The sequence below is a fragment of the Delftia sp. WSY_7 genome, from assembly GCF_043104845.1.
Classification (GTDB): Bacteria; Pseudomonadota; Gammaproteobacteria; order Burkholderiales; family Burkholderiaceae_C; genus Comamonas; species Comamonas tsuruhatensis.
The window spans coordinates 112,428-166,900 of the sequence record NZ_JBICLB010000033.1 but is presented as its reverse complement, the minus strand read 5'-3'; the positions used below and the strand labels follow the sequence as shown (position 1 = coordinate 166,900).

General features: G+C 65.6%; 52 protein-coding genes and 1 riboswitch (2 of these 53 cut by a window edge). Of the genes, 25 read left to right on the top strand and 27 right to left on the bottom strand.

Annotation, left to right across the window (positions count from 1 at the left end):
* The 4 genes from ACF8ME_RS12915 to ACF8ME_RS12900 form a co-directional block, all read right to left on the bottom strand.
* Positions 1 to 801, bottom strand: the 5' portion of a protein-coding gene (locus tag ACF8ME_RS12915) for an acyl-CoA dehydrogenase family protein (RefSeq protein ID WP_065345865.1). It extends 366 nt beyond the left edge of the window; only the first 801 of its 1,167 coding nucleotides appear in the window; its start codon is at positions 799 to 801; its stop codon lies off the left edge, out of view.
* An 81-nt stretch (positions 802 to 882) separates the two neighbouring features.
* Positions 883 to 1,284: a lysozyme inhibitor LprI family protein gene (locus tag ACF8ME_RS12910; protein ID WP_203399405.1), complete on the bottom strand. Its 402-nt coding sequence runs from the start codon at positions 1,282 to 1,284 to the stop codon at positions 883 to 885.
* 61 nt (positions 1,285 to 1,345) lie between these two features.
* Complete coding sequence (locus ACF8ME_RS12905; RefSeq protein ID WP_012205523.1) at positions 1,346 to 2,869, bottom strand: CoA-acylating methylmalonate-semialdehyde dehydrogenase; 1,524 nt, start codon at positions 2,867 to 2,869, stop codon at positions 1,346 to 1,348.
* A gap of 202 nt (positions 2,870 to 3,071) precedes the next feature.
* The gene (locus ACF8ME_RS12900; RefSeq protein ID WP_223275353.1) at positions 3,072 to 3,611 is read right to left on the bottom strand and encodes a MarR family winged helix-turn-helix transcriptional regulator; all 540 of its coding nucleotides are present in this window, start codon (positions 3,609 to 3,611) and stop codon (positions 3,072 to 3,074) included.
* A 122-nt stretch (positions 3,612 to 3,733) separates the two neighbouring features.
* On the opposite strand from ACF8ME_RS12900, the gene ACF8ME_RS12895 reads away from it, so the two are divergent.
* Complete coding sequence (locus ACF8ME_RS12895) at positions 3,734 to 4,714, top strand: tripartite tricarboxylate transporter substrate binding protein (protein WP_016446007.1); 981 nt, start codon at positions 3,734 to 3,736, stop codon at positions 4,712 to 4,714.
* A 50-nt stretch (positions 4,715 to 4,764) separates the two neighbouring features.
* On the top strand, positions 4,765 to 6,003 hold the full coding sequence (locus tag ACF8ME_RS12890) for a flavin-dependent oxidoreductase (protein WP_392416793.1): 1,239 nt from the start codon (positions 4,765 to 4,767) through the stop codon (positions 6,001 to 6,003).
* 14 nt (positions 6,004 to 6,017) lie between these two features.
* Here ACF8ME_RS12890 and ACF8ME_RS12885 read toward each other — a convergent pair whose 3' ends face one another.
* The 5 genes from ACF8ME_RS12885 to ACF8ME_RS12865 form a co-directional block, all read right to left on the bottom strand.
* On the bottom strand, positions 6,018 to 7,055 hold the full coding sequence (locus ACF8ME_RS12885) for a Bug family tripartite tricarboxylate transporter substrate binding protein (protein WP_392416792.1): 1,038 nt from the start codon (positions 7,053 to 7,055) through the stop codon (positions 6,018 to 6,020).
* A 116-nt stretch (positions 7,056 to 7,171) separates the two neighbouring features.
* Positions 7,172 to 7,813 (bottom strand): maleylacetoacetate isomerase, encoded by a 642-nt coding sequence (gene maiA, locus ACF8ME_RS12880; protein WP_392416790.1) that lies wholly within the window; start codon positions 7,811 to 7,813, stop codon positions 7,172 to 7,174.
* A 19-nt stretch (positions 7,814 to 7,832) separates the two neighbouring features.
* A complete protein-coding gene (locus tag ACF8ME_RS12875; RefSeq protein WP_392416788.1) occupies positions 7,833 to 8,540 on the bottom strand; it encodes a fumarylacetoacetate hydrolase family protein in 708 nt (235 codons plus the stop codon).
* 38 nt (positions 8,541 to 8,578) lie between these two features.
* Entirely contained in the window at positions 8,579 to 9,616 is a 1,038-nt protein-coding gene (locus ACF8ME_RS12870) for a cupin domain-containing protein (protein WP_392416786.1), read from the bottom strand.
* Between the two features lie 16 nt (positions 9,617 to 9,632).
* Complete coding sequence (locus ACF8ME_RS12865) at positions 9,633 to 10,841, bottom strand: 3-hydroxybenzoate 6-monooxygenase (RefSeq protein WP_392416784.1); 1,209 nt, start codon at positions 10,839 to 10,841, stop codon at positions 9,633 to 9,635.
* 204 nt (positions 10,842 to 11,045) lie between these two features.
* Here ACF8ME_RS12865 and ACF8ME_RS12860 point away from each other — a divergent pair, with 204 nt between their 5' ends.
* From ACF8ME_RS12860 to ACF8ME_RS12830, 7 genes are all read left to right on the top strand, one after another.
* On the top strand, positions 11,046 to 11,582 hold the full coding sequence (locus tag ACF8ME_RS12860; RefSeq protein ID WP_012205532.1) for a MarR family winged helix-turn-helix transcriptional regulator: 537 nt from the start codon (positions 11,046 to 11,048) through the stop codon (positions 11,580 to 11,582).
* Between the two features lie 14 nt (positions 11,583 to 11,596).
* Complete coding sequence (locus ACF8ME_RS12855) at positions 11,597 to 12,499, top strand: LysR family transcriptional regulator (RefSeq protein ID WP_013802476.1); 903 nt, start codon at positions 11,597 to 11,599, stop codon at positions 12,497 to 12,499.
* A gap of 66 nt (positions 12,500 to 12,565) precedes the next feature.
* Entirely contained in the window at positions 12,566 to 12,844 is a 279-nt protein-coding gene (locus ACF8ME_RS12850; RefSeq protein ID WP_047218636.1) for a type II toxin-antitoxin system RelE/ParE family toxin, read from the top strand.
* A 12-nt stretch (positions 12,845 to 12,856) separates the two neighbouring features.
* Positions 12,857 to 13,159, top strand: a complete 303-nt coding sequence (locus ACF8ME_RS12845) for a HigA family addiction module antitoxin (RefSeq protein ID WP_063326188.1) — start codon at positions 12,857 to 12,859, stop codon at positions 13,157 to 13,159.
* 114 nt (positions 13,160 to 13,273) lie between these two features.
* On the top strand, positions 13,274 to 14,314 hold the full coding sequence (locus ACF8ME_RS12840) for a patatin-like phospholipase family protein (protein WP_392416782.1): 1,041 nt from the start codon (positions 13,274 to 13,276) through the stop codon (positions 14,312 to 14,314).
* Between the two features lie 148 nt (positions 14,315 to 14,462).
* Positions 14,463 to 14,936, top strand: coding sequence for a hypothetical protein (locus tag ACF8ME_RS12835; RefSeq protein WP_392417157.1), 474 nt, complete (start codon positions 14,463 to 14,465; stop codon positions 14,934 to 14,936).
* Positions 14,933 to 15,985, top strand: coding sequence for a hypothetical protein (locus ACF8ME_RS12830; protein WP_203399398.1), 1,053 nt, complete (start codon positions 14,933 to 14,935; stop codon positions 15,983 to 15,985). The genes ACF8ME_RS12835 and ACF8ME_RS12830 overlap by 4 nt, the downstream gene beginning before the upstream one ends.
* 92 nt (positions 15,986 to 16,077) lie before the next feature.
* Here the strand turns inward: ACF8ME_RS12830 and glyA are convergent, their stop codons facing one another.
* The 4 genes from glyA to ACF8ME_RS12810 all read right to left on the bottom strand — a co-directional run bounded on the left by glyA (position 16,078) and on the right by ACF8ME_RS12810 (position 20,807).
* Positions 16,078 to 17,352, bottom strand: a complete 1,275-nt coding sequence (glyA, locus tag ACF8ME_RS12825) for a serine hydroxymethyltransferase (RefSeq protein ID WP_392416780.1) — start codon at positions 17,350 to 17,352, stop codon at positions 16,078 to 16,080.
* 46 nt (positions 17,353 to 17,398) lie between these two features.
* A complete protein-coding gene (locus ACF8ME_RS12820; RefSeq protein WP_392416778.1) occupies positions 17,399 to 18,625 on the bottom strand; it encodes an aspartate aminotransferase family protein in 1,227 nt (408 codons plus the stop codon).
* 69 nt (positions 18,626 to 18,694) lie between these two features.
* Positions 18,695 to 19,546 carry a YggS family pyridoxal phosphate-dependent enzyme gene (locus tag ACF8ME_RS12815; protein ID WP_392416776.1) on the bottom strand — a complete coding sequence of 284 codons (852 nt, stop codon included), beginning with the start codon at positions 19,544 to 19,546 and terminating at the stop codon, positions 18,695 to 18,697.
* A 4-nt stretch (positions 19,547 to 19,550) separates the two neighbouring features.
* A complete protein-coding gene (locus tag ACF8ME_RS12810) occupies positions 19,551 to 20,807 on the bottom strand; it encodes a benzoate/H(+) symporter BenE family transporter (RefSeq protein WP_392416774.1) in 1,257 nt (418 codons plus the stop codon).
* Positions 20,808 to 20,998: 191 nt separating this feature from the next.
* Here ACF8ME_RS12810 and ACF8ME_RS12805 point away from each other — a divergent pair, with 191 nt between their 5' ends.
* The gene (locus ACF8ME_RS12805; RefSeq protein ID WP_392416772.1) at positions 20,999 to 22,540 is read left to right on the top strand and encodes a PLP-dependent aminotransferase family protein; all 1,542 of its coding nucleotides are present in this window, start codon (positions 20,999 to 21,001) and stop codon (positions 22,538 to 22,540) included.
* Positions 22,541 to 22,570: 30 nt separating this feature from the next.
* Here ACF8ME_RS12805 and ACF8ME_RS12800 read toward each other — a convergent pair whose 3' ends face one another.
* Positions 22,571 to 23,851, bottom strand: coding sequence for a serine hydroxymethyltransferase (locus ACF8ME_RS12800; protein ID WP_174538920.1), 1,281 nt, complete (start codon positions 23,849 to 23,851; stop codon positions 22,571 to 22,573).
* A gap of 507 nt (positions 23,852 to 24,358) precedes the next feature.
* On the opposite strand from ACF8ME_RS12800, the gene ACF8ME_RS12795 reads away from it, so the two are divergent.
* The 4 genes from ACF8ME_RS12795 (at position 24,359) to ACF8ME_RS12780 (ending at position 27,616) form a co-directional block, all read left to right on the top strand.
* Positions 24,359 to 25,321 carry a diiron oxygenase gene (locus ACF8ME_RS12795; protein WP_392416770.1) on the top strand — a complete coding sequence of 321 codons (963 nt, stop codon included), beginning with the start codon at positions 24,359 to 24,361 and terminating at the stop codon, positions 25,319 to 25,321.
* Entirely contained in the window at positions 25,318 to 26,397 is a 1,080-nt protein-coding gene (locus tag ACF8ME_RS12790) for a 2Fe-2S iron-sulfur cluster-binding protein (RefSeq protein WP_392416769.1), read from the top strand. The genes ACF8ME_RS12795 and ACF8ME_RS12790 overlap by 4 nt, the downstream gene beginning before the upstream one ends.
* A 51-nt stretch (positions 26,398 to 26,448) precedes the next feature.
* Positions 26,449 to 27,153: a glutamine amidotransferase gene (locus ACF8ME_RS12785; protein WP_392416768.1), complete on the top strand. Its 705-nt coding sequence runs from the start codon at positions 26,449 to 26,451 to the stop codon at positions 27,151 to 27,153.
* 94 nt (positions 27,154 to 27,247) lie between these two features.
* Positions 27,248 to 27,616 (top strand): antibiotic biosynthesis monooxygenase, encoded by a 369-nt coding sequence (locus ACF8ME_RS12780; protein WP_012205544.1) that lies wholly within the window; start codon positions 27,248 to 27,250, stop codon positions 27,614 to 27,616.
* 213 nt (positions 27,617 to 27,829) lie between these two features.
* Here ACF8ME_RS12780 and ACF8ME_RS12775 read toward each other — a convergent pair whose 3' ends face one another.
* Positions 27,830 to 28,171, bottom strand: coding sequence for an H-NS family nucleoid-associated regulatory protein (locus tag ACF8ME_RS12775; RefSeq protein WP_016446025.1), 342 nt, complete (start codon positions 28,169 to 28,171; stop codon positions 27,830 to 27,832).
* Between the two features lie 383 nt (positions 28,172 to 28,554).
* Between ACF8ME_RS12775 and ACF8ME_RS12770 the strand changes: the two genes are divergently transcribed.
* The gene (locus tag ACF8ME_RS12770) at positions 28,555 to 28,875 is read left to right on the top strand and encodes a heavy metal-binding domain-containing protein (protein ID WP_012205554.1); all 321 of its coding nucleotides are present in this window, start codon (positions 28,555 to 28,557) and stop codon (positions 28,873 to 28,875) included.
* Between the two features lie 49 nt (positions 28,876 to 28,924).
* Here ACF8ME_RS12770 and ACF8ME_RS12765 read toward each other — a convergent pair whose 3' ends face one another.
* Positions 28,925 to 29,857, bottom strand: a complete 933-nt coding sequence (locus ACF8ME_RS12765; RefSeq protein WP_392416766.1) for an ABC transporter substrate-binding protein — start codon at positions 29,855 to 29,857, stop codon at positions 28,925 to 28,927.
* 5 nt (positions 29,858 to 29,862) lie between these two features.
* Positions 29,863 to 31,776 (bottom strand): TonB-dependent receptor domain-containing protein, encoded by a 1,914-nt coding sequence (locus ACF8ME_RS12760; protein WP_392416764.1) that lies wholly within the window; start codon positions 31,774 to 31,776, stop codon positions 29,863 to 29,865.
* Between the two features lie 69 nt (positions 31,777 to 31,845).
* A riboswitch (cobalamin riboswitch) is annotated at positions 31,846 to 32,073 on the bottom strand.
* A gap of 95 nt (positions 32,074 to 32,168) precedes the next feature.
* Here ACF8ME_RS12760 and ACF8ME_RS12755 point away from each other — a divergent pair.
* Positions 32,169 to 32,558, top strand: a complete 390-nt coding sequence (locus ACF8ME_RS12755) for a hypothetical protein (RefSeq protein ID WP_017406629.1) — start codon at positions 32,169 to 32,171, stop codon at positions 32,556 to 32,558.
* A 25-nt stretch (positions 32,559 to 32,583) separates the two neighbouring features.
* Positions 32,584 to 32,775, top strand: coding sequence for a helix-turn-helix transcriptional regulator (locus ACF8ME_RS12750; RefSeq protein ID WP_016453450.1), 192 nt, complete (start codon positions 32,584 to 32,586; stop codon positions 32,773 to 32,775).
* Positions 32,776 to 32,784: 9 nt separating this feature from the next.
* Here the strand turns inward: ACF8ME_RS12750 and ACF8ME_RS12745 are convergent, their stop codons facing one another.
* Positions 32,785 to 33,591 (bottom strand): sulfite exporter TauE/SafE family protein, encoded by an 807-nt coding sequence (locus ACF8ME_RS12745; protein WP_160855296.1) that lies wholly within the window; start codon positions 33,589 to 33,591, stop codon positions 32,785 to 32,787.
* 128 nt (positions 33,592 to 33,719) lie between these two features.
* On the opposite strand from ACF8ME_RS12745, the gene ACF8ME_RS12740 reads away from it, so the two are divergent.
* Entirely contained in the window at positions 33,720 to 34,487 is a 768-nt protein-coding gene (locus ACF8ME_RS12740) for an AraC family transcriptional regulator (protein ID WP_392416763.1), read from the top strand.
* On the opposite strand, the gene ACF8ME_RS12735 is transcribed toward ACF8ME_RS12740, so the two are convergent.
* A complete protein-coding gene (locus ACF8ME_RS12735; RefSeq protein WP_392416761.1) occupies positions 34,484 to 35,695 on the bottom strand; it encodes an MFS transporter in 1,212 nt (403 codons plus the stop codon). The two genes, ACF8ME_RS12740 and ACF8ME_RS12735, sit on opposite strands and share 4 nt — an antisense overlap.
* Before the next feature lie 76 nt (positions 35,696 to 35,771).
* Here ACF8ME_RS12735 and ACF8ME_RS12730 point away from each other — a divergent pair, with 76 nt between their 5' ends.
* Both ACF8ME_RS12730 and ACF8ME_RS12725 read left to right on the top strand, forming a co-directional pair.
* Positions 35,772 to 36,221, top strand: coding sequence for a helix-turn-helix domain-containing protein (locus tag ACF8ME_RS12730; protein ID WP_043781949.1), 450 nt, complete (start codon positions 35,772 to 35,774; stop codon positions 36,219 to 36,221).
* Positions 36,222 to 36,230: 9 nt separating this feature from the next.
* Complete coding sequence (locus ACF8ME_RS12725; protein WP_012205563.1) at positions 36,231 to 36,716, top strand: rod shape-determining protein; 486 nt, start codon at positions 36,231 to 36,233, stop codon at positions 36,714 to 36,716.
* Positions 36,717 to 36,811: 95 nt separating this feature from the next.
* Here ACF8ME_RS12725 and ACF8ME_RS12720 read toward each other — a convergent pair whose 3' ends face one another.
* The 8 genes from ACF8ME_RS12720 to ACF8ME_RS12685 all read right to left on the bottom strand — a co-directional run bounded on the left by ACF8ME_RS12720 (position 36,812) and on the right by ACF8ME_RS12685 (position 47,819).
* Positions 36,812 to 38,809, bottom strand: a complete 1,998-nt coding sequence (locus tag ACF8ME_RS12720; protein ID WP_392416758.1) for a TonB-dependent receptor domain-containing protein — start codon at positions 38,807 to 38,809, stop codon at positions 36,812 to 36,814.
* A gap of 311 nt (positions 38,810 to 39,120) precedes the next feature.
* Positions 39,121 to 40,581, bottom strand: a complete 1,461-nt coding sequence (cycA, locus tag ACF8ME_RS12715) for a D-serine/D-alanine/glycine transporter (protein ID WP_209669319.1) — start codon at positions 40,579 to 40,581, stop codon at positions 39,121 to 39,123.
* 216 nt (positions 40,582 to 40,797) lie between these two features.
* Positions 40,798 to 41,208: a polyhydroxyalkanoate granule-associated phasin gene (locus ACF8ME_RS12710; protein WP_016453442.1), complete on the bottom strand. Its 411-nt coding sequence runs from the start codon at positions 41,206 to 41,208 to the stop codon at positions 40,798 to 40,800.
* A gap of 123 nt (positions 41,209 to 41,331) precedes the next feature.
* Positions 41,332 to 42,423 (bottom strand): MBL fold metallo-hydrolase, encoded by a 1,092-nt coding sequence (locus ACF8ME_RS12705; RefSeq protein WP_016446038.1) that lies wholly within the window; start codon positions 42,421 to 42,423, stop codon positions 41,332 to 41,334.
* Positions 42,424 to 42,592: 169 nt separating this feature from the next.
* Complete coding sequence (locus ACF8ME_RS12700; RefSeq protein ID WP_392416756.1) at positions 42,593 to 44,227, bottom strand: DHA2 family efflux MFS transporter permease subunit; 1,635 nt, start codon at positions 44,225 to 44,227, stop codon at positions 42,593 to 42,595.
* Between the two features lie 45 nt (positions 44,228 to 44,272).
* Entirely contained in the window at positions 44,273 to 45,634 is a 1,362-nt protein-coding gene (locus ACF8ME_RS12695) for an efflux RND transporter periplasmic adaptor subunit (RefSeq protein ID WP_392416754.1), read from the bottom strand.
* Between the two features lie 132 nt (positions 45,635 to 45,766).
* Positions 45,767 to 47,221: an efflux transporter outer membrane subunit gene (locus ACF8ME_RS12690; protein WP_392416752.1), complete on the bottom strand. Its 1,455-nt coding sequence runs from the start codon at positions 47,219 to 47,221 to the stop codon at positions 45,767 to 45,769.
* Positions 47,222 to 47,291: 70 nt separating this feature from the next.
* Entirely contained in the window at positions 47,292 to 47,819 is a 528-nt protein-coding gene (locus ACF8ME_RS12685; protein WP_016446043.1) for a MarR family winged helix-turn-helix transcriptional regulator, read from the bottom strand.
* Positions 47,820 to 48,187: 368 nt separating this feature from the next.
* Here ACF8ME_RS12685 and ACF8ME_RS12680 point away from each other — a divergent pair, with 368 nt between their 5' ends.
* From ACF8ME_RS12680 to ACF8ME_RS12660, 5 genes are all read left to right on the top strand, one after another.
* Positions 48,188 to 52,711 (top strand): RHS repeat-associated core domain-containing protein, encoded by a 4,524-nt coding sequence (locus ACF8ME_RS12680; protein ID WP_392416750.1) that lies wholly within the window; start codon positions 48,188 to 48,190, stop codon positions 52,709 to 52,711.
* A complete protein-coding gene (locus tag ACF8ME_RS12675) occupies positions 52,711 to 53,070 on the top strand; it encodes a hypothetical protein (protein ID WP_198821434.1) in 360 nt (119 codons plus the stop codon). Before ACF8ME_RS12680 ends, ACF8ME_RS12675 begins: the two co-directional genes overlap by 1 nt.
* A 129-nt stretch (positions 53,071 to 53,199) precedes the next feature.
* The gene (locus ACF8ME_RS12670) at positions 53,200 to 53,901 is read left to right on the top strand and encodes an RHS repeat-associated core domain-containing protein (protein WP_392416749.1); all 702 of its coding nucleotides are present in this window, start codon (positions 53,200 to 53,202) and stop codon (positions 53,899 to 53,901) included.
* Positions 53,902 to 53,905: 4 nt separating this feature from the next.
* Entirely contained in the window at positions 53,906 to 54,139 is a 234-nt protein-coding gene (locus ACF8ME_RS12665; RefSeq protein ID WP_128422733.1) for a hypothetical protein, read from the top strand.
* 56 nt (positions 54,140 to 54,195) lie between these two features.
* On the top strand, positions 54,196 to 54,473 hold the start of the coding sequence (locus ACF8ME_RS12660; RefSeq protein WP_392407170.1) for an RHS repeat-associated core domain-containing protein. Its footprint extends 808 nt past the window's final position; only the first 278 of its 1,086 coding nucleotides appear in the window; the start codon lies at positions 54,196 to 54,198; its stop codon lies off the right edge, out of view.

Below are 54,473 nucleotides of genomic sequence, written 5' to 3'. Positions count from 1 at the left end.
CTCGTGCATGTACTGCTGGGCCTGGGTGAGCGCGCCCTGGGCGGCGCCCACGGAGCAGGTGGCGATGTTGATGCGCCCGCCGTCCAGGCCCTTCATGGCGATCTTGAAGCCTTCGCCCTCGCGGCCCAGCAGGTTGTGCGCGGGAATGCGCACGTTGTCGAAGCTGATGACGCGCGTGGGCTGGCTGTTCCAGCCCATCTTCTCTTCCTTCTTGCCGTAGCTGATGCCGGGCAGGTCGGCAGGCACGGCAAAGGCGGAGATGCCGCTGGCGCCCGAGCCTGCGTCGCCCGTTCTGGCCATCAGCACCAGCATGTCGGTGCTGCCCGCGCCGCTGATGAAGGCCTTGGCGCCGTTGATGATGTATTCATGCCCCGCCAGCTCGGCCCGGGTCTTGAGCGAGCCGGCGTCCGAGCCCGCGCCGGGCTCGGTCAGGCAGTAGCTGGCCAGCTTGCGGCCGCTGGTCAGGGCCTCGCCCCATTCGGCGCGCACGGCGTCGGTGGCCCAGGTGCCCAGCATCCAGGTGGCCATGTTGTGGATGGTGATGAAGGCGGTGGTGGAGGGATCGACGGCGGCCAGTTCCTCGAAGACCATGGTGGCGTCCAGGCGCGGCAGTTGCAGGCCGCCTGCGTTCTCGGGCGCGTACAGGCCGCAGAAACCCAGTTCGCCCGCCTTGGCGATGGCCTCGCGCGGGAAGATGGATTCACGGTCCCAGTGCGCGGCATGGGGCGCGAGTTCGGCCTGGGCAAAGGCGCGGGCCGATTCGGCAAAGGCGCGCTGGTCGTCGTTGAGTTCGAAGTCCATGGCTGGCTTGTCTCCTGCGTTGGGCTCTGTGGCCCTTGTTGTTCTGGGGTGGCTGTCGGTGGCTGTGGGTGCGTGCGGCGGTCAGTGCTGCAGCCAGCGCTCCAGCGCCTGCATGCGCTCCTGTGTCGCGGCCGTGAGGCATTCGTGGTAAAGGCGCGGGCCTTCGGGCTGGGTTTCGCTGTCTCGCGTGGCGGCCTTGCAGCGTGCCGTGCGGCCCTTGATCCAACCGTTCTGGTCGTGGCGCAGGCCCGTGCGCTTGCCCTGGGGCAGTTGCTGCATGACGTCCAGGTAGCGGATGTTGAGCGCGGTGTCGGCCTCCTGGAAGGCCTGGACCGCGCAGGCATTGCGGCTGGCGGCGGCGGTGGAGGCCGGGTCGCAGGCTGCACCGGCCTGCGCGTGAAGGGTCAGGGGCAGGGCGGCCAGGGTGGTGAGCAAGGCGGCACCCAGGCCCCGGGAGAGGGGGGCGGTCATTGGAAAACGCATGCCGCCATCATCCCAGAGCCGGGGCCTGCCCCGGATCAATCCAGGCCCGCCGACCGGTGCATCAGCGCAGGCTGATGGTGGTGTTCACGCCCTGGCTGGTGGTGCTGTCGTCGAACCAGCGCGCCGTGACGGTCTTGGTCTGCGTATAGAACAGCACGACCTGCTTGCCGTAGGGCCCCAGGTCGCCCAGCTTGGAGGCGCGGCTGCCCGTGAAGGAGAACAGGGGAACCGGCACGGGAATCGGCACGTTGATGCCGACCTGGCCCACGTCGATGTCTTCCTGGAACTTGCGCGCCGCGGCGCCCGATTGCGTGAAGATGGCCGTGCCGTTGCCGTTGGGGTTGGCGTTGATGAACTCGATGGCCTCGTCCAGGCTGTCGGCAGCCGCCAGGCACAGCACGGGGCCGAAGATTTCCTGGTCATACACGCTCATGCCGGGCTTGACGCCGCTGAACACGGTGGGGCCGACGAAGTTGCCCTTGTCGTAGCCGGCCACCTGGGGCTTGCGGCCGTCCAGTTCCAGCTTGGCGCCGTCGGCCAGGCCGCGTTCGATCAGGCTTTCCACACGCGACAGCGCCGCGCAGGACACCAGCGGGCCCACGTCGGTGCCGGGCTCGGTGCCGCCGCTGACCTTCAGGGTCTTGGACTTTTCCACCAGCTCGGGAATCCACTTCTGTGCATCGCCCACCAGCACGGCCACCGACAGCGCCATGCAGCGCTGGCCTGCCGCGCCGAAGGCTGCGCCCAGCAGGGCGTTGAGCGTTTGCTCCTTGTTGGCGTCGGGCATGACGATGGCGTGGTTCTTGGCACCCATCATGCATTGCACGCGCTTGCCGGCCAGGCTGGCACGGTTGTAGACATGGGTGCCGACCTTGGTGGAGCCCACGAAGCTGATGGCCTTGATGTCGGGGTGGTCGCAGATGGCGTTGACCACGTCCTCGCCGCCGTGCACCACGTTGAGCACGCCGGGCGGAATGCCGGCTTCCAGCGCCAGCTCGCACAGGCGCATGGTGACCATGGGGTCCTGCTCGGAGGGCTTGAGCACGAAGGTGTTGCCCGTGGCAATGGCCATGGGGAACATCCACAGCGGAATCATGGCCGGGAAGTTGAAGGGGGTGATGCCCGCGCACACGCCCAGGGGCTGCAGCACGGAATAGGTGTCCACGCCGTTGGCCACGTTGTTGGCCAGCTCGCCCAGCTGCAGCGAGCCGATGTTGGCCGCATGCTCCACCACTTCCAGGCCGCGGAAGACATCGCCCTCCGCGTCAGGCAGGGTCTTGCCCTGTTCGGCGGTCAGCAGCGCGGCCAGCTCCTTCATGTTCTCGCGGATCAGCTGCTGCAGCTTCAGGAAGATGCGGGCGCGCTGGCCGATGGGCGTCTTGCGCCAGGTCTTGAAGGCTTCCTTGGCATTGGCGACGGCGGCGTTGACCTCGTCGGGCGTGGCAAAGGGCACGCGGGCCAGCACTTCCTGCGTGGCCGGGTTGACCACATCGCGCCATTGGGTGCTTTGGGATTCGACCAGCTTGCCGTTGATCAGCAGCTTGACCGTGGGCGCCAAAACCTTGGCGGACGTGGATGCATTCATGGCTTGTCTCCTGTTGCGGTGGTGTCGGCCCGGCATGCCGTGCGCCGGGCGTTCATCGCATGGTAGCTGTGCGGTTTTTCGCAAGCAATGGAGATGTTTGCAGTATGCATGTGCGTTTTTGCACATCGGCATGCCAACTCGGCCACGCCAAAAAACATGGCCTGCGGTGTTCGCAGGCCATGCGGGTTCAGGGCTTGAAGGCTCAGTCCGTACCGGTGGCCGGCAGGCGGTCGTCTGCAGCGGGACTGGAGTGGTGTACGGCGCGGGCGGCGGGCTTGTGCAGCGGCTCCAGCTTCACGCGGGCGCTGGCGCCCAGGCCGGACTCCAGCTTGGTCAGCAGGCGCAAAAGCTCCTGCAGTTCCTCGTCTTCCAGCGGAGAGACCAGGCGGTGATAGGCCTGGTCCACCAGCGGCACGCTGGCGGCCAGCAGGGCCCGGCCCTTTTCGGTGAGCGTGAGCTGGTGCTGGCGGCGGTCACGCGTGCTCAGCGCGCGGTGCACGTACTCGCGCTCTTCCAGCCCGCGCACCAGGCGCAGCGTGGTCACCTTGTCGAAGCCCATGGCGCGCGCCAGGGAGCTTTGGTCGGAGCCGGGGGAGGCGTCGATCAGGACCAGGGCGCCGTACTGTGGCGGCGTCAGTCCCAGGGGGCGGCATTGCTCTTCAAAAATGCCGACCGAAATCTGGTGGGCGCGCCGCAGCAAAAAGCCAGGGCGCTGATATAGCGGCAGTGGTGCAGGCGTCATCGTGTCCATATGCGTCTAGTATTCTTGCAGAGATGTCCAGTATTCATTCGATTTCCACCAATTGTGCCCATTCTGGTGCATGATTACCATGCGTTTGCATGCTAACTACAAAAGAGGTCTACATGCGAAATTTTGTTGGCAGACGGCAATTTTTGAAGACAAGCGGATTGGGAGTATTGGGTTTACCCGTAGCAGGCGCCATCGCCAGCACCGAGAGTGTGCCTCTGAAATTGATTGTGCCTTTCACTCCGGGGACTGGAATCGACACGATTGCGCGAACGATCGGGCCTTTGCTGGCCAAGCGCCAGGGCCGGCCCGTGGTGGTGGAGAACAAGCCGGGCGCCTCTGGAAATATCGGAACCGAGGCCGTTGTGCGCTCGCCCGCCAATGGCCAGACGCTTTTGGTGACAGTGAATACCCTGGTGATGAACGCATCGCTGTATCCCAAATTGCCATTCAATCCGCTGACGGACCTCGAGCCTGTGACGTTGACCAGCTGGGGACAGCTGATTTTGGTGACGCCCACGGCCTCCGCCTATCAGACGGCGGCCGATCTGGTGAAGGCCGCCAAGGCCTCGCCGGGTCGCATCAATTACGCATCGCCGGGAGTGGGCACTCCGCACCATATGGCGATGGAGCTTTTCAAGAGCACGGCGGGCGTATCGATCACGCACATCCCTTATCGCGGAACAGGGCCGGCGCTGACGGACCTGCTGGGCGGCCAGGTGGAATGCATGTTCCTGCCCATTCATGTGGCATTGACGCATGTGAAGGCCGGCAAGCTGCGCGCGCTGGGCATTGGCAGCCAGCGGCGCCACCCGCTGCTGCCCGATGTGCCCACGCTCAAGGAGGCCAAGGCGGGCGATGTGAACGTGGATATGTGGTACGGCGTGTTTGCGCCGGCCGGCATGCCGGCGGACCAGGTCGATGCCCTCAATCGCGAGATCCGCGCGATTTTGGCGTCGGAGGAAGTCCGGCATGCCTTCGCGCCCCAGGGCATGGATCCGGCCGGCAGCACGCCGGCCGAGTTCAAGGCCCTGGTGCAAAAGGACGCCCGGCGCTGGGCCGATCTGGTCAAGGCGCGGGGGATTACCGCCGAGTAGGCGGGGCGGGCGCCAACAGCGCCCCTGGAGAAAGCATGGAGAGTCAGCGGATGAAAGTAGCGATCGTGGGGGGCGGCATCGCAGGCCTGTGCCTGGCATTGGCCCTGCATCAAAGAGGCATTGCCTGCGAAGTCTTCGAGGCCGTGCCCGAGGTCCGCGAGATCGGCGCGGGCATTACCCTGCTGCCGCATGCCATGCGCGAACTCAGCGACCTGGGCCTGCAGCCGCAGCTGGAGGCCCTGGCGATCGAGAACCTGGAGAGCGTGTTCTTCAACCGCTATGGCCAGTTCGTCTACCGCGAGCCGCGCGGCCGCCATGCCGGCTATGAGCTACCCGAGCTGGGCATCCACCGTGGCCGCCTGCACCGCGTTCTCTTCGAGGCCGCCGTGCAGCGCCTGGGCCCGGGCGCAGTGCACACGGGCCACCGCTGCGTGCGTGTGGACCAGTCGGCCCATGGCGCCACCGTGCATTTCGCGCCGGATGCCCAGGGCCATGTGCCGCCGTCGGCCATGGCCGACATCGTCGTGGCCTGCGATGGCGTCAACTCCGCCGTGCGGCGCCAGTTCTATCCGCAGGAGGAGCTGGCCTTCGGCGGCATCAACACCTGGCGCGGCGTCTCGCGCTTCAAGCCCATCCTCACGGGCAAGAGCTATCTGCGCATCGGCTCGGTCGATACCGGCAAGATGGTGATCTATCCCATCGAGGACAACGTCGATGGCCAGGGCATGCAGCGCATCAACTGGGTGGCCGAGATCCGCGACCCGCAGATGCGCATGAACGACTGGAATCGCGCCGGGCGCATGGAGGATGTGCTGGAGATTTTCGGCGGCTGGACCTTCGACTGGCTGGATGTGCCGGCCCTGATCCGCTCGGCCGAGACCATCTTCGAGTACCCCATGGTGGACAAGGACCCCGTGGAACAGTGGAGCTTCGGCCGCGTGACCCTGCTGGGCGATGCCGCCCACCCCATGTATCCCCGCGGCTCCAACGGCTCGGCCCAGGCCATGCGCGATGCGCGGGTGCTGGCCGACCTGCTGGCCGCCGACCCGCAGGGCGACCCGCTGGCGCTGCTGGCCGCCTATGAGGCCAGCCGCCTGCCCGCCACCAGCCAGGTGGTGCTGACCAACCGCTCCACGCCGCCCGACTTCATCATCATGAAGGCCGACGAACTCAGTGGCGGCCAGCCCTTCGGCCATATCGACGAGCTGATCAGCCAGGACGAGCTGCGCGCCATTGCTCGCCATTACGAGCAGGTGGCGGGGTTTGCGAATCCGCAGTCGCAGGGCTGAGGCAGGCGGCGGTCTCAATCCAGGCTGATATTCGCCTTCTGGATCAGCAGCTTGTACTGGTCCGCCTTGGTCCTGGCGAATTTCTCCATTTCCGGCACTTCCCAGGTGATGGGCTGGAAGGCGAAGGTGGCGAATTTCTCGCGCACCTGCGGGTCCTGCAGCACGGCGACCACGTCGGCGTGGATCTTGTCGCGCAGGGTGGCGTCCACGCCCTTGGGTGCCAGCAGGGAGACGAAGGAGTTCACGATCAGCTCGGCGGGGCCACCCGATTCGGCCACGGTGGGCACGTCGGGCATCTGGGCGATGCGCTGGGGCGCGGCCACGGCCAGGTAGCGGATCTTGCCGGATTTGTAGATGCCCTGGCTGGAGGGAATGCTGGCAAAGCTCCAGGCCGGATCGCCATTGGCCACCGAGGTGTAGAGCTGGCTGACCTCGCGGTAGGGAACGTGGGTCATCTTGCTGCCGGTCAGGAAGTCCAGCCATTCGCCGCCCAGGTGGCCGGGGCTGCCCACGCCCCAGGAGCCGTAGCTGACCTTGCCGGGCTCGGACTTGGCCGCCTTGATCAGGTCGCCCATGCTCTTCCAGGGCGAGTTCGTGGGCACGGCGACGAAGAAGGGCGTGAGGAACAGCGGCGCCACGGGGTCGAAGTGCTGCAGCGGATGGAAGTTGCGCTGCTTGTAGAGGTAGGGCAGGGCGGAGACATGTTCGCTGTCGAGCTGCAGCAGCGTGTAGCCGTCGGGCTTGGCGCGGCGTGCGGCTTCGATGGCGACAAAGCCGCCGCCGCCTGGGCGGTTGTCCACGGTCACGCCCTGCTTCCAGCGCGCGGAAAGCTTTTCTCCCACGATGCGCAGCACGGCGTCAGGGCCGCTGCCCACGGCAAAGGCCGTGATCACGGTGACGGGGCGCGTGGGAAAGCTGGCGGCGCTGCTGGAGCCTGCCTGCGCCCAGGCGCAATGCAGCGGGGCGATGGAGGCCAGCAGCAGGGCGGCGCCTGCGAGGGCCTTGCGGCGGGAGGGGACGGTGCCGAGGCGGCTGGATGGGGATGCTTTCACAGTCTGTCTCCTGTTGGATCTGCTTTTTTCACTGCTTGCAATGCCCCGGTCCTTCTGGCGAGGACTCGGGGCGGGTTAGGGCTGCCGGCAAAGGTGCGGCGGGGTTCAGGCGAAGTTCAGCCGGCGTCAGGCTGGGCCAGGGGCGCGGCCTGCGCAAAGGCGGGCAGGGCCGCGCAGGCCCTGTCCACTGCGCTGATCAGCGGCCAGCGGTCCAGGTCCACGCCAAAGCGGCGTGCGCTTTCGATCTGGGGAACCAGGTAGACATCGGCCAGCGTGGGTGCGTGGCCGAAGCAGAAGTCGCCGCGCCGCGTGTCGCGGGCCAGCAGGGCTTCGATGGCGTCGAAGCCGTCGGCAATCCAGGTGGCGCACCAGGCGTTGATGGCGGCCTCGTCCGCACCGAACTGGCGGCGCAGGGTCTGCAGGATGCGGCGGTTGTTGATGGGATGCACGTCGCAGCCCACGATGGCGGCCAGCGCGCGCACCTGGGCGCGGTCCTCGGGGTCGGCGGGCAGCAGCGGCGGCTCGGGGTGGCGCTCTTCCAGCCATTCGATGATGGCCGGCGACTGGATCAGCGTGCGGCCGTTGTCCAGCGTCAGCGCCGGCACCAGGCCCTGCGGGTTGACCTGCTTGAACGGCGCCTGGGCCTGCTCGTCCACGCGCAGGTCCACGGGGAAATAGTCAGGGCGCAGGCCTTTGAGGTTGAGCGCGATGCGCAGGCGGTGCGAGGTGCCGCTGCGGAAAAAGCTGTAGAGCTTCATGGTGGTGGTCTCCCTGGCCTTATTCAGGCTCGCCCACGGTGAGCGCGATCTCGCCCACGCCCTGCACATGGCCGGTGATGCGGTCGCCCGGCAGCACGGCGCCCACGCCCTCGGGCGTGCCCGTGTAGATGAGGTCGCCGGGCTGCAGGTGATAGAACAGCGAGAGGTCGGCAATGATTTCGCGGATGTTCCAGATCAGCTTGTCCACGTCGGACTGCTGCTTTGTCTCGCCATTGACGGCCAGTGCAATGGCGCCGGATTCGATCACCTGGCCCGGCATGGGCACGATCTCGCTGGCCACCGAGGACTGCTCCACATCCTTGCCCAGGTCCCAGGGCCGGCCCTTGTCGCGCGCCACCAGCTGCAGGTCGCGGCGCGTCATGTCCAGGCCGCAGGCGTAGCCGTAGATGTGTTCATGCGCCTGGTCCGCCGCAATGCGAAAACCCGCCTTGCCGATGGCCACCACCAGTTCCATCTCGAAGTGGTAGTTGTTCGTCTCGGGCGGGTAGGCCACGGTGGCACCCGATTCGGTCAGCGTGGACGGCGCCTTGGTGAAGTAGAAGGGGCGCTCCACGCTCTTGTCCACGGGGCGGCCCATCTCGACGGCATGGGCGTGGTAGTTGCGGCCCACGAAGAACAGGCGGTTCACGGGCAGGCGCTGCGTGCTGCCGCGCACGGGCAGGGATTGGACGGGGGGCGGGGTCCAGAGGTATTGGGGGGCGGTCATGGTATTGGCGATGGGGGAGTAAAGAGACATCGGAGGATTCAAGGCCGGACCTCGTAGAGGCCCAGCTTTCGGTGCAAAGGCGCCTCGTCGGCCAGGAAGAGGAAGGCGGGCTCGCTGGCGCTGGCATTGGCCAGCGTGGCGGGCGCCCAGCCGGGCACGCAGCAGGTGTCGGCCGGGGCCAGGTCGAAGTGGCGGTCCACGGCGGCCACGCTGGCGCCGCCCTCGATGACATGGAACACGCAGGCCGGCGAGCGCGCGGGCAGCTGCAGCGTCTGGCCCGGGCGCAGCATCAGCGCGTAGAAGCCCAGGATGTTTTCGCAGTCGGCCCCGGTCTCGGGGTTGGTGTAGGCCAGCTGCACGCAGTCCAGATCGGGGCGGTCGGCGGCCAGCTCCAGCAGCGCGGCGCGGGCATCCTTCCACGGGTAGCGCAGCATGGGGTAGGCCTTGGTGCTGCGGGCGAACACCTGCGTGGGGGCCAGGCCGCCGCGCGCATATGCCCGGTCGCCACGGCCGGGCAGGGCGGGCTGGCGCGGGCCGTCCACGTGGTAGGTGACTTCCAGGTAGTAGGCCAGGGGCAGGTCCAGCACATCGAGCCAGACCACGGGCTCGTCGCCGTCATGGCCATGCTCGTGCCACAGGCCCGTGGGCGTGAGGATCAGGTCGCCGCGCTCCATGGGGCATTTCTCGCCGTCGACCAGGCTCCAGGCGCCCTGGCCTTCCACCACCATGCGCACGGCATTGGGCGTGTGGCGGTGCGAGGGCGCCCACTCGCCGGGCAGCAGCAGCTGCATGCCCAGGTAGATGGAGGAGCTGGCCTGCATCTTCTCCAGCCCATGGCCGGGGTTGGCCAGCACCAGCACGCGGCGCTCGGCCTTTTCGATGGGCGTCAGCTCGCCGGCCTGCATGAGCAGCGGGCGGATGGCCTGGTAGGGCCAGGCAATCGGCTGGGTGCGCGGGCGCGGCGTGTGCGGCGGCATCACGTTGCGCAGGCTGGGCCACAGCGGCACCAGGTTGTTGCGCGTGAGTTCGTCGCGGTAGTCCTGGGGCAGGTCTTCCAGGCGGCCAAGTTCTTGCATGGCGGTCTCCTTGTGTTCAGTCTTCGGCGAGGCAGGTTTCGGCCTTCCAGCCGTACAGCCATTCCATGGCGTCGTAGAAACGCTGGGGCGTGCGGCCCTTCCAGAGGTCGTTGCGCACCAGGCGCTCCACGCCGCTGGCGTGGAAGATGCGGCCCATCTCGCGCGCGGACAGCACCACGCGCGCCGTGCGGGCAATGCGCGAGCGCTCGTACAGCCGCAGCGCCTGCGGCCAGTCGTTGCCGCAGCGCTTGAGCGCCTGGCCCAGCGTCACGGCGTCTTCCAGCGCCATGCAGGCGCCCTGGGCGATGTACTGCAGGGTAGGGTGGGCCGCATCGCCCAGCAGCGTGGCGCGGCCGAAGCTCCACTGGCCAATGGGCTCGCGATCGGCCGTGGCCCAGCGCTTCCAGCTTTTGGGCAGGTCTATGAGCTGGCGGGCGCGCGGGCAGCAGTCGCTGTAGTAGCTTTGCACCTCTTGGCGGCTGCCTTCGCGTACGCCCCATTCCTCCTGCTCGCGGCTGTGGAAGGTGACGACCAGGTTGTATTGCTCGCCGCCGCGCAGCGGGTAGTGCACCAGGTGGTAGTTGGGGCCGACCCAGATGCTGGCCGCGTTCCAGCGCAGGTCCTCGGGGAAGTCGTTCTTCTCCACCACGGCGCGGTACACCACGTGGCCGGAGACACGCGCCGCATCGCCCACGTACTGCTGGCGCACCACGGACTTCACGCCATCGGCGCCGATCAGGGCCTGGCCCACATGGAGCTGGCCGTGCTGGTCGCGCACGGTGACGGTGTCGCCCTCCTGCTGCACGGCTTCGATGCGGGTGCCCGTCAGCGTCTCGATTTGGCCGTGGGCACGCGCGCCTTCGAGCAGCGAGGTGTGGATGTCGGCGCGGTGGATCACCGCATACGGGTTGCCGAAGCGGGCGCGAAACGGCTCGCCCGTGGGAATGCGGCCGACCAGCCGCTCATCGAGCGCGTCGTGCATCACCATCTCGTCGGTATAGACCGCGCGGCCACGGGCCAGCTCGCCAATGCCCAGCGCGTCGAAGGCCGCGAATGCGTTGGGTCCCAGCTGTATGCCGGCGCCGATCTCGCCCAGCTGCGGCGCCTGCTCCAGCACCTTGACGGCGAATCCCTGGCGTGCCAGGGCCAGCGCGGCCGCCACGCCGCCAATGCCGCCGCCTGCCACAAGAACGGGCAGCGCCCGGGAAGAAATGCTGGTGCTCATGGATGTCCTGTGCTTCGTGGTGCGTGTCGCTCGCCTGGGGGGCAGATGCGTCGCGACTAATTAAACAGTATGCTGACGATGAGTGTAGTTTTGATTTGCATCAGGCCAGCCTGGGGTTTCCCTGGATGCAGGCCAAACGGTGGTGGACAGCATGTCCGGGTGAATCACCTGTCCGCCAGCCAACGCCAACGGAGGGCGCGGTTCATGCGAACATCTGCGCTTGCCCGCAGGGACCCGGAAAAGAGCGCAATGGCCATGGACTACCAACCCGCAGAACTAGAAAACTACCCCGGCTACCACATCCGCCGCCTGCAGCAGATCGCGGTGGCCGTCTTCATGGAGGAGACCCAGGAATTCGGCGTGACCCCCGTGCAGTACGCGGCGCTGTCGGCCGTGCTGCGCCAGCCAGGCGTGGACCAGCGCACGCTGGCGCGGATGATCGGCTTCGACACCTCCACCATTGGCAGCGTCATCGACCGGCTGGAGGCGCGCGGCCTCATGGTGCGCAACACCAGCCCGGCCGACCGGCGCGTGCGCCTGCTGTCGGTCACCGCAGAAGGCGCCGCGCTGCTGGCCGCTGCCGAGCCCTCGGTGCTGCGGGCCCAGCAGCGCATGCTGGAGCCGCTGCCGCAGGAGCAGCGGGGCCTGTTCATGGACATGATGGCCGTCCTGGTGCGGCAAAACGACGAGCTGGCGCGTGCGCCCAGCACGCTGGCCGCGCGCCGCGCCGCAGCCGACTGAGGCGGCCTCGACCCATGGACTGGGACCACCTGAGATTCTTTGGCGAGCTGGCGCGCAGCGGCAGCATGGCCGCCGCCGCGCGGCAACTGGGCGTGGAGCACACCACGGTGTCGCGCCGCATCCAGGCCCTGGAAAAGCAGCTGGGGGCCGTGCTCTTCGAGCGCGAAGCGGGCCAATGGCGGCCCACGGAGGCCGGCCGACAACTGCTGGGTGTGGCAGACGCCATGCAGCGCGCCGCAGCCGGGCTGGAGCGCATGCCGCTGGCGGCGGAATCCACCAGCCAGGGACCGTCCGGCCTGGTGCGCGTGGGCGCCACCGAGGGCTTCGGCACCCAGCTGCTGGCCCCGCAACTGGCCGCGCTGACGCAGCGCCATCCGCTACTGAGCATCGACCTGCTGGCCCTGCCGCGCCTGCTGCACCTGTCGCGGCGCGAGGCCGACATCGTCATCTCGCTGGAGCGCCCCACGCGCGGCTCGGCCGTGGTCACCAAGCTCACGGACTACCGGCTCTTCCTCTACGGCCAGCGCGAATACCTTGCGCGCCGTCCGCTGGTGGCGCGCACCGAGGACCTGCGCCACCACAGCTTCATCCACTATGTGGACGACCTGCTGTTCACGCGCGAGCTGCAGCTGCTGTCCACCCTGTTCCAGCCCGAGCGCTTTGCCTTTCGCAGCACCAGCATCACCGCCCAGTACGAGGCCGTGCGCGCCGGCGCCGGCCTGGCCGTGCTGCCCGCCTTCATCGCCGACCGCGACCCCGTGCTCAGTCGCGTGCTGCCCGCCGAGGCCTGCTTCACCCGCACCTTCTGGATGAGCATGCCCTCGGATGCCCGGCAGGTTCAGCGCATCGAGGCGGTCTGGGGGTTTTTGCGGGAGGCTGTGCAGGGGATGCGGGAACTGCTCAGTCCCCGGAGTTGATGCAAGAGGGCCTAACTGCAGGCGGGGTAAGCATCAGATAATAACGGGAGTCGTTATTATTGATCCATGATCCTCGATTTCAGATGTGCAGACACCCAGGCATTGATGCTTGGCAAGCGCGTTGCGCGGTTCGCCAACCTGGAGGTCGCTGCCATGCGCAAGCTGGTGCAGCTGAACGCAGCGACCTCCCTGGAGTTCCTGCGCATTCCGCCAGGCAACAGACTGGAGGCCCTTCAAGGAAGCCGCAGGGGCCAGTACAGCATTCGGATCAATGAGCAATGGCGCCTTTGCTTCGTCTGGGCAGATGGCCATGCCAGCCAGGTCGAGATCGTGGATTACCACTGAAAGGACTACAACATGACCCGCGAAGTCAAATGGCCGCACCCAGGAGAAATCCTGATGCACGAGTGGCTCGAACCCATGGGCCTGAGCCAGTACGCGTTGGCAAAGGCCATCGATGTTCCGCCCCGGCGCATCAACGAGATCGTGAAGGGCATGCGCGGCATCACGGCGGATACGGCGCTGCGCCTTGCGGTCTTCTTTGGCACGGACGCGCAAAGCTGGCTCAACCTGCAGTCCGACTACGACCTTGCCGAAGCCCGCGATGCCATGGCGGACGTGCTGGCGCGAATCCAGCGGTTTGAGCCCTCGCATCCCTGAGCGACCCCAGGGCGCACTTTGCCGTCCGCAGCATGATGCGTCTCCGGCGGTGCTTTGCCCCTGCCGCTATACTGCCCGCCCCGAATCTCGTCATCCGACAGCAGGATCCCTGGCATGCGCCTGAAAGCCCTTTTGCGTCCACTGGTGTACCTGAGCCTGGCGGGGCTGGCCGCTTGCGGCAGCAACCCGCCCAGCCCCTCGGCGGCCACGCCTGAGTCCACGCCCACCGCGCCGGGCACACCCGTGGCGCCCATCAGGATCGGTCTAGCCCTGGGCGGCGGGGCCGTGAAGGGCTTTGCCCATATCGGCGTCATCAAGATGCTGGAAGCCAATGGCCTTGCGCCTGCGGTGGTGTCCGGCACCAGCGCGGGCAGCGTGGTGGGGGCGCTGTATGCGAGCGGCATGAACGCCTTCGAGCTGCAGGAAAAGGCCGTGGCACTGGATGAGACCAGGATCCGCGACCTGCAGCTGTCCTCGGGCGGCCTGCTGGTGGGGCAGAAGCTGGAAGACTATGTGAACGAACAGGTGGGCCGCAAGCCGCTGGAGCAGCTGGCCAAGCCCTTCGTGGCCGTGTCCACGCGGCTGGAAGACGGCGAGCGCACGGTGTTCGCGCGCGGCAATACGGGGCAGGCGGTGCGTGCCTCCAGCAGCATTCCGGGTGTGTTCCAGCCTGTGGCCATCGGCAAGTTCCACTTCGTCGATGGCGGCATCACCAGCCCCGTGCCCGTGGACGCCGCGCGCCAGCTGGGCGCCGATCTGGTGATCGCCGTGGACATCTCCAACAAGGCCCGTGGCAAGGCGCCCGAGAACATGCTGGGCGCCCTGGGCCAGTCCATTGCCATCATGGGCCAGAAGCTGGGCCAGGCCGAGCTGGCCCGCGCCGACATCACCATCCGCCCCAAGGTGCTGGACATCGGCCCGGCCGACTTCACCCAGCGCGCCAGCGCCATTCTTGAGGGCGAAAAGGCCGCCGTGGCCGCCATGCCCCAGATCCGCGAGCGCATCGCCCAGCTGCAGGCCGAGCGCGCCAAGGCCGCGAAGCTGGCCCAGCAAAAGGCGGCCAAAGCCCAGCACCAAGCCTGCCTGGACCAGCGCTCGCGCATGCAGAAGCTGGCGGAGATGGCGGGGATGGATGGCGCCTGCGCCAGTCCTTGACGGGGTTCAAGGCAGGGCGGATCATGCCGGTGTCATGACGAATGAAAAGAACGGGCTTCGACTGGTGAAGCCATGCGGATCGCGGGCATGTGTAACGACATAATGCAGGCTTCCGTTCCGTGTCCTTTCTTCACTGATACAAGCCGCCATGGAAATAGTGCCGCAAGCGAGCCAGTCGAACAGCGAGCCTGATGATCACGACAAGGGTGCAATACCCAATGAGGCGAAATTCTTTCAGAACACCAAACGTACTGAACGCGCCTTGCTTCAAAAAATCGAGGGTTTGAATGTTTCCGCTGATGCGAAGGCCATCCTGGCCAATCTGCTGCGCTTGTCATCGCAGATCGGACGCCGACTGGTGCGCATCGGGCGGAAGATTCTTGATCTCATCTTTCTTACGCTAGACCAGTTCCCCACCTTGGCATTCGCCACAGCGGTTGCCTTGGTGGTCGGTGCATTGTTGAGCGCAGTACCGCTGATAGGAACATTGCTTGGAGCGTTGTTGAGCCCGCTGGCGATTGCATTGGGCATTGCCTACGGAGCCAAGAAAGAGATGGATTTTCCAGATCTGCAAGACAGGATCCGCCTGTTTGTTGCGCAATTCAAAGCGGCGCTGGCATGAAGCAAATCCATGAAATTTCCAGCGAAAATTTCACTCTGGACGGTGTGGAGCAGGTTGTTGCCGAGCCGCTGCGGTTCAAGGCAAAGTTGGCGATTGGAGAGAACGCCTATCGCTCTTTGCGAATGGTCAACCGGGGCCGTGAGCTGTGGGATGTTCTGGGGGCTGCTGGAACTGGCGCGGCAGTCGCCAAGTCGAGTCTGGTGGCTTCAACATTCTTTGCGCCATCTGGGCTATTGGGCGCAATCGGTATTGGAACCGCTGCCACACCGCTTGGGTGGGTCGCTTTTGCTGCATTGGCCTCGGGAGGCGCTTGCTATGGGCTCTATCGCATGTTTTCCAACAGCCGTGGATCTCGGGTCATTGAGATCCCCAAATTCCTGAATACGCCTCTCGATGTGCTTGCCTTGTCGTTGTTCGACCTGATTGCACCGCTTGCCCTACGAATTGCCGCTATGGGCGGAAAAATCGACCAAGAACAGCGCAGCGTGCTGGTGGAGCATTTGGTGGAAGAGTGGGGGTTTGACCCGAATTTCGTCGGTCAGGCGGTCCCGCTGCTGGAAAGCCAACTTGGACAGGGTCAGCCGCAGGACGTTGCCCAAGAGCTTGCCACCTTCCTCCACGCCAACCCGGACTGCAATCATTTGGCGATCGCTGCCGATCTGGGTGACTTTCTAAGGTCTCTGCTGGAGACGGGCAAACCACTTTCAGAGTCTGAACACACGTTGCTGAATGCCTGCATTGCCACGCTTTCGCAAGTTCCGGAGGGGGGGATGTCCAAGGCTTGGGCTCAGGCCCACCTCCGGGCCGGACAAGTTGCCGACGGCGTCGGCGGTACGCTGAGGGAAGCCAGCAAGAATTTGCCCAGCATGGAAGAGTTGCGCGATGCTGCCGACTCGACAGTTAACCAGGTCCGGCAATCTGCCCTGCGAGTGGGTACGTTGGCGAGCCAGGTTTTGCCAGAGCCCGCGCAACTGAAGGAGGCGGCAAGACGATCACTTGCGCTGGGCAAAGCCGGCGTGGACAGGATCAAAAACCGCCTTTCCCGGTAGTTGCTGTCCTTGCTGCGGCTCTACCTCTTGCCTGGACGTAGCTTGGAGTCCCTGCGCTGTTGTCTGTGCCGAGAGCGATTCATGTCCGTAGTTCATTCATACACCGGATACCGACGGCACAGCTCCGTCACCTGATCGCGGACCTGCGCAGCCACCTTGGCAAAGCGGGCGCCTTCCTGCGCGTCCAGCGCATCGAGCACATCGCACAGCCAGCCGGCCAACTGTTCGCACTGCGCCTGGCCGAAGCCGCGCGTGGTGACGGCGGGCGTGCCTATGCGCAGGCCCGAGGTCACGAAGGGCGAGCGCGGGTCGTTGGGCACGGTGTTCTTGTTGGTGGTGATGTGCGCCTCGCTGAGCGCGGCATCGGCATCCTTGCCGGTGTAGCTGCGGTCGGACAGGTCGATCAGCATCAGGTGGTTGTCCGTGCCGCCCGAGACGATGCGGTAGCCGCGCTGCTGGATCACGGCGGCCATGGCGCGGGCGTTGGCCAGCACCTGGCGCTGGTAGGTCTTGAAGCCGGGCTGCAGCGCCTCCTTGAAGGCGACGGCCTTGGCGGCGATCACATGCATCAGCGGCCCGCCCTGCACGCCGGGGAACACGGCCGAGCTCAGGCGGCGGTTGAAGGTTTCGTCCTGTCCCTTGGACAGGATCAAGCCGCCGCGCGGGCCGCGCAGCGTCTTGTGCGTGGTGCTGGTGACCACATGCGCGTGGGGCAGTGGGCTGGGGTACTCGCCCGCAGCCACCAGGCCTGCGACATGGGCCATGTCCACCCAGAACACGGCGCCCACCTTGTCGGCAATGGCGCGCATGCGGGCCCAGTCCTTGTGGCGCGAGTAGGCAGAGAAGCCGCCGATGAGCATGCGGGGCCGGTGCTCCAGGGCGATGCGCTCCATCTCGTCGTAGTCGATCAGGCCCGTGGCGGGGTCCAGGCCGTAGGGGACGATGCGGTAGTGGCGGCCCGAGAAGTTGGACGGGTTGCCATGCGTCAGGTGGCCGCCCTGGGCCAGGTTCATGCCCATGACGGTGTCGCCGGGCTGGGCCAGCGCCAGGAACACGGCGGCATTGGCCTGGGCGCCGGCATGGGGCTGCACGTTGGCGTAGTCGCAGTCGAACAGCGCCATGGCGCGTTCCACGGCCAGGCGCTCGGCCACGTCCACGTTCTCGCAGCCGCTGTAGTAGCGCTTGCCGGGGTAGCCCTCGGCGTACTTGTTGGTGAAGACCGAGTTCTGCACCGCCATCACCAGCGGGCTGGCGTAGTTTTCGGAGGCGATGAGTTCCACATGGTCTTCCTGGCGGCGTTTCTCGCTCTGGATGGCCTTGGCCAGCTGCAGGTCGAAGTCGGCCAGGGTCAGGGATGCGTCGTACATGGGTGAATGGTTCCTGTATTGGGGCAAGGGCTGTAGGGAGCGATGGTCATGCAGCCGCCAGCTGGCCTGCGGCGGGTGCGCCTGCCTGCGCGGCGCTGGCCGACTCCAGCAGGCAGGCCAGGCGGGCGACGATGTCGTCGATCTGGCGCTCGTCGCAGATCAGCGGCGGCAGCAGGCGGATGGTGGATTCGCGCGTCACCGTGATCAGCAGGCGCTGCTGGGCCAGCGCGCGGCCCACCAGGTCCTGGCAGTTGCGGTTCAGCTCGATGCCCACCATCAGGCCCTGGCCGCGCACGGCCAGCACGTCGGGGTGGCCGTGCAGCGCCTGCTGCAGGCCGTTGAGCAGGCGCCGGCCCAGTTGCCTGGCGCGGCCGGGGATGTCCTCGGTCTCCATGATGTCCAGCACCGAGCAGCCCACGCGGCAGGCCAGCGGGTTGCCGCCAAAGGTGGAGCCATGCTGGCCGGGCGAGATCAGGTCGGCCGCAGGCCCGCGCGCCAGGCAGGCGCCGATCGGAATGCCGTTGCCCAGGGCCTTGGCCAGGGTCATCACATCGGGGGCGATGCCCGCGTGCTGGTGGCCGAACCAGGCGCCGGTGCGTCCCAGGCCGGTCTGGATCTCGTCGAGCATCAGCAGCCAGCCATGCCGGTCGCACAGGCTGCGCAGCTGGCGCAGGTAGTCGGGGCTTGCCAGGCGGATGCCGCCTTCGCCCTGCACGGGCTCGATCAGCACGGCCACGATGTCGCCATGCTGGGCGGCGGCGTGGTGCACGGCCGCGATGTCGTCATAGGGCACGCGCACGAAGCCCGGCATCAGCGGCTCGAAGCCGCGCTGCTTGGCCGGGTTGCCCGTGGCCGACAGCGTGGCCAGCGTGCGGCCGTGAAAGCCGTTGTCCATCACCAGGATCTGCGGCCGCGCCACCTGCCTGCGGTGGCCGTGCAGGCGCGCCAGCTTGAGCGCGGCCTCGTTGGCCTCGGCGCCGGAGTTGCAGAAAAAGGCCGTCTCCATGCCGGCCAGGGCGCACAGGCGCTGGCCCAGGCGTTCCTGCCAGTCGATGCGGAACACGTTGGAGGTGTGCAGCAGCAGGCCGGCCTGCTCGGCGATCACGGCGGCGATCTCCGGGTGCGCGTGGCCCAGGGCGGTCACGGCCACACCGGCAATGGCGTCCAGGTATTCGGTGCCGTGCTCGTCCCAGAGCCGGGCCCCACGGCCACGGACGAAGGACACGGGCTGGCGGGCATAGGCCTTCATCAGGCGGGAATCAAGGGGTTGCATGGCTTTTTGCATGTCAAGGTCCTCAAGCGGGGTCAGGGTTGAATCGAAAAGGGTGGCGAGGGGGCGCGTTCAGGGCAGCGCCAGGGCGGCGGGATCAGGGCCGCCGGCGGGCCAGTAGAAGCTGTCCGGCTGGGCGCGGGCGCCGAAGATGGCCTGGCCCACGCGCACCACGGTGGCGCCTTCCTCGATGGCGATCTCGAAGTCGCCGGACATGCCCATGGACAGTTCATCCAGCGAGATGCCCGCCGGCGCGCCCTGGCGCAGCTGGTCGCGCAGGCTGCGCAGCAGCACGAAGCACTGGCGCACGCGCTCGGCCTCGCTGGAGAACAGGGCCAGCGTCATCAGGCCGCGCACGCGCAACGCACTGAAGGCGGGCAGGGCCTGGACAAATCCCTGCACCTCGTCGGGCGGCAGGCCGTACTTGCTGGCCTCGCCCGAGGTGTTGACCTGCACGAACACGTCCAGCGCCCGGCCTTCGGCCTGCAGACGGCGGTCCAGCGCCTCGGCCACGCGCAGGTTGTCCAGCGCCTGGAACTCGCTGGCAAAGCGTGCCACGAGCCTGGCCTTGTTGGTCTGCAGGTGGCCGATGACGGACCACTGCAGATCGGCCAGGTCCTGCATGGCCTCCCATTTGCCGAAGGCTTCCTGCACCTTGTTCTCGCCCAGCATGCGGCAGCCCGCCGCGTGGGCCAGGCGCAGGCTGGATTCGGGCTTGGTCTTGCTCACGGGCAGCAGGCGCACGCTGGCCGGGTCGCGCCCCGCGCGGCGGCAGGCAGCGGCCATGCGCGCCTGCACGGTGGCCAGGTTGTGCCGGAAATCGTCCACCGTCTCGGCCTGGGGGTAGCGGCCGTGCTGGTCGTGGCGCGTCAGGGTGTCGGCGGCTCGGGCGGTGCCGCCGGTGGTGTCTTGTGTCGCAAGCATGGTTTCAGCTCCTTTTGATGGCGGCATCGGCGGCGGGCACGTTGCCGGTGCCCGCCTCGCTGCGGGCGGCCCGGCGCGGCCACTGGCCGTTGAGCACGGCATGGGCCACCAGGCCGATGACCAGGCCCCAGAAGGCGCCGCCTATGCCCAGCATGGAAATGTTGGCCGCGGCGGCCAGGAAGGTGATCAGCGAGGCCTCGCGGGTTTTGGCATCGGCCAGCGCATTGGCCAGGCTGCCGCCGATGGTGCCCAGCAGCGCCAGGCCCGCCAGCGTGGTGATGAAGGTGGCCGGGAACGCCATGAACACGGCCGCCAGCGTGACGCCGAACACACCCACCAGGATGTAGAACACGCCCGCAGCGATGCCTGCGATCCAGCGCCTGGACGGCTCTTCATGCGCCTCCTTGCCCGTGCAGATGGCGGCCGTGATGGCGGCGATGTTGAAGGCGTGCGAGCCGAACGGCGCCATCAGCAGCGAGCCCAGGCCCGTCAGCGTGACGATGGGGTTGGCGCTGGTCTTGAAGCCGTCGTTGCGCAGCACCAGCATGCCGGGCATGTACTGCCCGGTCAGCGTGATAAGGAACAGCGGCAGGGCCACGCTCAGCAGGGCGTTGAGCGTGAACTCGGGCCGCGTGAACACGGGCGCCGCGAATTGCAGCTGCAGCCCGGACAGGTCCACACGGTCCTGCGCCAGCAGGAACGCCAGGCCCAGCGCCAGGATGCCGACCACCGCATAGCGCGCCGTGAGCCGCTTGAGCAGAACGTAGGCCACGATCAGCAGGCCGGACAGCACCGGGTCCACGCTCATGCCGCCAAAGGCCTTGATGCCGAACTGCAGCAGGATGCCCGCCAGCAGGCCCGAGGCCACGCCGGGCGGAATCAGCCGGATCACGCGCTCGAACCAGCCCGACAGTCCCAGCACCACGAAGGCCGCGGCCGACACCACATAGGCGCCCACGGCCTCGGCATACGGCGTGGTGGCCAGGGCCGTCACCAGGAAGGCGGCGGCCGGCGTGGACCAGGCCGTGATGATGGGCTCGCGCGAGAGCCAGCTGAGCACCAGCCCGGTGACGCCCACGCCAATCGAAATCGACCACACCCACGAAGCCGTGAGTTCCGGGCTCAGGCCGGCCACCTTGGCGGCCTGGAACACCAGGATGAAGGTGCCGCCGTAGTTGACGATGACCGAGATCAGCCCGGCCACCACGGGGTGGATGAGGTCGCTGAAGCGAAGGGGTGAGTGTGTGTCTGATGAAGGCATGGTCTTCTCGTTTTCCTTGGGGGTTGGATTCCTGGCTGTCTGGGGAAAGGGGTATTTGAGCGCCGAAGTGGACTGAATGATCCATACACTTCGCTCTCTTGTTGCAGACCACTTTGCAATGGGCGCGCAGCATTTGCGTCAGTACAATGGCCTGCCAAAGAGGTGCAATGAGATGAAAGGCGGCAGACCGCATGAGCAAGACCTTCGAGCTTGAGACCCTGAAGATCCGCATGGGAGATGCCGACCTGCGCCAGCTGGACCTGCACCAGCGGGTGCAGCGCGCCATGCGTGCGCTGATCCTGGATGGGGCGCTGCTGCCGGGCCTGAAGCTGCCGGCCACGCGCTCGCTGGCCGACTCGCTGGGCATTGCCCGCGACACGGTGGAGAACGCCTACACCCAGCTGCACCGCGACGGCTTCATCGTGCGGCGCCAGGGATCGGGCAGCTATGTCTCCGAGACCATCGGCACCGAGCTGCGGGGCCGGGCGGCGCGGCGCGGCCGCTTGCCCGAGCACGAGCGCAGCGCCCATGCGGCCGGTGCTGCCGGTGCTGCCGGTGCTGCCGGTGCCATAAGGGCAGGTGCCGGCCTGAGCCGGCGCGGCCAGGCCATCGTCGATGGCGGCGGCATCGCCGACCAGCAGACCATTCGGGCCTTTGCCACCGGCCTGCCCGAGACGCGCACTTTTCCCACCGATGTCTGGGAGCGGCTGCAGCGGCAGGCGCTCAAGGACTACCGGGCCAGCGTCCTGCTGCACGGCGACCCGCAGGGCGCCGAGCCGCTGCGCAAGGCCATTGCCACCTACCTCAACCTGGAGCGCGGCGCCAAGGTGGACGCCGGGCAGATCTTGGTGCTCAGCAGCACGCGGCAGGCGCTGTTCCTGTGCGCGCAGCTGCTGGTGGATGCGGGCCGGCCCATCCTGCTGGAGAACCCGGGCTACTTCGGCGCCCGCAAGGCCTTCGAGTCGGCCGAGGCCAAGGTCCTGCCCATCGACGTGGACGCGCAAGGCATTCGCACCGACCTGCTGCACGCCGACCGCAGCGGCGCCACCTGCGTCTATGTCACGCCATCGCACCAGTACCCCACGGGCGTCACCATGCAGCTGGAGCGGCGGCTGGACCTGATCCGCTGGGCATTCGAGCGCGGGCGCTGGATCATCGAGGACGACTACGACAGCGAATTCCACTACGACGGCATGCCCACCGCCTGCGTGCAAGGCCTGGACAAGCACGCGCGCACCATCTACATCGGCACCTTCGGCAAAACCCTGTACCCGGGCCTGCGCATGGGCTACATGGCCTTGCCGCAGGAGCTGGTGCGCGCCTTTGTCCAGGCGCGCAGCATCATGGACGGGCACACGCCCCAGATCCAGCAGTTGACGCTGGCGCGCTTCATGGAAGACGGCCACTACAACTCCCACGTGCGGGCCATGCGCAAGCTGTACGCGGGGCGGCGCGAGGTCATCCTCGAATCCATAGGCAGGCACCTGGCCGGCATCGTCACCGCGCCACGGCCCCAGGGCGGCATGCAGGTGCCCTGCCTGCTGGAGCCCGGCTGGTCCGAGGAAGACACCATCCGCCGCGCCGCCGCGGCGGGCGTGCTGCTGCAGGGGCTCAGCCGCCTGTACGCGGGCGAGCAGCGGCAGCCGGGCTGGCTGCTGGGCTATGCCTCGCTCACGGCCTACGAGATCGAGGCCGCCGTGCTGCGCCTGGCCAACGCGCTGCGGAAAAACTGACAGGTTGGGAGGCGCTGGACGCTGCATGCCTCAATAGGGCAGGGGAAAGCGCCCGGTCAGGTCGGACACGCCTTCGTGGATGGACTTGAGCGTGCGCGCGTTCATGGTGCCGCTGCGTATGCCGCCCAGCGTGGCAAGAATCATGTCGCCGATCTCGCGGAACTCGTCGGCGCCCATGCCGCGCGTGGTGCAGGCCGCGCTGCCCACGCGGATGCCCGAGGTCACCAGCGGCCGCGCGCCATCGCCGGGCACGGCGTTCTTGTTGACCGTGATGCCGATCTGCTCCAGCGCCGTTTCGGCGGCCTTGCCCGTCAGCTCCCAGGGGCGCAGGTCAATCACGCCCAGATGGCAGTCCGTGCCTGCGGACACCACGGACAGCCCGCCCTGCGACAGCCGGTCGCACAGCACGCGGGCGTTGTCCACCACGGCCCGCGCATAGGTACGGAAGGCGGGCTTGAGCGCCTCGCCCAGCGCCACCGCCTTGGCCGCCACCACATGCATCAGCGGCCCGGACTGCAGGCCCGGAAACACGGCGGCGTCTATGCGCCTGGCGATCTCGGCGTCGGCCGAGAGGATCATGCCGCCGCGCGGCCCGCGCAGCGTCTTGTGCGTGGTGGTCGTGGTCACATGGGCGTGCTCCACGGGCGAGGGGAACACGCCCGCGGCCACCAGCCCCGCCACGTGCGCGATGTCGGCCATGAAGATGGCGCCCACCCGGTCGGCAATGCGCCGGAACTCGGCCCAGTCCATCTGCCGTGAATAGGCCGAGCCTCCGGCAATGATGAGCCTGGGCCGCTCCTTCAGCGCAATGCGCCGCACCTGGTCCATGTCGATGAGTTGGGAGCGGGCGTCCACCTCGTAGCTGATGGACTGGAACCACTTGCCCGACACGCTCACGCTGGAGCCGTGCGTCAGGTGCCCGCCCGAGCGCAGGTCCAGCCCCATGATCTTGTCGCCGGGCTCCAGGAACGCCAGGTACACGCCCTGGTTGGCCTGGCTGCCCGAGTGCGGCTGCACGTTGGCGTGCGCGCAGCCGAACAGCGCCTTGGCACGCGCAATGGCCAGGTTCTCCACGGCATCGGCATTGGCGCAGCCGCCGTAGTAGCGCACGCCCGGATAGCCCTCGGCGTATTTGTTGGTCAGCACCGAGCCCTGCGCCTCCATCACCGCGCGGCTCACGAAGTTTTCAGAGGCAATCAATTCAATCGAACGCGCCTGCCGTGTCCGCTCGGCCGCTATGGCGTCCCAGGCCTCGCTGTCCGCGTGTTGGAGTTCCAGGGAATTGATTCTGGGGAGCGATAAATCGTCCATGTCGCATTGGCTGTCTTGGAGGCGCTGAAGCACGGGAATCGGCAGCGCCCGGGTTATGGAAGGATTTGGAAACCAGGGCGCATCGGTAATGGGCAGTCTACAAAGTGCAGCGGCCTTGATTCCGACCATGTTTGAGCGGGTGAGCAGACCAATTAAGGTGGCATGCCAATGTAAACCGTTGAAAAAAGCGGTCTGGTTCATTGACGAAAATAGGTCTGTTTGAATCCACGCTCTCTCCATAGAATTCGCCGCCAGACGTTGAAAGTCATGAGACCCAATACCGCCAGGAATCATCCGCAATCTGCAGTCGGGGAGATTGATTCAAGGTGGAATATGACAGAGTGAAGAAATCCATGACAACGTATCTGCCATCTGCAGCGTCAATTGCAGTGCCATTTGCGGTGCCATTTGCGGTGCCATTGGTGATTGCGGCAGATGGAGAAAGCGGGGGGAGGGAATAGGCGATTTGACTCAGATCAATCAAGTTCAATCACACGGAGTTGAAAAATGAATCTCGATATCTCTCGGACAAATGACGCCGTGCGCGATGCGCTCAAAAAGCTGTCCCTGCTCTGGAAGTCAAGAGCGGCCGTGAATCAGGACCTGCCTGATTACTGCGGCTTGGCGTTCGACCCCGCCCGGCAGGACTTCACCGCCTCGCTGCTGCCGTTTCGCGATCACCAGGCATGGGTGGAGGCGCCACAGCACCTGCGCGACCAATGCCTGTCCTACGCCTGGGGCATCTACAACCTCAAGACCATCTACATCGAGTGCAACGTGGTCACGCCGGCCTGCGAGGACATCATCAAGACCCCGCCGCCCAGCGCCAACCGCGCGCTGCTGCAGGACGTCATGTCCCAGGCCCTGCTGGACGAGGCCCTGCACACCCGCATGTCCATCATGGCCTGCAACTACATCTACGAGATGCGCGGCCTGGCGCCGCTGGACTACGCGGACTTCAACCTCGTCGGCTGGCGCAACGGCGTGCTGGCGCAGTGCGGCGCGGAATGGGAACGCCGCCTGGCGCGCTTCGCCATTGCCTGCGCCAGCGAGACCCTGATCACCGACTACCTCAAGACCATGGCCGAGGACCGCAGCATCCAGCCCATCTGCCACGAGGTCACGCGCACCCACGCCGTGGACGAATGGAGCCACTCCAGCGTCTTCAGCTCGGTGGCCACCGACATCGTCCAGGGCCTGAGCAACCGCGAGCGCAGCTACCTGCGCTCCATCATCCTCAAGACCGTGCAGATGTTCGCCAACAACGAACTGGGCGCCTGGTCCACCGTCTTCACCATGGTCGGCATGCCGCATGCGCGCGACATCCTGCACGACGTGGGCGACAGCAACGAGATCGGCGTCTACACCGACTCGGTGCAAAGCCTGATCGACCGCATCGGCCTGGCGGGCCGCAACCTGGGCGGCAGCGTGGCGCTGGTGTCGTCGGTCCTCGAGGAGATGCAGGCATGAGCGCCGCCCTCCAGGCAGGCAGCATGCTCGCGCGCTGCGCCGCGGCACGGGCAGAGGCGGGCGGCGTCATGGTCTACACCCTGCGCGTGCAGGGCGCCTCGGCGCAATTCCTCGGCGGCCTGCGGCCCGGCCGGCATGTGGCCGTCGAGCATGCCGACGCCAGTGGCACCATGCAGCAGCGGCTGTACTCCATCACCCGCTACGAGCCCTGCAGCGAGCACGACGGCGCCGGCCAGTTCGACATTGCCGTCAAAAGCTCGGGCCGGGGCAGCGTCTCCGACCACATGCATGCGGTGCTGCGCGCAGGCTCCACGCTGCCGCTGGGCGGCGTGGCCGGCGACATCACGGCCGACCTGGTGCTGGGCCTGGACTGCCTGGTCATGCTGGCCGGCGGCATCGGCCTGACCCTGCCGCTGGCGCTGCTGCGCGAACTGGACCGGCTGCGCCAGCAGGGCCGGCGCGTGCCCCGCACCACGCTGCTGCTGTGCTTTGCGCGCATGGCCGACATTCCGTTCCTGCAGGAGCTGCAGCAGCTGTGCGAAACGGCCCCCTGGTTCGACCTGCGTATCCACATCACGCGTGAAGACATTGCCGCCCACGGGCCCTTCGTGCCGGGCCGCCCCTCGCAGCAGTCCCTGCTGGCGCTGGGCCAGCCCCAGGCCGTCGTCATCTGTGGCGGCCACGCCTTTGCGCAGACCTTTCGCGAGCATGCGCGGGCCTGCTTTCCCGGTGCCATACAGCATATCGAGGCCTTCACGCCGCCTGCCGCATCCACCGCCCAGCCAGGCGAGACCGCGCAGGCATGCCAGCTGCAGATCGCGCACAGCGGGCAGATTGTCGAAGCCGCGTCCGGCAAAAGCCTGCTGGAGATCCTGGAAGGCGTGGGCATTGCCATCCGCAGCCAGTGCCGGGCCGGCATCTGCGGCAGTTGCCGCATCCGCATCACGGGAGGCAGTTCACGGCTGGAGGCGGACTTTTGCCTCAGCGACAGGGAAAAGGAAGCCGGCTATGCCTTGGCCTGCTGCACCTTCCCCTCGGCAGGCCATATCCACGTCGATCTCAAGCCCGGCGCCTGACGGGCTCCGCACGTTCCAAGCCAACCTCCTGTATCCACCTGAGTTCCTCCCATGAAAAAAGCCGTCGCGCTGCGCCACATCCACTTCGAAGACCTGGGCACCCTGCATACCGAGTTCGCCAGCCGCGGCTACGAAGTGCAGTACGTCGATCCCAGCATCGGCGAGCTTGACACCCTGGACCTGGGCCGTGCCGACCTGCTCGTCGTGCTGGGCGGCCCCATAGGTGCCTATGACGAGGCGCTTTATCCCTTCGTCGCCCAGGAGCTGGCGGCCGTGCGCCGCTGGCTGGACAGCGGCAAGCCGCTGCTGGGCATCTGCCTGGGCGCGCAGCTCATTGCGCGCGCGCTGGGCGCCAGGGTCTACCCGCTGGGCGTCAAGGAAATCGGCTTTTCGCCGCTCACGCTCACCGACGCCGGCCTGGCCTCGCCCTTGGTCAAGCTGGACGGCGTGCCCGTGCTCCATTGGCATGGCGACCAGTTCGACATTCCCGAAGGCGCCGTGCACCTGGCCGGCACCGCCATCGGCGCCAACCAGGCCTTTGCCGTGGGCCCGCAGGTGCTGGGCCTGCAATTCCATCTGGAGGCCGACGCGGCCCGGCTGGAGCGCTGGCTGGTCGGCCATGCCTGCGAGCTCGGCATGGCCCAGGTGGACCCGCGCACCCTGCGCGCCGATGCTCAGAAATACGGCGGCCTGCTGACCCTGGCCGCGCGCGATGTGCTGGCCGCCTGGCTGACCCACCTGGAGCGCAGCCGCTGAACCTGCGGCGCCGCCCATTCACCCATTTCCCCCCACGCCGGAGCCGCGCTGCGCGGCGCCGGAATCTCTGTTCCCGAAAAAAGGAGAGTTGAAGATGGTTGTCGTACTGTTCGAACTGCAGGCCTTGCCCGGCCAGAACCAGACCTATGTGGACCTGGTCAACAAGCTCACCCCCATGCTCAAGCCCATGGAGGGATTCATCTCCGTGGAGTGCTTCCAGAGCACGCTCAACCCCGAGAAAGTCATGTCCGTCACCACCTGGCGCGACGAGGAAGCCGTCGTCCAGTGGCGCAACGTGGAAGCCCACCTCAGCGCCCAGCGCGCCGGCCGCGACAAGATCTTCAAGGACTACCGCGTGCGCGTCACCCAGGTGCTGCGCGACTACGGCCTGAATGACCGCGCGCAGGCGCCCGCGGACAGCATCATGGGCAAGGCAGGCAGCTGCCCCGTCAGCCACGCCTGAGGGCTGGCGGTGCCGCAAAGGCCCGGCTGGTCCCCCTGCCGGAGCGCGATGCACGCCATCGAAAGATGCCGGCAGTGACTACGCTGCCGGCGCCAGGCCGGAAAAAAAGCCCGCTGAATGCTCAGAGGGCTTTTTTTCGGACGGCACAGATTCCTTCGCATCGGAACCCCACCGCACCGCACAGCATCCTGCGTGCCGCCGTGTGCAGCGCCTTCAGTTGCGAGCTGCCGCTGCCGCCATTTCTGCGAGGAACGGGCCTTGGGCCGCCTCGGGTTTGCGTTCGATGAGGAAGTCGTCGCGATCCTGGTCCTTGATCCAGTTCGGAGGCTTGCCGCGACCTGTCCACGTTGCTCCTGTAGACGGATCGCGATACTTCGCCGGTGCGCTGGTTTTTGCTGGGATGTAGGGGAACACTTGCTGCTGGGTGAATCCGAAATCGGTCACCAGCTTCTGGACCTTGGACAGGGCTGCGTCGGCCGCCGAGGTGCGGGCCTTGGCAATTTCCATGTCCAGCGCGGCCTTGGCCGCAAGGAGTTCTTTGAGGGACTGTGTCATAGGGGGTGCGAAATTTTTGAAGCCAGATTATGGGGCTGATGGGGCGCGCGCTTGCCGAACCTATCGTGCCGGATCGATCGTGCAAGCCTGGGGCGCGGGGAAGATGTTGCGGCTTGCGGCGCCTTGCACTGCCATGGGGCGCTGCGACGCGGGTGGAGCCGAATAGGTGGGTCTCGCATTGATTTTTTCGCTACCTAGATGGAGATGAGTCCCAATGGCTCATGCACGCGATTGAATTTTTTGAAACCACCTTCCGAGATCTGAAGGCGAAAGATGATAGCGCAGGCCTATGTCAGACTGCAGCGTGCAGGCCTGCCTTGCGTTGGGCTTACGCAGGCTGGGCGGCCAAAATCCATCTTCAACATCTTCACCGAGGATTTCTCATGATCATCACCACCACCCCCCAGATCGAAGGCCGCCGCATCACCCGCTACTGCGGCGTGGTCGCGGGCGAGGCGATTTTGGGCGCCAATGTGTTCAAGGACTTGTTTGCCGGGCTGCGCGACATCGTGGGCGGGCGGTCGGCCACCTATGAGCGCGAGCTGCAGCGGGCGCGCGAGATTGCGCTCAAGGAGCTGGAGGAACGCGCCCAGGAACTGGGCGCGAATGCCGTGGTGGGGGTGGACCTGGATTACGAGGTGCTGGGCCAGGGCAACGGCATGTTGATGGTGTCTGCCAGCGGCACGGCCGTGGTGCTGGAGTAGGCAGGGCCATCGGCCAAGCAGACCAAGCGGGCCAAGCCGGCCAGCGAAGTCAACGCGGCGCCGTGCCCGGCATCTGCAGGCAGCGGGCCAGCACCCGCGCTGCATCGCCCAGGCGCGGGCCGGGGCGGGAGACCACGTCCGTCTCGACCAGGTCCAGCGCGCAGATGCGGCCCGAGCGCACGGCGGGCATGCGGCTCCAGCCGGGGCGGGTGGCAAAGCTGGCCGATGGCGTCTGCGGCGTGTGGATGATGAGTTCGGGCTGCTGGCGCAGCACGTATTCGGGCGTGATTCGCGGAAAAGGGCCCAGGTTGGGCGGCAGCACATTGCGCGCGCCCAGGCGCTGCAGCAGCTGGCCTATGAAGGAGTCCGGCCCCGCCGCGTAAGGCGTGGCGTCCACCTCGAAATACACCTTCTGCCCGGCGGGCGCTTGCGCAGCCAGCGCCTTGGCCTGCTGGTCCACCTCGGCCTGCATGCGCGCCAGCAGGGCGTTGGCGCGCTGCACCTGCAGCAGCTGGTCGAGCTTGTGCAGTACCTGCTCCAGCTGCGCCATGTCGTTGGCGTCCAGCGCCAGCACGGGAATGCCGAAGCGCTCCAGCTGCGCGATGACGGGTGCGGAATACGCCATCAGCACCACGTCGGGCCTGAGCCGCACGGTGGCCTCGACCAGCGGGGCAAAAGTGTGGCCCAGCTTGGGCAGGGCGGCCACGCGGGCCGGGTGGTTGGAGAACTCGTCCACGCCCACGATGCGCTCACAGGCCTCCAGCGCGCACAGCGATTCGGTCAGCGAGGGCAGCAGCGAGACGATGCGCTGCGGCACGCGCTCCAGGCGCACCTGACGGCCGCGCATGTCGGTGACGGTGTAGGCGGTGGTTGCCCCGCCCGTTCCCGCATCCGCCGCCTTTTGCGCAAAGGCGTTGCCCGCGCAGGCCAGGGCGGCGATCAGCAGCAGAAGGCGGGGCAGGCGCACAAGCAGCAGGTGCATGGCGGTCAGGGCAGGGGAGTCCAGCGCACGCTGACGAACACGGTGCGGCCTGCGTTCGCATAGCCGCGCGTGGGGGCGTAGTCGCGGTCGGCGATGTTGTTGACGCGGGCCAGCAGCGTCCATTGCCTTGTCAGCTGGCGCTGGGCGTAGAGGTTGACCACGCCGTAGCCGCCCAGCTTGAAGGTGTTGGCCTCGTCGGCATAGCGGCCGCTGTACAGCTGCGCTTCGCCGCCCAGCGTCCAGCCGGCCGCCTGGGTGTCGGCGTTGAGCTTGAGCATGCGCTTGGAGCGGTAAGGCAGCAGCTTGCCGGTCTCCAGGTTCTCGGGGTTCATGAAGTCCAGCGAAGCGCCCAGGTTGGCGCTGCCCAGGCGCGTGCTGCCCGCCAGCGTCAGGCCGGTGATCTCCACGCTTTGCCAGTTGCGGTAGCAGTTGCAGGGAACGGCGCTGTTCCAGTCGTAGGTGATCAGGTTCTTGAACTTGTTGCGGTAGACCACGGCCGAGAGGCGGTTGGCACCGGCCGCATAGTGCAGGCCCGTTTCCACGTTGGTGCTGCTTTCTGGCTTGAGGTCGGCCGCCGCCTGGCCCGTGAAGCGTTCGTACAGCGTGGGAGTTCTGAAGGCCGTGCCGGCCGATGCCACCCAGCGCCAGCGCTCGTCGATCTGCAGGCCGTAGCCCAGACCGCCCGTGGTCTTGTTCTGCTGGTCGCGCACCTGGTCGTGGCGCAGGTTGGCGTCGAACTGGTGGCGGCCCTCGGTCAGGCGCCAGCCGGCCGACAGGGAGTTCTGCACGCGCCGGCTGTCGGTGTTCTGCGTCCAGGCGTATTGGGTGTCCAGCTTGTCCTCGCGGCGCTCCAGGTCGATGTTGAAACGGTGCTGGCCCAGCGTGAACAGGTTCTGCAGCAGGTAGTTGGTGGAGCGGCCCTTGGCGCTTTCGGGCGACTGGGTGTGGCGGTCGCTTTGGCTGTCGGTTTGGGAGATCTGGACCACGCTCTTGTACATGGCGTTCCAGCCGGCCTGCCAGCGCAGGCTGCCGGTGGTGTTCTTGACCACGTCGTAGTCGTCGAACGGCGGCGGGCTCTGGTCGTAGTGGGTGCGCAGGCGGCTGTGCAGCAGGCTGGCGTCGATCTGGTGGATGCCCGTTTTGTAGCCCGCGTTCAGGCCCAGCGAGGTGTTGCTGTAGCCATCCTTGTCCGGGTTGGGCGAGAAGGTGTTGCCGGGGTAGACGTCGAAGCCGTCGCTGCGCTCGTCCGCCAGGTTCAGGCCATAGGTGAAGCCGTTGGCGCCGCCCTGGAATCCCGTGGCCAGCTTGCTGGTGCCCTGGTCGCCGATGCCCGCCTCGGCATAGGCGCGGGTCTGGCCGTCCGCCCGCTTGGTGAAGATCTGGATCACGCCGCCCATGGCGTCTGAGCCATAGATGGCGGCGGCCGGGCCGCGCAGCACTTCGATGCGCTCGATCTGCGCCAGCGGCAGGGTGGACCAGACCGCGCCGCCCTGCAGCTCCTGCGAGCTGTAGCGCACGCCGTCGATGAACACGGCAGTGTGCTGGTTGCTGGTGCCGCGCAGGTAGACCGAGGTGACCTGGCCCGGCCCGCCATTGCGGTTGATCTGCACGCCCGGCACCTGCACCAGCAGGTCGGCCACGCCGGTGGCGCCGCTGCGGGCAATGGTCTCGGCGTCGATCACGGTCATGTCGGCCGTGACGGTGCGCAAGGACTGCTCGCTGCGCGAGGCGGTGACGACCACGGTATCGAGCTGGGAGGCCTGTGCGCGCTGCGCCTGTTGTGCCTGTTGTACCTGTGCTTGGGCCTGGCAGGCCAGCAGCGAGGCCGCAGCCAGGGCGGACAACGTGCGCAGTACGGGGAACGCCGAGGGCGAGCGAAGAGCGGCGCCAGGGGCGCGCGCGAGGGCGAGGGTGTGCATGGATGCGAGCCAGTTGCGCGCCAGCGACCCCGCCGGCACGGAAACCACAAAGACCGGCTGCGCTGCATGCGCGGCCGGCCGCCTGTTGGCCGGTATCCAGACTGGTGACGCACTCGCCAAGGCCTTCCCGGGCTGTACGCCCAGTGGCACGGGTTTGGCGGGGGCCGGTGCCATGCACGCGGCGTTTCACTCACTGTTGCGGGGGCAGTACATGCGGGCGGCTTTATCTGGCCGCCCCATGTTTCCCGTTTAACCGCAGCCCCTGGGGCTGCTGGCACCAACGGCGGCGATTGTACGGCGGGGCGTTCAGTGCCGATGTAAAGCTTGCTTGACATGCCCGCGGGTGGCATCGCACAATGTCAAGCATCCTTTACACATTGCGAGAGACTTCCATGAATCAAACAACGGTCACCAACCGCCGCTACCAGAAGGAGCTGGGATTTGCGCTGCTGCTCTACATGGCGCTGCTTGTCGGGGCGCTTTTGCTCAGCGCCGACATGCAGGCCGGGGCCCTGCGCACGGCCCTGCTGCTCAGCCCCATGCTGGCGTTTGCGCTGGCCGTGCGGGCCATCGTACGCCTGGTGCGCGATACCGACGAGTTCCTGCGCAAGTCCATGCTGGAGCAACTGGCGATTGCGGCGGCGGGCACGGCGGGCCTCACCTTCACCTACGGATTCCTGGAAATGGCAGGGTTTCCCAAGCTCAGCATGTTCATGGTGTGGCCCTTGATGGGTGCGCTCTGGGTGGCTGCCTCGGTGGCCCACTGGCTGCGCAGCCGATGAGCTGTTCCGCCAAAGTGCCCCGCCCATGAAAAACATCATCCGTGAACTGCGCGCCGAGCGCGGCTGGAGCCAGGCTGCGCTGGCGGACCTGCTGGGCGTGTCGCGCCAGACCGTCAATGCCATAGAGACGGGCCGCTACGACCCCAGCCTGCCGCTGGCATTCGCCATTGCCCGGGTGTTCGAGACCCGGATCGAGGCGATCTTCCAGGAGGGTTGAGCGCAGCGCTCAGGCCACGATCATGACCAGCAGCACCAGGCCCAGCAGGGCCAGGTAGGCCTTGGCATGCAGGGCATCGGGAATGCGGCCGATCAGCGGGGCTGCCAGCCTGATGCCCGTCCACGATCCGGCCGTCAGCAACGCAAAGGCCTGCAGGTCCACATAGCCCACATGCCAGGGGCTCAGCCCCGCGCCCTGCGATGCCAGCATGTAGGCAGCGGTGCCCGCCACGGCCATGGGCAGGGACAGCGGGCTGGCCATGGCCGTGGCGGCCGCCATGCTGGCGCCGCGCCGGCGCATCAGCGGCACGGTCATCACGCTGCCGCCCACGCCCAGGAAGGCTGCAATCGCGCCAATCGCCAAGCCTGCGATGGCGGCGGGCCTGCGGCCCATGGGCTGCAATTGGGCGGCGGTGCCGTGCACGAAGCCCGGGCGCAGCAGTGCGTCGGCGATGGTCAGGGCCAGGTAGGCGATGAAGGCCCAGCGCACCCATTCCCCGCTGATCCAGGTGGCGGCCGCCGCGCCCGCCACGGCGCCGGCCGCGATGAAGCAGGCCAGCGGCCGCACCTGCTCCCACGGCAGGGCGCCCGCGCGGTGCTGGCGCAGCGTGGCCATGGAGGCGCCGAAAATCATCACGCAGGTGGAGGTGGCCACGGCAATGTGCATGGCAGCCTGGCCAACGGCGGAGTCCGCGCCGTGGATGGAGGTCAGCAGCGCATAAAGCAGCGGAACGGCCACGAAGCCGCCGCCAAAGCCGAAGAGCACGGTGGTCACGCCGGCAAGCACACCGAAAGCCAGCAGCAGGAGAGGGAACACAGACAGTCCTTTGGAAAAAACGAGCAAGGACTGAACCTTAGGATGCTGCGGTTTGGCCTGCTTTCGCGGATAGGTCAATAATCCTTGAATTCCTGCCAAAGCCTGTTGGCTGTTTTCCGGACATTCCCATGCTCAACATCCCGCTGCATTCCGTGGACGCCGTGGCGCGCGATGTGCTGGCCATCGGCACCGACTACACGCCTGGCACGCTGCTGCCCACGCACAGCCACCGGCGTGCCCAGTTTCTCTACGGGATGAGCGGGCTGATGGAAGTGGAAACCGACGACGGCGCCTGGACCATTCCGCCCTACAGCGGTGTGTGGATTCCGGCCAGCAAGCCGCACAGCGTGCGCATGCAGGGCGTGAGCACGCGCAGCCTATACATCGAACCGGCTGCTGCGCCCCGCCCGGGTGTGCATTGCGAGGCCCTGGTCGTCTCCCCGCTGCTGCACCAGTTGCTGCTGTCCTGCGCCGACCTGCCGGCGCTGTACGACGGAGCGGGCCGCGACGGCGCCCTGGTCACGCTGGTGCTGCACGAGCTGGCCTCGGCCCGCAGCCTGCCGCTGTTCGCGCCCATTCCCCGCGACGAAAAGCTGGCCGCCCTGTGCAAGCAGTTCCTGGCCCAGCCCAGCATCCGCGCCACGCCCCAGGACTGGGCACAGGCGCTGAACAAGAGCCTGCGCACCTTCAGCCGGTTTTTCCAGCAGCACACAGGCATGGCCTTTGGCGCCTGGCGCCAGCAGGCCTGCCTGCTGGCAGCGGTGTCGCGGCTGTCTGCGGGCGCATCGGTCACGCAGGTGGCGCTGGATTTGGGCTATGACAGCCCCAGCGCGTTTTCCACCATGTTCCGCAAGGCGCTGGGGCGGGTGCCTTCGGAGCTGGTGAGCCGGGTCTAGGCGGGAACGCTGGCCTGGGCAGCCGTTTCCCGTGTCATGGTCCAGAACACCAGGGCCGCCAAGCTGAATCCCGCCCCCGCAACGCAGACCCCTTGCCAGCCAAACCGCGCGTAGGCGTTGGTGGAAATCAGCGCGCCCAGCCCGCTGCCCACGGCATAGAACAGCATGTACAGCCCCACCAGCCGGCTGTGGGCCTGCGGGTTGCTGCGAAAGATCAGGCTCTGGTTGGTCACATGCAGGGCCTGGCCGCCCAGGTCCAGCAGCACGATGCCGGCGACCAGCGCCCACAGCGATTGCTCCAGCAGCGCAATCGGCGCCCAGGCCAGCAGCAGGATCACCAGCGCGCCCAGGCTGGTGCGCTGCGCGAAACCCTGGTCGGCCCAGTGCCCGGCACGGGCTGCTGCCAGTGCGCCCACCACGCCGGCCAGGCCAAAGGCGCCGATGGCCGTGAGCGACAGGCTGTAGGGCGGTGCGCTCAGCGGCAGGACCAGGGCGCTCCAGAAGATATTGAAGGTGGCAAACATCAGCAGGGCCAGCATGCCGCGCGTGCGCAGCATGCGGTCCTGGCGCAGCAGCTGGAGCATGGATGACAGCAATTGCGTGTAGCCGGGTACGGGGGAGGGCACCGCCAGCCGGGGCAGTTGCCGCCACAGGGGCCAGGCCAGGGCCAGCATCAACAGGGCCGAGCAGGCGTAGACGCCACGCCAGCCAGCCACGTCACCCACGGCGCCGGCAAACACGCGCGCCAAAAGCAGGCCGATGAAAACCCCGCCCTGGGCTGCGCCCACCACGCGCCCGCGCTCATGCGCCTGGCTGGCGCTGGCCGCATAGGCGATCAGCCCCTGCGTCATGGCCGTGCCCAGCAGGCCCACGGCCAGCATGCCCGCCAGCAGCAGAACGGCCGAACGGGCGGTGCTGACGGCCGCCAGGGCCAGCACCAGGCCCAGCAACTGCAAAAGCATGAGCCGCCGCCGCTCCAGCCGGTCGCCCAGCGGCACCAGCAGCACCAGCGCCAGCGCGCAGCCGGCCTGCGTGGCGGTGACCACGCCGCCCACGGCCGCATGGCTGATGCCGAAGTCGGCCGCCAGCGCCTCCAGCAGCGGCTGGGCGTAATAGACATTGGCCACGCTCAGGCCGCTGGCAGCGGCGAACAGCAGCACCAGGCTGCGCGGCATGCGGACCGTGTCCGAGGCTGGGAAGGCGTTCATGGGTTGAATCCAGTTGCAAAACAAAACTGGTTTGATGCTAGTTGAACCAGTTTTGAAATGCAACCAAAATAGCGCCATGAAAGAAGACATCCGTCCTGACACACCGCAGCCCTGTCCGGTGGCCCGCTCCCTGGATGTGATCGGCGACCGCTGGTCGCTGCTCATCGTGCGCGATGCCTTCGACGGCATCAGCCGATTTGGCGATTTCCAGCGCAGCCTGGGCGCGGCCCGCAATATCCTGGCCGACCGGCTGCGCCGGCTGGTGGAGGCCGGCATCCTCGAAACCCGCCCGGCCGCAGAAGGCTCGGCCTACCTGGAATACGTGCTCACGGCCCAGGGCCTTGAGCTGTTCCCGGTGATCGTGGCGTTGCGGCAATGGGGCGAAGGCCATCTGTTCGCGCCGGGCGAGGCGCATTCGCTGCTGCTGGACCGCCAGACCGGCCAGCCTGTCGCGCCGATGCTGCCGCGCGGTGGTGATGGCCGGGCCTTGCTGCCGGGCCAGACCGTGGTTCAGAAAATCGATTGATGGATATCCATGCTCTCTGCCTTCATATCACTCATCTACGTACAGATTTCTCCCGAGCGCCTGACGCTGAAGGATCCGAAGACCGGGCAGACCCTCTCGGAGGTTCCCGAGCTGGCCCTGAGTCCGCCGCCCCGGCGCCGGATTCTCGCGGCCGGCCCGCAGGCCAGGCTCGCGGCTGCATCGGAGCCTGCCGAAGTCGTCAATCCCTTCGCCCACCCGCGTTCGCTGATATCGGACTTCATCCTGGCCGAGCAGCTTCTGAAGTACCAGCTCAGGCGCATGCATCGGCGTGCCTGGCTGGCGGCCTCCCCGCACATCGTCATCCATCCGCTCGGCGACCCCGAGGGCGGATTCACCCAGGTGGAATTGAGGGCCTTGCGCGAGCTGGCCAACGCGGCCGGCGCCTCGAAGGTGAATGTCTGGACAGGCCGGCCCTTGACCGACGAGGAATTGCTGACGCGCAAGCCCCCTGCGCAGGGCGGTGTCTGGGAGTGAGGCTTTGCTTCTCGCCATGAAAAAAGCGCCCGTCACAACGGGCGCTTTGTCCGGGTCAGCGCAAGGGCCGATAACGCGCTATCAGAACCGCGCCATCAGAACCGCGCCGTCATCCCCACGAAGTAGGTACGGCCGCCGTTGTCATAGTTGGCGCCGATGGTGCGGGTTTCCTTGTCGGCCAGGTTGATGATGCCGGCGCGCAGGGTCAGGGTGTCGGTCACGTTGTAGTTCATGGACACGTCAAAGGTCGTATAGGCCTTGGCGAAGGTGGTGGCCGTGCCCGTGGTCACGACTTCCTTGCCCACGTGGCGGGCGCTGAACATGGCGGACCAGCCCTGGCGGATCTGCCACTGCAGCGACGAGTAGATGGACAGCTCGGGCACGGCCAGCAGCGAGGCGCCCGTGCTCAGATTCTTGGACTCGAACATCTTGGTGATGTTGGTGTTCCAGGTCAGGCCCTTTGCCAGGGGAACGTTCACGAAGCCTTCCAGGCCGCGCGTGCGGGCACGCTGGGCGTTGGCCATGCGGGTCCACCAGAAGCCGTTGTAGAAGCCCAGCGGCTGGTAGTCGATCTTGTTCTTGAAGTTGGTGTGGAAGTAGGTGGCGCCCAGCGCCCAGCCATTGCGGTCCCAGCTGGTGCCCAGCTCGAAGTTGGTGCTGGTCTCGGGCTGCAGGTCGGGGTTGCCGGCCATGTAGCAGCCGCGCGTGCCGTCGGCGTTGACGCTGGTGCTGGTCCAGCCCATGCCGGCCAGGCTGCGGCAGCCGTTGCCCCCGGATTGCGTGGCGGCGCTGGCCGAGTTTTCCTTCAGGTTGGGCGCACGGAAGCCGCGCGAGACGCCGCCGCGCACCGTCCACTCCGAGGCCGGGTGGTACACCAGATAGGCGCGCGGGCTCCAGTTGTTGCCGTATTTCTGGTGGTGGTCCATGCGCAGGCCCAGCGTCAGCGCCAGGTTCTCGCGCAGGAAGATCTGGTCCTCGCCGAACAGCGCCCAGGTGGTGGCGCTCAGGCCCGAGCCCGAGACCGGGCGCCCCGCGTAGTCGATGGGCGCCAGGCCGATGGTGTCGCGGTTGTCCAGCGACTCGCGGCGCCACTGCATGCCCAGCGTCATGGCCTGGTCCAGGCCCCACAGCTTCAACGGCTTGTCGATGCGGCCGTCCAGCGTGGTTTCCTTGGAGTTGTTGCCGATGGTGTCGCCCTTGTCCTCGTACTTGTTGTGCACGAGGTTGAGCTTGGAGGTCAGGTCGCCCCAGCGCCCGTCATGGCTGATGCCGAACTTGGTCTGCTCCAGCTTGCTCAGGCCCCAGGGATAGACCACCTGGTCGCCCGACGCCGTGCGCGCGTCGGAGCCCGTGGCGCGCTGGATGCCTTGCGCGGCCTCGATGCCGATCACCTGGTCGGGCGTGAGCTGCCAGTTGAGCAGGGCGTTGAGGTTTTGCTTGCGCGAGCCGGCCGTGGACTGGTACGTGCCCGGGAAGCCGCCCGTGCTCTCGTCGGCAGCGCGGTCCGTGTAGTTGCCGCCCAGGCGCAGGCCGAACTTGTCGGACAGCGGGCCGCTGATGTTGAAGCCCAGCTGGCGCGTGTCGCCGCGGTCGCCGTCGGAGGGCTTGCTGTAGTTCAGCGTGGTCGAGCCGCTCCAGCGCTTGCCGATCTTGCGCGTGATGATGTTGATCACGCCGCCCATGGCGTCCGAGCCGTACAGCGAGGACATGGGGCCGCGCACCACCTCGATGCGCTCGATCATCTCGGGCGAGATCCAGTCCAGATCCTGCGAGCCCAGGTCGTCGCGGTAGTTGATGCCGGCCGAGTTGCCCTGGCGCTTGCCGTCCACCAGGATCAGCGTGTACTTCTCCGGCAGGCCGCGCAGCTTGATCTTGGACTGGGCGCCCGTGCCGGACAGGCCGCCGGTCACGCCGGGAATGGTGGACAGCAGCTCGCCGATGCTGGTGACGGGCTTGCGCTCGATGTCTTCCCGCGTGATCACGCTGATGCTGGCCGGCGCCTCCTTGATGTCCACGGCCGTGCCCGAGGCGGTCACCACCACCGTGGACAGGGACGTGTCGGCCTTGCTGTCGGCCGTCTGGGCATGGGCCATGGCTGTGCATGCCAGGGCAGCGCAAAGTGGAAGAGGGCGGAGCACCGAGATTCTGACCATCTTTGTAAAGTTCCGTATGGGTTAAAAATCAAGGTGCGAATGATAACGATTTGTATCTACATCTTTCCCTTCACGTAAAGACAGTTGTTTTTTGTTCACGCGTTATCTAATCGCTGGACACGCCTGAGGCGTTGTGCACAAGTCTGGTGCACAAAAATGAAGGAGGTTGGCAGGGCGCTGAGAGGGAGCACGGGGTGCGGCGCCTCCGTGCAAAGGCCGCCCCGGAGCGCAGGGGGCGGCCAGAAACCAGGTCAGCGCGGCTTGGCCACGGCGCCTGGCAGGGCGCTGGAAGGCTCAGCGCAGCTGCCCGAGGGTTGGCTTGATGCCCGGCGGCGCACGAACTGGTAGGCAATGGCCAGCAGTGCAAACCAGGCCGGCGTCACCACCAGCGCCTGGCGCGTGTCGGCCTGCAGGGTGAGCAGGCCCAGGATGGCCGCAAAGAACACCAGGCAGGCCCAGCACATGGCCACGCCGCCGGGCATCTTGTAGCGCGAAGCCTCATGCAGGGCCGCGCGCTGGCGCCGGTAGGCGATATAGGACAGCAGGATCAGCGACCACACGAACATGAACAGGATGGCCGATACCGTGGTCACCAGCGTGAAGGCTTCCACCAGATCGGGCACCACCCACATCAGAAACGCGCCGGCCAGCAGGCAGGTGCAGGAAAACAGCAGCCCGCGCGAGGGCACGCTGCTGCGCGACAGCCGGTGGAAGGACTTGGGCGCATCGCCCTTGAGCGCCAGGCCATAGAGCATGCGGCTGGTGGAGAACACGCCGCTGTTGGCCGACGAGGCGGCCGAGGTCAGCACCACGAAATTGATCACGCCCGCGGCGGCCGGCAGGCCTGCGAGCACGAACAGCTCCACGAACGGGCTCTTGCCCGGCACCACGTCGCGCCAGGGGGTGACGGCCATGATGGCGATCAGGGCCAGCACGTAGAACACGATGATGCGCACGGGAATGGAGTTGATGGCGCGCGGCAGCGTGCGCTCGGGGTCCTTGGCCTCGGCCGCCGTGGTGCCCACCAGCTCGATGCCCACGAAGGCGAACACCGCGATCTGGAAGCCCGCGAAAAAGCCCATCATCCCGTTGGGGAACATGCCGCCGTCGTTCCAGAGGTTGGACAGGCTGGCCGCACGCCCCGCAGGCGAGACGAAGGCGGCACCCACCATGTACAGCCCCGTTGCCACCAGGGCCACGATGGCCACGATCTTGATCATGGCGAACCAGAACTCGATCTCGCCGAACAGCTTCACCGTCAGCAGGTTCAGGCCCAGCAGCAGGCCCACGCAGGCAATGGCCGGGGCCCACTGGGGCAGGCCGGGGAACCAGAACTGCGAGTAGGCCGAGATGGCGATCACGTCGGCAATGCCCGTGACGATCCAGCAGAACCAGTACGTCCAGCCCGTGAAGAAGCCCGCCCAGGGCCCCAGCAGATCGGCCGAGAAATCGATGAAGGATCGGTACTGCAGGTTGGACAGCAGCAGCTCGCCCATGGCCCGCATCACGAAGAACAGCATCACGCCGATGATGGCGTAGACGAAGACGATGGACGGACCCGCCAGGCTGATGGTCTTGCCCGAGCCCATGAACAGGCCCGTGCCGATGGCACCGCCGATGGCGATGAGCTGGATGTGGCGGTTGGTGAGATTGCGCTGCAGGTCGTCTTGACCGTGCAGGCCCTGGCCGGCTGGCGGGGCCTTGTGTGTCATCAGAGAACTCCGGGGAAGACTGGCAAAGCGATGGCAGAAAGGGGGAAATCCGCCTGCCGCGGCCGTGTTTTCAGTCTCTGCATGGAGTCCATGCCTGGAAATGCGGCAGCGCAGCAAAACGGAACGAAGGCCGCGAGGATACCTGAACCTCGCCCCCGCATCAGCCCTGCCGCGCCGTGCCGCTCCAGTCAATGAAGCGGGTTTGATATGGGTGGATCAGCCGCGCGCCAGGCGCCGGGCGTTGGCCACTGCGGTGCGGTGCACGGGCGCCATGCCCTTGCCCACCACGCCCCACATGGCGTTGCTCCATTGCGAGGCCTGCGATGCCAGTGCACCCCCATTCCAGGTGGAGGCGCTCCAGGGCATCCACCACATGCGCATCCAGGCCTGCATCAGGGCCTGGCTGGCGACCATGGACTGCAGGCCCATGGCGGCCCAGGATTGGTGGAAGGCTGTCTGTTTCTCGGACACCATGCGCGTGAATTCGCGCCGGTCCCGTGCGGAGGGATTGGCCCCGGCCAGCGCCATGCGGGTGAGCCTGTGCGCCACCACCTGCGGCGCGGCAATGGCCAGATCGGTGGCCTGACGGGCCACCGAAGCTGCCTTGGAAGATTTGCGGTTTGCCATGTGCGCTCCTGAAGCTCTGGATCCATTTGCCGGATCTACTTGCCAGATCCACTTGCCGGTTCCACTTTAGCCAGATGCATGCCGGTCCGCGTAGGCCGATGACGCAATGCAGCAAAAACGCGTTTATCGCGGCTGGGGCCGGGGTGCCGGCGCGGCTCCGTCCTGCGTGACCTCAGATACCAGGGCGCGCCACCAGCGCTCGCCTGCATGGGGGGCGGCCAGGTCCACGCGCTCGCCCATCATGGGCGTGGCCACGGCAATGCCGTGCTCGGCGCCCAGGGCCAGCACGCGCTCGAAGGGGTCCCACCAGGCATGCATGGCCAGGCTGAAGGTGCCGTTGTGAATGGGCAGCAGCCAGCGTCCGCCCAGGTCGCGGTGGGCCTGCACGGTCTGGGCCGGGTGCATGTGGACATAGGGCCAGTGCGGGTCGTAGGCGCCGGTCTCCATCAGCGTGAGGTCGAAGGGGCCGAAGCGCCGGCCGATTTCCGCAAAGCCGTCGAAATAGCCGCCGTCACCGCTGAAGAAGACACGCAGCGTGTCGGCGCTTGCCAGGTCCTCGATGACCCAGGACGCCCACAGCGTGCGGTTGCCGTCGCGCAGGCCCCGGCCCGAGAAATGCTGGGCCGGAGTGGCCGTGAAGCGCAGGCCGTCCACCTGCACGTCCTGCCACCAGTCGAACTGGCGCACCTTCTCGGGGGCCACGCCCCAGGCCATGAGCCGGTCGCCCACGCCCAGCGTGCACAGGAAGAAGTCGACCCGGGGCGCCAGGGCGCGGATGGTGGCACGGTCCAGATGGTCGTAGTGGTCGTGCGAGAGCACCACGCCGCGCAGCGCGGGCAGCTCATGCAGGGCGATGGGCGGCGCATGAAAGCGCTTGGGGCCGATGAAGGAAAAGGGCGAGGCGCGCTCGGCAAACACCGGGTCGGTGATCCACCAGCCGCCGCGCAGTTTCATCAGCAGCGTGGAGTGGCCCAGGCGGTACAGGCTGCGCTCGGGCGCGGCGGCCAGGTCGGCCGGGGTGAGCCGCTGCACGGGCAGGGGCGCCGCAGGCTCGGTGTCCTTTGGCTTGTTGAAGAAGAAGTCCCACATCACCTTGGCGTCGGGCTGGGGGGCATTGGCCGGGCGGGGATGGATGTTGCGAAAGCGCCCGGCCGACGATTGGGGCGATTGGGAGTAGTCGGCAATCGGGGCGCGGAAGATGCGGGTTGTTTTCACGGTGCTCCGTCGGTGTTCAGGCCGCCGCCATCATGGAACCGATGGCGCAGCCCTGTCGAGATGGTGGTCTTGGCGGCCCCGTTCAAGGCGCCTTGCGTGTCGTCATGTAAACAAAAAAGGAGCTGCCCCTGCAGGCAGCTCCTTGTGGTGATGGCCCGGAGGCTGGTCATCAATGGGCGCCGGCCGCCTCGGCACCGCCGGCATGGCCCGCAGGGCGCCTGGTCATCCAGATCAGCACGATCAGCACCAGGAACAGCACGGACGACGCCAGGAAGATGTCGTCGGCGGCGCGCGTGTAGGCCTGCTGGTCCACCAGCCGGTTGATCTGGGCCAGCGCCTGCGCTTGGCTCAGGCCTGCGGCCTGCAGCCCCTGCAGGGTGACGCCGAACACGCCCTGGCCCTGGACCAGCCCTTCTGTCAGATGGGCGTGGTGCAGCGCGGCGCGGTTTTCCCATAGCGTGGTGGCGATGGAGGTGCCCATGGCGCCCGCCGTGATCCGCACGAAGTTGCTCAGGCCGGCGGCGGCCGGGATACGGTCCGGCGAGATGCCCGACAACGTGATCGTGGTCAGCGGAATGAAGAAGAAGGCCATGGCCGCGCCCTGGATCAGCGTGGGCACCAGGATGTGCATGAAGTCGGTCTCCACCGTGAAGCGCGAGCGCATCCACAGCACCAGGGCGAACACGATGAAGGCGCCCGTGGCCATCCTGCGCGGGTCCCACTGCGTGACCTTGCGGCCCACCAGCGGCGTCAGGATGATGGCGAAGATGCCCACCGGCGCCAGTGCCATGCCGGCCGTGGTGGAGGTGTAGCCCATCCACTGCTGCAGCCACAGGGGCAGCAGCACCACGTTGCCGAAGAACAGGCCGTAGGCAATCGACAGCGCCACCGTGCCGGCCGCGAAATTGCGGCGCATGAACAGGCGCAGGTCCACCACCGGGTGCGCATCCGTCAGCTCCCAGACCAGGAAGACCACGAAACTCACGATGGCCAGCACGCACAGCGTGACGATCTCGCCCGAGGCGAACCAGTCCAGCTCCTTGCCCTTGTCCAGCATCAGCTGCAGCGCGCCCACCCACAGCACCAGCAGGGCCAGGCCCACGGAGTCGATGGGCAGCTTGCGCGTGGGGGTCTCGCGGCTGCGGTAGATGCTCCAGGTCATCAGGGCCGACAGCAGGCCCACGGGCACGTTGATGTAGAAGATCCAGGGCCAGGAGATGTTGTCCGTGATCCAGCCCCCCAGCAGCGGCCCGACCACGGGCGCCACCAGGGTGGTCATCCCCCAAAGCGCCAGCGCCACCCCGGCCTTGGCCGGCGGGTAGCTGGACAGCAGCAGTGTCTGAGACAGCGGGATCATGGGCCCGGCGACCAGGCCCTGGAGCACGCGGAACAGCACCAGCATCTCCAGCGACGAGGCAAAGCCGCACAGCCAGGAGGTCAGCACGAACAGCAGCACGCTCATGGTGAACAGGCGCACGGCGCCGAAGCGCTGCGTGAGCCAGCCCGTGAGCGGCACCGAGATGGCGTTGGCCACGCCAAAGCTGGTGATCACCCATGTGCCCTGGCTGGGGCTGACGCCCACGTCGCCCGAGATCGCCGGAATGGCGACGTTGGCGATGGACGAGTCCAGCACGTTCATGAAGGTGGCCAGCGACAGGGCCAGCGTGCCCAGGGCCAGCTGGGCGCCCTTGAGCGGTGCGGGCCGTGCGGGCATGGCAGGCGGTGCCGAGGGTGGCGCGGCAGGCGGCACGGTCGGCCCACCCGGCTGCGCCGGCTCCGGCACGGCGGTGGTAGAGGAAGTCATAGGCAGTCCGCGTAGGTTCTGGGAAGGCGGGGAAGCGATGCCTGCTTACTTGGACTGCGTGGCCTGCGCGTCAACCGGCGCGGAGGCCACTGCGGCTGGCGCCTTGCCCTGTGACCTGTCTTGCGCATCGGCCATGGCAACGGGTGGCAGCTCGGGCAACTGCTTGAGCGGTGCCACGTTCTGGCCCGCCACGATGTGGGCAATGCGCTCCTCGGCCTGCGGCAGCGCCATGTCGTATACGGAGGTCTGGGCCACGGGTGCGTTGCGCGTGGTCGTTGCCAGCACCTCGCCCTGCTGGTCTCGCACGTCCACCTTGACTTCCATGGACAGGCCCACGCGCAGCGGGTGCTGTGCCAGGTCTTCCGGCGCCAGCGCAATGCGCACGGGCACGCGCTGCACCACCTTGATCCAGTTGCCGGTGGCGTTCTGCGCGGGCAGCAGCGAGAAGGCCGCGCCCGTGCCGGCACCCATGCCCACCACGGTGCCGTGGTAGCTGATCTTGTCGCCGTACACATCGGCCGTCAGCTCGGTCTTCTGGCCTATGCGCAGCTGGGCCAGCTGGCTTTCCTTGAAGTTGGCATCCACCCAGAGGTTGTGCAGGCCCACCACGGTCATCAGCGGCGCGCCCGAGGCCACGCGCTGGCCCAGCTGCACGCCGCGCTTGGCCACATAGCCTTCCACGGGCGAGACCAGGCGCGTGCGCTGCAGCGCCAGATAGGCCTCGCGCACCTTGGCGGAGGCGGCGATCACGCTGGGGTGCTCTTCGGCGCTGCTGCCCTTGGTCTGGGCTTCGGCAGCCGTCAGCTGCGCCTTGGCGGCGCGCACGGCGGCTTCGGCTGCCGAGGCGGCATTGCCTGCCGTGCGGGCCAGGGACTGGGCGTGGTCGAACTCTTCCTTGCCCACGGCGCCCGTGGCCAGCAGCGGGCGGCGGCGGTCCACGTCCTCGCGGGCGCGGGCGGCGTCGGCCTGCAGGCGGGCCAGGTCGGCCTCGCGCTGGGCCACCTGGGCGACCAGGGGGGCATTGTTGGCGTACAGCGTGCGCACCTGGCGCACGGTCTGGGCCAGTTGCGACTCGGCCTGGGACAGGGCGACCAGGGCATCGGCCGAGTCCAGCTGCACCAGCAGCTGGCCGGGCTTGACGTAGTCGGTGTCGTCGGCGCCGATGCTGATCACCGTGCCGCCGACCTGCGGCGTGATCTGCACCACGTTGCCCGCCACATAGGCGTTGTCCGTGGTCTGGTAGTTGCGGGCCACCATCCAGTGCCAGCCGCCCCAGGCGACGGCGGCCACCGCGACGGCGGCGGCGATGAGGGTCAGGCCCTTGCGGCGGCCCTGCGGATTGGCCACGGGCGAGGCTGCGGCCGGTGCGGCGGCAGGGCTGGGTGCTTGCTTGTTGGTGTCGGTCATGGTGTTCGGCGCTTTGTTATCTGTGAATGTGGTTGTGCGGCCGGGGCAGGGGGCTGGCGGTCTGTCACGCTGGCTGGCGGTCTGCCCGGTGGAGGGTCAAGAGTGCGGTGGGTTCCTGTGCGGGTTGCGATCTCAGTGCTGGCTGACCTGCACGGCATCCGTGCCATCGGTCCAGCCGCCGCCCAGGGCCTTCATCAGCGACACGCGCGTGTCCAGCGCGCGGGCACGCAGGTCCACGTCCAGGCGGCGCTGGGTGATCACCTGGGTCTCGGTGTTGAGCACCGTCACCTGGCTGGCCAGGCCGGCCTTGTAGCGCTGCACGGCAAAGTCGTAGGCGCGTTCGGCCTTCTCCAGCGACTCGGCCTGCAGCTGCTGTTGGCGCACCAGCGATTGCACGGAAGTGATGGCATCGCCCGCTTCCTTGACCGCATCGAGCACCACGCCGTTGTACTGGGCAATGGCGGTGTCCAGATCGGCCTGCGTGCCGCGCAATTGGGCGCGCAGGCGCTTGCCGTCGAACAGGGGCAGGCGCAGCGCGGGCGTCACGCCCATCTGGCGCGAGCTGCCCTTGAACAGGTTGTCCAGCCCGACGGCATTGAGGCCGATAAAGGCCGTCAGGTTGATATCGGGATAGAAATCCGCCCGCGCGCTCTCTATGCCCTGCGTTGCCGACTCCACGCGCCAGCGTGCGGCCACCACGTCGGGGCGGCGGCCCAGCAGGTCTGCGCCCAACTGGCCGGGCATGGCCTGGATCTGCAGCGCGGCCAGACGGGGCGCCAGCTGCAGCTGCGCCTCGGGCGCCTGGCCGCAGAGCACGGCGATGGTGCGGCGCGCCAGCGTGATCTGCTCGTCCAGCATCTCGATCTGCGTGCCGGCATCGGGCAGGCCGGCCTGGGCCTGGGTCAGCTCCACCTGGCTGTCCAGCCCGGCGCGCGTGCGCTGCTGGCTCAGCTCCAGCAGCGACTGGCGCTGCGTCAGCGTGCGGCCGGCCACCTCCTTCTGGGCAATCAGCCGGGCCAGCGCCACATAGCTGCGCGCCACCTGGGCGGCCAGCTGGTTGGCAGCGGCGGCGCTGTCGGCCTGGGCGGCACGGGCCTCGCCCAGGGCGGCCTGCAGGTCGGCGGCATGGCGGCCAAAGAAATCCGGCGTCCAGCTCAGGCCGGCCTGCAGGTTGCCGGTGTTGTAGGTATGGCCGGCAATGGGTGCGGGCACCAGACCGTTGGCGCTGTAGTGCTGGCGCGTGGCGTCGACGCCGAGCGTGCCGCGCACATCGGTGGCCGTGCTGGTGGCCGTGGCCAGGGCGGCAGCCTTGTCGAAGCGGGCGCGGCTCATGGCCAGGCTGGGGCTGCCCTGCAGCGCCTGGGCGATCAGGCCGTCCAGCTGGGCATCGCCCAGGGACTTCCACCAATCGGCGGCGGGCAGGCTGGTATTGGCGCCTGTCTCGGACTGGGCCGTCAGACCCAGGTCGGAGGCGCCCAGCCGGGCCAGCGGCTCATGGGCCGGGCCCTGGGAAGCACAACCGGCCAGGGCCAGCGCGGCGCACAGGGTGGCCGCTGCGGCGGCCACGGAAACAGAGGATTTGGGCATGGTGGTCTGCCTGTTGGGGGTCAAGAATCAGGAAATCGGAAACCGGGGCGGAAAAAGGGGGCTGGCGCTGTCAGGCCGCGGGCGCTGTGCCCGGGGGCGCAGCCTCCGGCGCGCGCATCGCATCGCCGTTGGCCAGCAGGCGGCGCAGCATGTCCAGCAACTGGCGGGACTCGTCATGGCTGAAGCCGGCCATATGGGCATTCATCACGCTGGACAGCACCTGCGGCACCTTGGCCGCCATGGCGCGGCCTTCATCAGTCAGCACCAGCTTGACCACGCGCCGGTCCACCGTGGAGCGCTCGCGCCGCAGCATGCCCTTGGATTCGAGCCGGTCCAGCGCCCGCGTGATGGAGGCCGGATCCAGCCCCAGGTCACGTGCCATGCCGGCATTCGTGGCGTCGCTGCACAGCAGCAGCTTGTACAGCGGCAGCCACTGCACATAGGTCAGCTCATGCTCGGCCAACTGCGCATCGGCCTGCTGGAGGATGGAGCTGAGCACCTTGCGCATGAGGAACCCCACGCTCTCGAAGGGCGTGTAGCTGCCAGGGCTGTAGAAGTCCGAGGGCTGCAGGCCGTTGGGCAGGGGTGGCTGGGTCATGGTGTCTTGCAAGTGAAATGATTGACTGCGCAATGATTGTTGCGGCAATTATTGCAGAAACACCGGTTGACCGTGTGACGCGAGGGTGCCGGGGACAAGGGAAGGGTTATCGGGGGCATGCAGTCGTTATAGCGGTGGAGACCTTGTTGCGGAGCACGGGGGACAGGCTCTCTCATTGCGGAGCGTGGCTATCGGAGCGATGCACTCCTTCCACGGGAAGACGGCAGTAGTTCTCTTTAAAGTGAAGTTTCGGGAACTCTGTCGCTGTTGGTGTGGTGATGGAGTGCAGATGCTCTGTAAGATGAGCGCGAACCAGAGCATTCGCTCAACTTCCGGCTGGCGCGGCATAGGAAAATCACAGTGCTTGATTGGATCGCGTTGATCCCGATTTATTGACTTTGTTTATTGTTTTTGGGGGATTAGTGAAAATTTCGTCGTTCGTCAAGATTTCCGTGTTTTTTCTGTGTTTTCTGACATTTATTCACTCGGTGTCTGCAGCAGTTCCTCGTAGCTTCTTTTATAGAGGATGGTTGAATAATCTGGGCGCTGCAAAAGACTATTCGACCCCTGAGGGTTACTGCGCCGACTATGCGGCAATGCGAGCCGGAGATCCACTGGATGACTACAACTTCATAAATCATAAAGTGATCGAGGTTGGTGATACGGCTGAGTGCTGGGGCTGGGTTCGTTCAAAAAGGGGGAGTGATATATATAATCAATATACTTATGTGGGAATGAGTATTATTAGATTTTGTCCTGAAAATTCCAAAAGTAATATTTATGGAACCTGCGATTGTAACTACGGAAGCATTGAGCTGAATAACCGTTGTGAAGCTGCTTCGGTTGATATGGGGCGCATGTGTCGCATCAGTGGATACAGAACCCCGTATCCTGTTATTTTGCCGATTGCTCAAAAGTACATGAACGAGGTTGATTACTTTGATGCAGGGGTGAATCCGCTATCCATCGAGAGGACCTACCTGCATCGCCGGCGGCAGAATGAATCGCTGATGGGGGCGGGATGGTCTCATTCCTACGCGGTAAGACTTGAGCATGTAAAGAATTCGCAAGGCATTTCGAAAAAGGCCCAAATTAACTTTGGTGATGGCAGCTATCTTTGGTTTGATTGGGTCAATGGGGCGTGGGTGGCAAGAAATGGATCAAGTAGTCTGACGCAGGTGGGTCATGGCTGGATTTTGAATGATTTGCAGAATGGAGATATAAGAAATTTTGATGAATCAGGAAAGCTTCTAAGGCATGAGCGGCGAAATGGCTGGTTTATTGAGTATGAGTATGATGCAGGCGATAGAATCGCCGAAGTACGCAATGGCTTTGGTAGAAGGCTCAACTTTGTTTATGGCTCACAGGGCAAGCTCCAGGATATCGACGTCGATGGCGTGCGCGAAGTTGGATTTGAGTATGATGCCATGGGTAATTTGCAGAAGGTAATTTACAAAGATGGATCAACGATAGGCTATAAATATGAGGACCTTAGATATCCTCATTTTTTGACCGGTGTTACTGACGAAAATAATAATAGATTGTCCACATTTAAATACAATGCAGATGGGCAAGTGATAGACACTGAGCGTGCGAATGGGGTGGCTAAATATCAAATTGGATATCCTTCGCAAGATTATGGGGAAACTCAGGTGATAGATCCGTTGGGGCGTCAACGTTTCTATAGGTATAAAAATGCTTTTGGTGTTCTGGAAGTCACTTCCAGTAGTGCGCCGGGTGTGAGTGGGGAACTAGATGCTGCCAGTCGTATTCAAGGCTCTTCTGGATTGCGTGAATCGGAGACTGATTTCAAGGGTGCCAAGAAAACATTTGGCTGGGATCATGGGCGACGCCTGCTGACGAGTGTGACAGAGGCGGTAGGAACGCCTCAGGAACGTACTGCCAACATGGAATGGCATCCTCAATGGAGCTTGCCTTCGAGAATAGTTGAGTCGGGGCGCCAGGCCAGCTACACCTACGACGCGAAGGGACGTCTATTGAGTTTGGCCGTCGGAGATGTGGGTGCAGCCGACAACTCTGCTCCAGGCTGGCAGTGGTCTTATGCTGCGTCTGGCCTGGTGGCCTCGGAAATCGCCCCTAACGGTGCCACCTCCAGCTTTGCCTACGATGGTTTTGGGAATCTTTCGAGCACGAAAAATGCTTTAGGGCATTTGGATCATTTTATTCATGGGGCTGGAGGTCGACTGCAATCGCATACTGCCACTACGGGGCTGGCTAGCAGTTTTGAGTATGATTTGCGCGGGCGCCTCATTCGTCTGCAACGTGATGGTGAAGTATCGCTGTATAGGTATCTTCCGTCCGGACAAATGCAAGGTTTGACCGCTTCCAATGGGCATCAGGTCAGCTATATATATGACAATGCCCAACGCTTGATTGGCTGGAATGATAATCGCGGTAACTCTGCTTCATACATCCTGGATAATATGGGAAATCGCTTGGATGAAATTGTTCGAGATGCCGGAAATCAACCAGCGTGGGTGGTGAAACGCACCATCAATAGTCTCAACCGTATTCAACGCCTCACTATCGGCGAAGTGGCGACAGAATTTGGCTATGACGCCAATGGCGACCTGATCAGCAGTGTACGGCCGGCCAACGGGTCAAGCCGTGGCACCAGCATAGGTCTTGACCCCTTGCGGCGAGTCGGCGCTATCACCAACGAAGACAACGCCAGCGCATCGCTGTCATACAACGCCCTGGACGCAGTCACATCCGCCCAGGACTTCAAAGGCGTCACCACCACCTACACCCGAGACGCCCTGGGCAACGCCAAGGCCGAAGCCACCCCCGACGCCGGCAACATCACCGCTACCTATGACGCCCTGGGCCTGATCGCGACCGCCAAGGACGCCGCAGGCCGCACCCTGACCGTGCAGCGCGACGCCCTGGGCCGTCCCACCCAGCTCCAGTACGGCAGCACCACAACCTCCACGCTGCGCTATGACCTGGCCGGCACCACCTACAACGGCCCCGGCGCCCCCAAGGCCAGCACGGGCCACCTCAGCGAAATCCAGGACCCCGGCGTCACCACCCAGTACCAGCGCGACATCCTGGGCCGGGTGCTGCGCAAGAGCCAGATCCTTGCCAATGGCGACACCAAGTCGCTGATCCACTCCTATGTACCTGCCGGGCAGGGCGGAGGCGGAGAACTGCAAAGCATCACCTACCCCAGCGGCAGGCAGGCCACCTACCTGTATGACAGCACAGGCCAGATCACGGGCCTGCAGTGGAACGGCCAGCCCCTGGTCACCGGCCCGGCCTGGAGCCCGCTGGGGCAGCCCACGGCCTGGCGATGGACGGGCTTTGCGCAGCAGCCCGGCGCCACGGCCACCCTGGCCGAGCAGCGCAGCTACAACACGGCAGGCCAACTGGCCAGCAGCCAACTGCTGAACCTGACCTGGGATGCTGCGGGCCGCATCAGCCTGATCCAGCAGCAGCACATGCTGCCGGGTACGGCCGCAGCCCAGCAGGCCAAGCTGTCCAGCGCCTTCAGCTATGACGCCGTGGGACGCCTGACGGCCAGCGCGCACAGCGCCCCTGCGGGCCTGGCACTGCCCACTGGCTGGAGCCTGGCCGACACCATCGAGCTCAGCGCCTCCGGCTATGCCTGGGATGGCAATGGCAATCGCACGGAGGTGCACTACACCAACGCCTTGGCATCGGGCACCTCCACGCTCAAGCGCAACTACCAGACTGCGGCGGGCACTAACCGCCTGCAAAGCTATGCCCAGACGCTGCAGCGCCCGGGCAGCGTGGCGCAGAACAGCAACGTGACCTTCAGCTACGACGCTGCGGGCGCCCTGGTCAAGAAGGGAGACAACCACCTGCACTACGGCGCAGATGGCCGCATCGCCAAGGCCGGCGAATACGCGGACGCTGCCGACGCAAGAGCCGTCAGCTACGTCTACAACGCCCTGGGCCAGCGCGTGTTCAAAAGCGATGCGCGCGGCGCAGGTCAACCGACCACGCTGCAGACCCTGTACGCCGAAGACGGCATAGGCAGCACCGTGCTGGGCCAGTACGCCAACCAACGCAGCGCCAACAGCGCAGCTCCGGCAGGCCAGAGCGACAGCACGGAAATCATCTACCTGCCCACGGCCAGCGGCCCCATGCCCATTGCGGCAGAAATCAACGGCCGCCTGTACGCCATCCACACGGACCACCTGAACACCCCCAGGCGGCTGACCAACCAGCAGGGACAGGTGGCCTGGCAATGGCTGATCTCGGGGTTCGGGGAAGTGCGTCCCACCACGGGCGACCGTGGCTACGGCCAGACGGTCAGCGGCCCCAGCTATGCGCAGGCGGTGAAGTTCGACCTGCGGTATCCGGGGCAGGTGTTTGATGAAGAGACGGGGCTGTCGTACAACCTGCACAGGTACTACGATGCGGCGACGGGTCGGTATATGCAGGCGGACCCGATCGGGTTGGAGGGTGGGTGGAATCGGTTTGGGTATGTGGGTGGAAATCCATTGAATTTCATTGACCCTAAGGGGCTTGAGGCTCAAATATGTACTTATCCTGGGTTTAATAACGACTGGCCTCATGTATTTACTTGTGTTAATGGTAATTGCGCTGGGTGGTATCCATCGGGGTATAGCGGGGCAAAACCAAAAGGGCCATGGGCAGCAATGATGAATAGCAATGGTGCGTATGTTGATGACAGCGATATTGTGGATAAAAGTTACTGTGGTAAAGTTGCTGGCTGTGATGAAAAATATATTGACCAATGTGTTCTGGATTGTAGGTCTGGTGGGAATAAGCCGAGTAAATATAATCTATTTAATGAAAATTGCATGAGCACTGCGCAGCAGTGTGTGCAGAAGTGCGTTGTTAATTCTTGTAAGGCAAAAATATGGAATTTTTTAAGATAATGAAATTACTGAATAAAAAATTCTATATGATTTTGTTGTTTTTTGTGGGGTTGATTTTCTCTGGTGCGATATTTATCTCTACGTACCCCTCTCCTAGAGATATTTTGGATAAAATCGAAGAATTTATTTCCAATCCGGAGCAATGTGCTTCAAGTAATTCAGATTTCTCAAAAGCCGCAAAATCTATTGCTTGGGATAGTGAAGCAATGATCATTGTCGAAGAGGTAAATGCAATGCCAAAAAAGATGGTTTATTCGATGCGTTATCGTAAAAGTGGCGTGAAAATAGCGGACTTGATGTATAGATTAGATGCAGGATGTGCAGGTATTACCTTGGTACCTGCGGCTCGAGTGGATTAGTCACACGCAGCATCTGAACATGCCCCTGCAGCAGGGTAGCCGGCTGATCTCGGGATTTGACGAAGTGCGGCCCACCACGGGCGCCCGTGGCTACGGCCGAACCGTCAGGGCCCCAGCTATGCGCAGGCGGTGAAGTTCGACCTGCGGTATCCGGGGCAGGTGTTTGATGAAGAGACGGGGCTGTCGTACAACCTGCACAGGTACTACGATGCGGCGACGGGTCGGTATATGCAGGCGGACCCGATCGGGTTGGAGGGTGGGTGGAATCGGTTTGGGTATGTGAGTGGAAATCCATTGAATTTCATTGATCCCGAAGGATTGGTATTTCTTGACCTAACGACGTTTGAAGGTGCAAAGCACAAAACCACTCTCGATCAAGCTGTGCAGGCAGGTGCGTGGACTAGGCTTGTCACCATGCCGGCAATAGCAGCTGCACTTTCACCTTCGACAGTAGGTTTGGCTGGTTCTGCCTTAACTCCCTCGTGTTCCTCTGCTGCGAACTGGTACATGCTAGGAGCTGACGCTGATGTTGCGTGGCTTAATCTCAGTCTTCGGGAGAAATTGCTTTATGAAATAGGTCAAAAAACCACGGCATCCTACGCGAAATACTCATCACTAGACCCAGTTGCTCGTGGTGCATCATTAGTTGCAGATATTGGATGGCGGCGGGCATTAACCCCTGAAATTGGAGGAATTGGTTTGGGACTTGGATCAACATTTGGTACGGGACCTACGCCTTTATTTAGATGGTTATTTCCAAGAATTATTGGTGGTGCAGGCTTGTCTTCGACGTTGACAAGTGATGGAGAGCAGTGCAGCTGCCGGAGGTGATTAGATGACGGGATTTACTATTTTCTATGGCTGTTTATATTTGTTTTTTGGAATTTGGATTTATAGAATATTTTCGCCTGCTTGGCCTTGGTGGGGTGCGAGTCTGATGGGGCTGATTTGTGTTGTTGCCTTGCATTTCTCTTTGGCTCTATTTGGGCATCTTTCGATGCTGCATCATCAATCAAAAAAGCGGAAAAAATTGGAGAAAGAAGAAAAATCATCAATTAACCCTGATTGAATCTTTCAAAAAAATCTGTAGCCTACGTCAGCTGCGATAGCCGTGGAGTACTCGAGTTGAATCTCCAACTTGGATACCGCCGCCCTTCGGGAACACGGCCGCTCCTCACCAACCAAGCCCTGTATGCCGAAGACGGCATAGGCAGCACCGTGCTGGGCCAGTACGCCAACCAGCGCAGCGCCAATAGCGCAGCGCCAGCAGGCCAGAGCGACAGCACGGAAATCATCTACCTGCCCACGGCCAGCGGCCCCATGCCTATTGCGGCAGAGATCAACGGGCGCCTGTACGCCATTCACACGGACCACCTGAACACCCCCAGGCGCGTGACCAACCA

What these genes read in the sequence shown, in the direction of transcription:
- ACF8ME_RS12820 (WP_392416778.1), bottom strand. Translation starts at nt 18,625, where the DNA reads ATGCAACCCCTTGATTCCCGCCTGATGAAGGCCTATGCCCGCCAGCCC.
- ACF8ME_RS12785 (WP_392416768.1), top strand. Translation starts at nt 26,449, where the DNA reads ATGAAAAAAGCCGTCGCGCTGCGCCACATCCACTTCGAAGACCTGGGC.
- ACF8ME_RS12815 (WP_392416776.1), bottom strand. Translation starts at nt 19,546, where the DNA reads ATGCTTGCGACACAAGACACCACCGGCGGCACCGCCCGAGCCGCCGAC.
- ACF8ME_RS12850 (WP_047218636.1), top strand. Translation starts at nt 12,566, where the DNA reads ATGATCCTCGATTTCAGATGTGCAGACACCCAGGCATTGATGCTTGGC.
- ACF8ME_RS12835 (WP_392417157.1), top strand. Translation starts at nt 14,463, where the DNA reads ATGGAAATAGTGCCGCAAGCGAGCCAGTCGAACAGCGAGCCTGATGAT.
- ACF8ME_RS12765 (WP_392416766.1), bottom strand. Translation starts at nt 29,857, where the DNA reads ATGCACCTGCTGCTTGTGCGCCTGCCCCGCCTTCTGCTGCTGATCGCC.
- ACF8ME_RS12685 (WP_016446043.1), bottom strand. Translation starts at nt 47,819, where the DNA reads ATGACCCAGCCACCCCTGCCCAACGGCCTGCAGCCCTCGGACTTCTAC.
- ACF8ME_RS12890 (WP_392416793.1), top strand. Translation starts at nt 4,765, where the DNA reads ATGAAAGTAGCGATCGTGGGGGGCGGCATCGCAGGCCTGTGCCTGGCA.
- ACF8ME_RS12875 (WP_392416788.1), bottom strand. Translation starts at nt 8,540, where the DNA reads ATGACCGCCCCCCAATACCTCTGGACCCCGCCCCCCGTCCAATCCCTG.
- ACF8ME_RS12905 (WP_012205523.1), bottom strand. Translation starts at nt 2,869, where the DNA reads ATGAATGCATCCACGTCCGCCAAGGTTTTGGCGCCCACGGTCAAGCTG.
- ACF8ME_RS12780 (WP_012205544.1), top strand. Translation starts at nt 27,248, where the DNA reads ATGGTTGTCGTACTGTTCGAACTGCAGGCCTTGCCCGGCCAGAACCAG.
- ACF8ME_RS12700 (WP_392416756.1), bottom strand. Translation starts at nt 44,227, where the DNA reads ATGACTTCCTCTACCACCGCCGTGCCGGAGCCGGCGCAGCCGGGTGGG.
- ACF8ME_RS12800 (WP_174538920.1), bottom strand. Translation starts at nt 23,851, where the DNA reads ATGGACGATTTATCGCTCCCCAGAATCAATTCCCTGGAACTCCAACAC.
- ACF8ME_RS12895 (WP_016446007.1), top strand. Translation starts at nt 3,734, where the DNA reads ATGCGAAATTTTGTTGGCAGACGGCAATTTTTGAAGACAAGCGGATTG.
- ACF8ME_RS12740 (WP_392416763.1), top strand. Translation starts at nt 33,720, where the DNA reads ATGCTCAACATCCCGCTGCATTCCGTGGACGCCGTGGCGCGCGATGTG.
- ACF8ME_RS12840 (WP_392416782.1), top strand. Translation starts at nt 13,274, where the DNA reads ATGCGCCTGAAAGCCCTTTTGCGTCCACTGGTGTACCTGAGCCTGGCG.
- cycA (WP_209669319.1), bottom strand. Translation starts at nt 40,581, where the DNA reads ATGACACACAAGGCCCCGCCAGCCGGCCAGGGCCTGCACGGTCAAGAC.
- ACF8ME_RS12775 (WP_016446025.1), bottom strand. Translation starts at nt 28,171, where the DNA reads ATGACACAGTCCCTCAAAGAACTCCTTGCGGCCAAGGCCGCGCTGGAC.
- ACF8ME_RS12730 (WP_043781949.1), top strand. Translation starts at nt 35,772, where the DNA reads ATGAAAGAAGACATCCGTCCTGACACACCGCAGCCCTGTCCGGTGGCC.
- ACF8ME_RS12750 (WP_016453450.1), top strand. Translation starts at nt 32,584, where the DNA reads ATGAAAAACATCATCCGTGAACTGCGCGCCGAGCGCGGCTGGAGCCAG.
- ACF8ME_RS12900 (WP_223275353.1), bottom strand. Translation starts at nt 3,611, where the DNA reads ATGACGCCTGCACCACTGCCGCTATATCAGCGCCCTGGCTTTTTGCTG.
- ACF8ME_RS12760 (WP_392416764.1), bottom strand. Translation starts at nt 31,776, where the DNA reads ATGCACACCCTCGCCCTCGCGCGCGCCCCTGGCGCCGCTCTTCGCTCG.
- ACF8ME_RS12795 (WP_392416770.1), top strand. Translation starts at nt 24,359, where the DNA reads ATGAATCTCGATATCTCTCGGACAAATGACGCCGTGCGCGATGCGCTC.
- ACF8ME_RS12675 (WP_198821434.1), top strand. Translation starts at nt 52,711, where the DNA reads ATGAAATTACTGAATAAAAAATTCTATATGATTTTGTTGTTTTTTGTG.
- ACF8ME_RS12770 (WP_012205554.1), top strand. Translation starts at nt 28,555, where the DNA reads ATGATCATCACCACCACCCCCCAGATCGAAGGCCGCCGCATCACCCGC.
- ACF8ME_RS12735 (WP_392416761.1), bottom strand. Translation starts at nt 35,695, where the DNA reads ATGAACGCCTTCCCAGCCTCGGACACGGTCCGCATGCCGCGCAGCCTG.
- ACF8ME_RS12755 (WP_017406629.1), top strand. Translation starts at nt 32,169, where the DNA reads ATGAATCAAACAACGGTCACCAACCGCCGCTACCAGAAGGAGCTGGGA.
- ACF8ME_RS12710 (WP_016453442.1), bottom strand. Translation starts at nt 41,208, where the DNA reads ATGGCAAACCGCAAATCTTCCAAGGCAGCTTCGGTGGCCCGTCAGGCC.
- ACF8ME_RS12790 (WP_392416769.1), top strand. Translation starts at nt 25,318, where the DNA reads ATGAGCGCCGCCCTCCAGGCAGGCAGCATGCTCGCGCGCTGCGCCGCG.
- ACF8ME_RS12865 (WP_392416784.1), bottom strand. Translation starts at nt 10,841, where the DNA reads ATGAGCACCAGCATTTCTTCCCGGGCGCTGCCCGTTCTTGTGGCAGGC.
- glyA (WP_392416780.1), bottom strand. Translation starts at nt 17,352, where the DNA reads ATGTACGACGCATCCCTGACCCTGGCCGACTTCGACCTGCAGCTGGCC.
- ACF8ME_RS12860 (WP_012205532.1), top strand. Translation starts at nt 11,046, where the DNA reads ATGCGAACATCTGCGCTTGCCCGCAGGGACCCGGAAAAGAGCGCAATG.
- ACF8ME_RS12720 (WP_392416758.1), bottom strand. Translation starts at nt 38,809, where the DNA reads ATGGCCCATGCCCAGACGGCCGACAGCAAGGCCGACACGTCCCTGTCC.
- ACF8ME_RS12870 (WP_392416786.1), bottom strand. Translation starts at nt 9,616, where the DNA reads ATGCAAGAACTTGGCCGCCTGGAAGACCTGCCCCAGGACTACCGCGAC.
- ACF8ME_RS12690 (WP_392416752.1), bottom strand. Translation starts at nt 47,221, where the DNA reads ATGCCCAAATCCTCTGTTTCCGTGGCCGCCGCAGCGGCCACCCTGTGC.
- maiA (WP_392416790.1), bottom strand. Translation starts at nt 7,813, where the DNA reads ATGAAGCTCTACAGCTTTTTCCGCAGCGGCACCTCGCACCGCCTGCGC.
- ACF8ME_RS12810 (WP_392416774.1), bottom strand. Translation starts at nt 20,807, where the DNA reads ATGCCTTCATCAGACACACACTCACCCCTTCGCTTCAGCGACCTCATC.
- ACF8ME_RS12695 (WP_392416754.1), bottom strand. Translation starts at nt 45,634, where the DNA reads ATGACCGACACCAACAAGCAAGCACCCAGCCCTGCCGCCGCACCGGCC.
- ACF8ME_RS12805 (WP_392416772.1), top strand. Translation starts at nt 20,999, where the DNA reads ATGAGCAAGACCTTCGAGCTTGAGACCCTGAAGATCCGCATGGGAGAT.
- ACF8ME_RS12830 (WP_203399398.1), top strand. Translation starts at nt 14,933, where the DNA reads ATGAAGCAAATCCATGAAATTTCCAGCGAAAATTTCACTCTGGACGGT.
- ACF8ME_RS12845 (WP_063326188.1), top strand. Translation starts at nt 12,857, where the DNA reads ATGACCCGCGAAGTCAAATGGCCGCACCCAGGAGAAATCCTGATGCAC.
- ACF8ME_RS12855 (WP_013802476.1), top strand. Translation starts at nt 11,597, where the DNA reads ATGGACTGGGACCACCTGAGATTCTTTGGCGAGCTGGCGCGCAGCGGC.
- ACF8ME_RS12725 (WP_012205563.1), top strand. Translation starts at nt 36,231, where the DNA reads ATGCTCTCTGCCTTCATATCACTCATCTACGTACAGATTTCTCCCGAG.
- ACF8ME_RS12910 (WP_203399405.1), bottom strand. Translation starts at nt 1,284, where the DNA reads ATGCGTTTTCCAATGACCGCCCCCCTCTCCCGGGGCCTGGGTGCCGCC.
- ACF8ME_RS12665 (WP_128422733.1), top strand. Translation starts at nt 53,906, where the DNA reads ATGACGGGATTTACTATTTTCTATGGCTGTTTATATTTGTTTTTTGGA.